Source organism: Gilliamella sp. B2828 (assembly GCF_026537125.1).
In the GTDB taxonomy this organism is placed as follows: Bacteria; Pseudomonadota; Gammaproteobacteria; order Enterobacterales; family Orbaceae; genus Gilliamella.
On record NZ_JAFNMU010000009.1, the window covers coordinates 1 to 57,671 of the forward strand.

Below are 57,671 nucleotides of genomic sequence, written 5' to 3' on the forward strand. Positions count from 1 at the left end.
TCCAATGGATTGATCAGATGGGTTAATCCTTTATCCATGTTATCCTCTTTTAGTATTTCATGCTTACGAAATATAGATTATTGTTATTATTGTTGTTGCTATTGTTATGAGTAATGATTTAGCTTTGCTGCAATTTGATTATTTTTTAGATATCAACATCATTGAACATCCGGAATTGATTAACGTCAAAAAATCATTGAAGAGTGAATATAAAATACACGGTTTCATGTATTTTGCAACTTTTTTTTGAAAAATACTTTAATTTTAAACTAGCTGGATAACTTAATGATATTATTCATAAATAACTGAAACTCTTGTAACAATCTGTCGTCTAAACCTGATCAAAAAAGGATTAACAGATTTGGCTTTGGCTGATTGTTTTATTAGTCTTTTGCACAGAATGTTGATAAGTTTTATCGTGGAGTTAACATTTATACTGAAACATCGCTCTTTCCTCAAACCGTTTGGCAAAATAACGGACGCAAAGTGATAAAAAATGGGTTTTACCGACCATTAAGATAAGCCAATCAATGAAATTTTCGTGTGGTTTAAAGGTAAGGGTAATGATTCTTTGAAAGTCGAGTTTTATGAATAAGTGATAATGTGCTTTGTAAAAAATATTTAGGAGTGTATGCCGTTTCGTTGTTTTTTTGTCTTACATTGAACGATTAAGGACGAATTGAGAGGGAGGGGGGGAAGCTCTGGTAACGTGGGGATGTGTCATGATGTTATCTCAATGGGGATTGGTGATGGATAAATCATGATAAAAAAATGACTTTTTATTGTCACCTTCCTTTTGGGTTAAGAGGGGTACTTTGTTGTTCAACGTAAATAAGCGAAAAATTGTAATGGTATACACTCCTAAATCTTTTTTACAAGATAAACATAAAATTAGTCGATTCAAATTCAATTTATGTTTAAGTAGTATTGAGAGCGGACTATCTAATCAAGAATTTTTTCATCAGCATTATTACCTTACCAACACTCATCATTTGGCAAGTCAAACGCCTTATTGACATTAGCGGAATGAATAAGGTGAATGACAAAACAAACTTACTAAAATTTGATAAAACATCATCATTACCAAATTAAATAGCGCTGAACAGTAGAGCTGACTGATTAAATTTTAGTGCCTAAATCTGTTTTTTATTCAGTTAACTAATAGCAAAGAATTAAACGATTACTCAATATGAGCAAACTTATGCGTTTGAATGCTTAGTAACCATTTGTTGTCGATGCGGTTTTGGTTGATTTTGCCAAGTAATTCAATTGTTTCAAGCATATTAAATTCCCCCTTTTTTTCGCAAGGAGATAGATAATATCGTTTGGCTTGAATCTGGTGTTCGATATATTGGCAAAAAGGGAGAAAGTCTGCATGATTTTCAGCAACAATTCGCACTTCGTTTGCAGTCGGTTGAGCGATTTTTTGGTATCGTGCTTGATAACAAAATTTAGGGCTAAGGGCGATATAGTCAATTAAAGGATCGACTTTACCTAATCCATTACTTTCAATAGCAACAAAGTAGCCGGCTTGTTTTAGGGGGAAAAGTAATTCTGGTAGGGCGGTAACCATCGTTGGTTCACCCCCAGTAATAATGATGTTTTTGCTGGTATATTGTTTCACTTTAGTCAATAACTGATCTCGTGTAAAACGGGTAAATCGGCGAAAATTAGTATCACACCAAATGCAATTTAAATTACACCCAGCAAAACGAATAAAAATGGCAGGCATGCCTGTATTATAACCTTCGCCTTGTAATGATTCGAAGATTTCAACAATACGAAATTCCGTCATTTTTCGCTCCGATGGTACTCACAGTAAGATGTGGGGGTTTCCCAAAGTTTGATCATCGAGATAGGTAAGTATTGTGACAGGCAATCAAAAATAAATTTACTCATCCCTTCGGCAGTGGTGCGACAAGGAAAGGCAAAAATTTTTCGATCCATCTCTTGCAATAGTGAAGCGATACGGCATTCATTAGCATTATTTTGATTATAAAGGTAAGCATGATCAAGCGGATCCACAATGTGCTGTTTAACAATCGCTTTTAAATCAGCGTAATCTATGACCATATCTGCACTGGAACCCGTAGCTATCAGATCACCTTTAATTTCGACCAATAAGCGATAAGTATGTCCGTGAAGGTTATGACATTTTTTGTTGTGCCCGTCTAACATATGACAAGCATCGAATTGAAATTCTTTAGCAATTTTGAACATGTATTATTCCTAGTTTTTTTTCGTGGGATGGATCACGAACCACGGTTAGACCATCTAACAAAATAGAGCGGTTAATATAATCGATTAGCGGCTAAATGTCATCTTACAATTGTTATTACGAGCAATATTCATTACACTAATGTTGTAAAATTGAACATTTATATTTTGCTTATTTCAGTAACTGAATATAAATTCATTTTATTGTCGATTTTTTGTAAAAAATTTCATAAAAAACTCTTGAAATTTATCTTTCCACACTCATTTAGTAACCATGCAAATGGTTTATCTGCTTAAAGCATTTAAGCCAAATCTATTGCTCAGGAGATAATTAATATGAGGTTAGATAAACTCACTAATAAGTTTCAACAAGCTTTAGCTGATGCACAATCATTAGCATTAGGTAAAGATAATCAGTATATTGAGCCTGTTCATGTTTTAACCGCCATGCTGAATCAAGAAGGCAGCAGTATCAAGCCGTTACTGGCAGCAGCGGGGGCAAATGTGACAATGTTACAACAAGAACTCAATCAAGCAATTGATCGATTGCCACAAGTACAAGGTGTGGGAGGAGAAGTCATTCCATCTCAAGATTTTGTACGTGTATTCAATCTTTGTGACAAGTTAGCGCAAAAAAATGGCGACAGTTATATCTCATCCGAACTCTTTATATTAGCAGCGTTAGAAGAAAAAGGCAGTTTAGGTGATATTCTTAAAAAAGCCGGTGTGACCAAAGAAAGATTGAATCAGGCAGTAAGTCAAATAAGAGGAAGTGATAACGTGAACGATGCTAATGCCGAAGATCAACGTGGTGCGTTGAAAAAATATACCATTGATTTAACCGAGCGTGCTGAACAAGGTAAGCTTGATCCAGTCATTGGGCGTGATGAAGAAATTCGCCGTACAATCCAAGTATTACAACGTCGTACTAAAAACAATCCAGTGTTAATTGGTGAACCAGGTGTGGGTAAAACAGCCATTGTTGAAGGACTTGCGCAACGCATTGTTAATCGTGAAGTGCCTGAGGGATTACGGAATAAACGAGTACTGTCTTTAGATATGGGGGCGTTAATTGCTGGCGCAAAATATCGCGGTGAATTTGAAGAACGTTTAAAAGCCGTTTTAAAAGATTTAGCCAAAGAAGAAGGGCGCATTATTTTATTCATTGATGAAATCCATACCATGGTTGGTGCAGGTAAAAGCGATGGGGCAATGGATGCAGGTAATATGTTAAAACCCGCATTAGCCCGCGGTGAATTACATTGTGTTGGTGCTACAACGTTAGATGAGTATCGTCAATATATTGAAAAAGATCCCGCTTTAGAACGTCGATTCCAAAAAGTGTATGTGGCTGAACCTAGTGTTGAAGATACGATTGCTATATTGCGTGGTTTGAAAGAGCGTTATGAATTGCATCACCATGTCCAAATCACGGATCCCGCAATTGTGGCTGCTGCTACGTTATCGCATCGTTATATTTCCGATCGTATGCTTCCAGATAAGGCCATAGATTTAATTGATGAAGCTGCGTCAAGTATACGTATGCAAATGGATTCAAAACCGGAATCATTAGATAGACTTGAACGCCGTATTATTCAGTTGAAACTTGAGCAACAAGCGCTTAAGAAAGAGTCTGATGATGCGAGTAAGAAACGACTTGAGATGCTAAATGATGAACTTTCTGAGAAAGAAAAAGAGTATGCGTCACTTGAAGAAGAGTGGAAGTCAGAGAAGGCTGCTGTTTCGGGTACTCAGACAATCAAAGCAGAGTTGGAAAAAGCACGCACTGAAATAGAACAAGCTCGACGTGCTGGTGATCTCAATAAAATGTCGGAGCTTCAATATGGCAAAATCCCCGAACTTGAGAAAAAACTGGCATCGGCAACACAGCTAGAAGGCAAAACCATGAGGTTATTGCGTAATAAAGTTACCGATAACGAAATTGCCGAAGTTTTATCTAAAGCTACGGGTATTCCTGTTTCAAGAATGCTGGAAAGTGAAAAAGATAAATTATTGCATATGGAAGATGCGTTACATAAACGTGTGATAGGTCAAGAAGAAGCCGTAGTTGCGGTAGCTAATGCGATTCGTCGTAGTCGAGCAGGACTTTCTGATCCAAACAAACCAATTGGTTCTTTCTTATTTTTGGGACCAACGGGTGTAGGTAAAACCGAACTTTGTAAAGCTTTGGCTAACTTTATGTTTGATAGCGAAGATGCCATGGTCAGAATCGATATGTCTGAATTTATGGAAAAACACTCAGTGGCACGTTTAATTGGTGCACCTCCGGGTTATGTAGGGTATGAAGAAGGCGGTTATTTGACTGAAGCAGTGCGACGTCGTCCTTATTCCGTCATTTTATTGGATGAAGTGGAAAAAGCACATCCGGATGTCTTTAATATTTTATTACAAGTATTGGATGATGGACGCTTAACCGATGGACAAGGGCGTACCGTTGATTTCCGAAACACAGTGATTATTATGACATCTAATTTAGGTTCAGACTTGATACAAGGTCATGTTGAATTAAGTTATGATGAGATGAAAGCGTTAGTAATGACTGTGGTAACGAAACACTTTAGACCAGAATTTATCAATCGTATTGATGAAACTGTGGTATTCCATCCACTTGGTCAAGAAAATATCAAAGCAATAGCCAGAATTCAATTGGCTCATGTGGAAAAACGTTTGGATGAACGCGGTTATCAATTGGACATCTCTGATGCAGCGTTGGAGCAACTTGCCAAAGTTGGTTTTGACCCAATTTATGGAGCAAGACCATTAAAACGTGCAATTCAACAAGAGATTGAAAACCCATTAGCACAACAAATCTTATCAGGTAAACTTGTGCCAGGTAAAACCATTCATTTGGAATTAGTGGGTGATAACATTGAAGCCAAACAATCCTAATATCCTAATTTTTTAAATTAAAAGCCTGAAAACAATATGTTTTCAGGCTTTTTTATTACTTATCTTCATCGATTAAATGATACAAAACAATATGTTTTTAATCGGTTATTTTCAGAGAGTGCAAACTGATGTCCCGTCTATTTTAAATTACTGTCTAATGTCAGAATTCAATCATCAATCTTTCTACTTAATTCCATTAATGGGTCATAAAAGCAATTACAGTTAAGAAGAATAGGATCTTTTCTGTAATACCGTTCATTCATTATTGGTAGGGATTTCACCTAATTAACATGCTCGATGTTGATGCCTTTTCTTCATTTATGACTAAAATTAAATCTTTAATCTTCTTTTAATGAACTAGGTAAAATTTATTAATATTAATATTATCCATTAATTTATAATGTAACATTATATTCAACACTTGGCTTTAAATTACGTTAAGATAAAATAAAAATCAACAACAGAAAGTAATAAAATATTGCTAAATCCATCATAAAGCATCATACTAAATCATATTAATAAAATATCCATTAGTGAGTGAGAGGAAAAATAAATGATTAAATTAATTATCAGTGATTTAGACGGAACTTTTTTAAACGAACAAGGCGATTATGATCGTGAACTGTTTGCAAAAGTTTATGCACAAATGACAAATGAGAATGTCCATTTTGTTGCTTGTACAGGCAAACAGTGTGAGCGGGTAGAAGAGTTGTTTGGTGATGAGAGTAAACGGATTTGGATCGTTGGTGACAGTGCTACAGCAATTAAATTTAATGGAGAATTTATCTATCGTTCTTTTTTACCCAATGAGGTAGGACAACGTATTATCAAAACATTGGAACAAGTCAGTACCGATCATGTCATCATTGCCTGTACAGCAAAAGGAGCAGTGATTCGTTCCGATTTACCAGTAAGATTGAAACAAAAAGTTCGTGGATCTTATGCTGCTATTATTGAAGTTGATGAACTCAGTTCAATTTCCGATGATTTTATTAAAATCACGGTCTATGATGAAACGGGGCAATGCCCACAAACGCGTTTGCATTTAACCCCTTATGAGGATAAGGTGTATATTGTTGTATCAGAGGCAACTTGGATTGATATCACTGATTATGATGTGCATAAAGGTACTACTATCAAGAAATTACAAGAAATGCTTAAAGTAACGGCTCAGGAAACTATGGCATTTGGCGATGGTTATAACGATATTGAATTATTAGAACAAGCCCAATACAGTTTTGCCATGCGTAATGCTTTTGAAGAAACGAAAGCGAAAGCTAAGTTTATTACTGGCTATAACCGTGATAGTGCCGTTTTAAAAACCATTCAATTGATATTAACTTTACAATCAACGTAGCTAAAAAATAGATTCGCTCGACCTTGATGCGAATCCATTAGGCGACTTCTATTGTTAGATCAAAATTCTCAAAACCTTCAATTTTCGTTTCTTGACTGACTACAACAATATCGATATCTTCACACGTTGCTACTTTATAACGGGCTATCTGTAACATTTTATCGGCAATTACAGCGGCGACAACTTCATTACTTTGGGCAATCACTTCCTTTTTAAAACAAGCGTCTTCATAATAAACGGCACTTAATCCGGCTTGTGGATCGAGTCCACAGACACCAATAAATGTTTGATCAAAGACCATGTTACGAATTTGATTTACCGTATCTGAACCCATGGTACTGCCTGTTTGAGGGTTAACTCTTCCACCAAGTAAAATAAGCTCCCCCTGAGTTCGACTACTGAGAAGTGAAGCAATTTGAGGAGAATTTGTCACAATGGTTAAATTCATATCGGTGGGGATATAGCTTGCCATGGTCAAATAGGTTGAGCCTGCGTCAATAAATATACAGGAATTGTCTTTGATCAGTTCAGCGCATCGTTTGGCAACCGATGATTTTTCACTAACGCTTTGCGTCATTCTTGTTTCGAAGCTGGCTGATTGTTTTAATTGACTGACCGCGCCTCCATAAACACGTTTGCAAATTCCATCGCGCGTAAGTTTTTGTAAATCGCGGCGAATCGTGTGTTCTGAAACACCGAGTAATTTAATTAAGTCAGCATTAACGACTCGACCTTTGTCTTTCAATAACTGTTGAATGTAAGATTGTCGTTGTTCAGGAAAAGCATCATAATCAATCATCTATAACTCCATCAATTAATTTACCTTTATCCCACACCATGTTTTTGTGCAAAATATTATCTTCACCTAAATAGTGTGGATTTTCAGTATTGATATTATTTCGTTTTAATAAACAAGCATTGTATTCCATTTCGGTACATTGACGGCTTATTTGAGCATTAAAAAAATGTATCTGGCAATGATTTGATTTATGAATATAGTGTTTATTTTTGTAGTGATAAACGCTATCGATTTGAATCAGGATTTTTTGCTCTTTTTCGTCATAATCATAACATGTTTTTGTGCCAGTTGCTGATTTGTCTTTTTTGTTAAAGTTGATGTTACTTCCCCATAAGTTTGTTGCGATAAATTTACCGTTGTCATTGAGATAATAGTCGTAGTTGTCGCCTAATCTGGCATTTGAGCGATACTTTTTAATGGCTAAATCCGCTTTACCATCAAAGTTGATATCTTCAAGACTAATACTGTTAAAACCGTTGTAACTGTAATCTAAATTTTGGATTTGTTGCAGCAAGTTATGATGTTTTTTATCGTAAACATTAATACCCACTAATTTGATGTGATTGTTTTTCTGTTTTGATAAAACAGCCGTAAAATAGACTTTGCTCAAGGAAGTGGATTGTAATAATTCAATGCGATTTAATTCGGCAGTGGACTGGTCATTTATGACAAACTGTTTTTGTAATACTACAGAGTATTGTTGATGTACTTTTCCATCGAACCAATAACCCTTTAATGTTTCAGGTAAAAACTTTTGAGTGTCAGCGTGTTCAAAGTGCAGGTTGATAAATTTAAAATAATGACTTGAATCCTTCACTTTTATTTTTTTAGAGATTTCATCAATATAGATATCTTGCTCATCGTACAGAACTAAACGGGTTCTATTTTCAGGGCATGAACGGATGAATTCACATTCATTAGATAGTGTATTCAGGTGTTGTTGAAAGTCATTTTGATAAACCCAAAAACCTTTATTAATGTGATTTAAATAGGTTTCTATATACAACATAATTGGGTTGTCGGCAATATAACCTTTATAAGCATAAATGGAACTGAATGCGGGGAAAGATATGATTAACAATAAGCTGAGCAGTACATTTCTCATTTTATTTGTTTATTGATTGATTATTCTATTTTTTAATGATTGCACAGTATAATGCCTTAAAGGATTTTGTACAGATAAATTCGAACATATAAATTATAATGGGATCACCCCAGTGGGGTGCCTCTTTTTTAGCATAATGATGATTATTGCGTTATCTATCTTATGATACATTTGCATGGTTGATAACAGCAACTTAACACGACGCCTAAAAATTTCTCATATTCATAAGATTAATGATATAATTCATTGTTTAATCAGCAATGATACCTGTTTTCCTCACATACAGCTAGGCATATTGATGTTTCAATTCGTTAAAGTGCGGTCCCTTTGGTTGGAATAACAAATTGAGACGTATCTACATTTTCCAGTTTGAGTAAGGCAATTTTTTTATCAATTCCACCTGCATAACCGGTTAAATTACCTTTAGCGCCAATGACGCGATGACATGGAATGATAATGGATATTGGGTTATGACCAACAGCCCCACCCACTGCTTGGCTTGACATGCTTGCTGTATTGGTTTTTTTCTTGATTTGTTTGGCGATGTCGCCATAAGTAATGACTTGACCATAAGGAATTTGGCATAAAATATCCCAGACCAAATGTCGAAAAGGTGTTCCTTGTGGCGCTAAGGGTAATGTTTCAATTGTTGGTTTTTTACCGTTAAAGTAGTTGTCAAGCCATTTCTTGGTCGTATTGAAGATGGGTAAATTAGGCTGATGGTGTTTTTGAGCATGTTCTATCTGTCCGAAATATTTTTGCCCTTCGATCCAGACACCAACCAATTTATTTTGCTCACTAGCAAGCGTGATTAAACCCATTGGCGAGCAATAGGTGCAGAGATAAAACATAAATATCCTTATTGAGTAAAGATGCACGCGATCTATTATATCGACTTCTTATATTATGGATATGGTTATAATTTTTTTTATTTTACATGGTAAAAGCATTAACTCTGATTATAATGTCTTTATTTATCTTAAAATTACAACTATATTGAAGGGAATAGGATTATGGATTCAAACATTACATCTGCTAATTCAATGTCTCGAGTTGCTTTGGCCAGTTTTATCGGTACAGCTATTGAGTTTTATGATTTTTATATCTATGCAACAGCGGCTGCTTTGGTCATTGGACCGGTATTTTTCCCTGACAGTTCCCCATCTGCTCAAGCGTTACAATCTTTTGCCACATTTGGTATTGCCTTTGTTGCTCGTCCAATTGGCGCCTTTTTATTTGGGCATTTCGGTGACAAAATAGGGCGCAAATCAACCTTAGTGTTTTCCCTTATTTTAATGGGTGTTGCCACGACCGGAATTGGATTATTACCGGGCTATAGCGCTATTGGTTTTTGGGCGCCGTTTTTACTGTGCATTTTAAGACTTGCACAAGGGTTAGGGCTTGGTGGTGAGTGGGGTGGCGCAGCTTTGCTGGCAACGGAAAATGCCCCCCAAAATAAGCGAGCATTGTTTGGTATGTTTCCACAGTTAGGACCATCAGTGGGTTTTTTATTATCTAATGGTGTGTTTTTGTTGGTTACATTATCATTGTCTAATGAACAATTTTTACAATGGGGATGGCGTATACCATTTTTATTAAGCGCAGTATTGGTGATTATTGGATTGTATGTGCGTTTGAAATTGGTTGAAAGCCCCATTTTTACCAAAGCATTGCGCTGCAAAGAGCAAGTTAAAATACCAGCGATTGACATTTTGGTTCATCATTGGAAAACATTGGCTTTAGGTTCGTTTTCAATGATTGGTTGTTATACTTTATTCTATATCACTACTGCATTTTTATTACAATATGGCACCCAATATTTAGGTATTACTAAAGGTAATTTTTTAGGTTTTTTATGTATTGCAATTGTCTTTATGGCGATAGCGACGCCAATCTCTGCTCGTTTAAGTGATAAATATGGGCGTAAACCTGTACTGGTTGTTGGCTTGTTGTGTGTCGCCTTATCTGGCACAATTATGACGCAGTTTATGGCAAGTGGTTCAGATCGATTCGTTTTGAGCTATCTATCTTTAGAGCTGTTTTTAATGGGCATCGTATTTGCTCCTATGGGCGCTTTTTTACCTGAAATTTTTCCAACCCATGTTCGTTATACAGGATCTTCTGTCGCTTACAGTATTGGTGGCATTTTAGGGGCATCCATTGCGCCAATTATTGCCAATTATTTGGTATCAAATGGGAATTTATCTTGGGTAGGGTATTATGTTGCCGTTGCGTCACTCATCAGTATTTGTGCAACACTGCTCATAAAAGAAACGTTAAACAGTGATTTTACTCAATAATGATGCAAAGTAAAAAAGACTCACTAAAGTGAGTCTTTTTAATCGCATTAATCATATTTATTTCTTGTTGCATTTATTTTTCGAGAGCTTTTCCTTTTTCAACATAGCTCATATCACCTAAACTTTCGACAATAAATTTACCGTCATCGGTATAACGAATTTTAGTTACACTTGCATTACCCAATCCTCCTTTGACTGGTGTATCAAGCCATTCTTCAACCATGGCTGTGATGGCCATGCCGTGGGATACTACTAGCACATTACCACCACCATGAGCTTTAGCTGACTCAGCAATGACTTTTAATGCAGCTTGCATACGCGTTTTAACTTTTTTGTAGTTTTCTGCTTCACCTGATTTTTCGACAGCAGCAATGGCATCCATTATTTTGTTTAATCTGATTTTGCCTTTCCAGAATTCTTCCATTAACGCCTTGTCGTCTGAATAGCCTAAATGTTTAGCCGCAGGTCCCCACATATTAGGATCAAAATCACCTTCAAAAACACCAAAACATGTTTCGCGAAGTGCTTTCATTTCGTTAATTGGTAATGATTGTCCTTTTGCGTCTAAAACAATGCGGGCAGTTTGGCGAGCACGTCCCAAATCGCTTGAATAAGCTGCAATAAAGTTGACATCTTTTAGACCACGCCCTAGCTGCTCGGCAACTTCGATACCTGGTTGGGTTAATGGAGTATCTGACCAACCTTGAGCACGATGAACGTTATTGAACATAGTTTTACCATGACGAGTTACATACAAATTCACTTCCGCAGCAAACGTTTGGGCAATTGAGGCGGTAAGAATTATCGATAAGCTGGCAAGTCTGATAAATTTTTTGATTTTCATAGTTTCGTCCTTTTTGTTATAACAAATTAAATCGATAATCAACAATGGTTTCTGCTGATAATGTTGGTGAACGCTGAGCACGACCATCTCTTAATTTAGGCGTAATGTCTTTACTGCTCAAAGTTTTATAAGACCAACCATAACCTAATTTTGACAGAATCGAGAGATTCTTTAATGTTCCACTGGCAGGTTTCCAGATGTTGAACACATTGATTTCTCCATTTTTTAGAGTTTCATGTTTATAATTAAATTCACCATAGTTGAAGTATAAACCTACGGTGTTATCTTCAAATAAATCATAACTTAATATGCTTGATACTACTACTTCGCCATCACGCATATAGTCGGCCCCTGTCGCTGCCATGCCGTTATAGCGTCCACGATTGTTTTTACCTAGATGACGTCCATAATAACCTATCGCGCCTTTACGATTAGCATCCGTATAAGCAATCCCAAACTTGGCACTCCATTTGGATTCTTTCCATTCAATGTCCGTTGCATAATGCCAAGCTGAATCATCAAAATCTCGAACATTTGCTTTCATTTTATTATGATTTTTTAGCGCAGTGCTGCCGTAAATCTGTGAAGCTAAGATAAGTTTTTCGGTTGGTTTATAAGAAAATTCAATGGCATGACGTTTGATGTAATCTTTTGCCTCGCCATAGGAGTAATCCAGTTTAATAATTTTGTTTTTATAGGCAATGCCGGCTGATTTGATGTTATCAATTTTGTGCTTTTTGTCTAAGCTATAAAAATGCACTTTTTTGGATGACTCTCGCGGTAAGGTGCTGTCAATATAGGCTAATGATAACGCTAAATTAGAATATTTGAGTATACCACTGTAACCTAAATAACTATTACGAGTTAAGTGTTGTGAGGAACTAATAACGCCCATATCTTTTAAACTATGCCAACCGGCTTTACCATTAAAATTTAATTGTTCATTGCCGAGTTTGATTTTTGCATAGCGTTGGGTAAATTTATTAAAACCATGGGCATTGTGTTTGTTCGGCTGTTTACCATCGTTATAGAGTAAATTACGTGTAGCGAAGTAGTCACTAGCACCAAGTTTTATTATATTATCGTAAGTTAAGTCAAAACCAAGAGTATCGAACCAATAACCCGATTTGTAATTAAACGTAAATGCTTGCCCCCATGCACTATGCACTTCTTTTGGTTGGGATGCGTTTTCTTTTAGATATTTCCAGTGGTTGCGTGTAGAGAGTTCTAATTTGGTCTCTTTAAAAAAGGCATTATCCCATAGGGTTTTTGGTTCATAATGCTGGGAGGATTCATTAGCAAATACGGCATAACTGTTTATGCTAAAAAGTACCAATGTTAGATATTTCATTTTCATTGTTGTTTTCCTAACTGTTTATCCTGAATTAAAAATGTTTGGTATTGATGAGCTTTTTACTTTTACTAAACATTTAGGTTTTATTGCAAAAGCAATGACAATCCTATTATTCCACTTTAATTGTTTTAATTATGTTTTAGGTTATTGATGGTTTTCTCCTTTCTCATTACTTATTTAGGGATGATTTACCTAAATTAACATAGTCCATATTGCCAATTTCAACTACACGGTATTTACCATTTTGGTAAACGATTTTAACAACGGTGGCATTTGATAGAGGTTTGTTTTTAATTGGATCGTCGGTGAGATCGGATATCATAACTTGCATTGACATGCCGGATGAAATCGCTAAAACGTTTTTTTGATGTTTCTCTTGTGCAGTTTTTATAATACTTTTGAGGGCATTTTGAGTCCGTTCTTTAACTTGTTCAAAGTTTTCTGCTTCGTGTTTGGGATCACTTTTCGCTATTGCATCGGTCAGCGTTGCCACTGGAATTTGTCCTTCTGCATAGCTTTTATAGAAGTTGTTAACCGATTTGTAGCCAAGAGCCTTCATTGAAGCGGACACCATTTTAGTATTGGATCCGCCTTCAAATCCTCCATAAAAGACTTCACGTAGTTCTTTGAGTTCTTGAATTTGGTACTCTTGAATGCCTTTTTGACGTAATAATACCTGCATTGTTTCACGTTGACGACCGGCATCACTGGTGTAATAGGCATCAAATTGAATTTGCTTGTTTTTAAATCCTTCTCCTAAATAACGTGCAACTTCAATACCTTTATCCGTTAATGGGGAATCCGCCCAACCTTGTACTAAATCATAGGTATTAAATAACGTTTTACCGTGACGCGCAAAATAGATGGTGATCTCATCATTATGATTGTGCTCGTTATTATTTGATGCTTGACTTGATGGGTTGCAGCATCCTGTTATTAGTGCAGTTAGAGCAATTGATCCTGTGATTAGTGCTATTTTTATTGTTTTATTTTTCATCTTAAGTCTTGAGTCTCATATGGCATTATATTATGGATGGGCTAAATCAATTAGCAGGTAAGGATAATTAATCACTTACCTGTGTCATGATTATTTTAAGTTCTCCCCTTTGGATGAAATCACCGATTTATACCAATAAAAACTTTTCTTTTTATAACGAGTTAAACTACCTGATCCATCTTGATTTAAATCGACATAAATAAATCCATAACGTTTGGTCACTTCCGCTTTTGAAGCACTGATTAAGTCAATTGGTCCCCAACTGGTATAACCCATCACTTCTACACCGTCGTTGATTGCTTCGCGCACTTGTACAAGATGATCATTCATATAATTAATGCGATAATCATCATTGATAGTACCATCTGCTTCTAATTTATCTTTAGCGCCAAGGCCATTTTCAACAATAAATAACGGTTTTTGGAAACGCTCATAAAGCATGTTAAGTAGATAACGGATGCCGATCGGATCGATTTGCCAACCCCATTCCGAGGCTTTTAGATGTGGATTTGGTACCATATCCAAAATATTTCCTTTTTGTCGTAAAGAATCATCAGCGGTACCACAACAACTCATATAATAACTAAATGAGATAAAATCAATGGTTTCTTTTAGATCTTCCCGGTCTTGATCGGTAATCTCTAACTCAATATTATTCTCTTTGAAAAAACGCGTCATGTAAGTTGGATAATAACCGCGTGCTTGCACATCACCAAAGAACAGCCAACCATGATTTTCTTGTAAGGTTGCCCAGACATCTTCTGGTTTTGGTGTGAGTGGATATGCCACAGCACCAAGTAGCATATTCCCAATTTTGGCATCCGGAATGATTTGATGACACAATTTTACAGCTTGACTACTAGCAACGAGTTGATGATGAATCGCTTGATAGATTTGTGCTTTGGTGCTGTTTCTATCCAGACCGACACCCGTAAATGGCTCGTGCAACGACATGTTGATTTCATTAAATGTTAACCAATGTTTTACTTTATTTTTGTAGCGTTCAAATACTGTTTTAGCATAACGAGTAAAGAATTCAATTACTTTGCGATCACCCCAACCGCCATATTGAGTTACTAAGTGATAGGGCATTTCATAATGAGATAATGTGACTAATGGTGTGATGTGATGTTTGAGCATTTCATCAAATAATTTGTCATAGAAAGCAAGCCCCGCTTCATTTGGTTCAAGTTCATCACCATTCGGAAAAATACGTGTCCATGCAATGGAGGTACGTAAACAGGTAAAACCCATTTCGGCAAATAAAGAAATGTCTTCCGGGTAGCGATGATAAAAATCAATAGCGCGATCTTTTATACTGGTAATATTGTTCTTATTACGGTCAACAATATCGCCAAATAGTCCGTTGGGCGTACAGTCGGATGTGGACAAACCTTTACCGTCTTCTCGGTAAGCCCCTTCAACTTGGTTGGCTGCAATTGCGCCACCCCATAAAAAATCACTAGGAAACAGTTTAGACATGTATTACTCCTTATCTTCGGATTTGTTTAATGCTAGTAATGCATCGCCAGCTTGAATATCACCTTGCATGAAAATGGTCTTCACATCTTTATAGTCATCACTATTGGTGATAATTATTGGAGTCGAGATTTCAAAACCAGCTTGTTTAATGGCGTCAATATCAAAGCTGACTAATCGATCACCTTTTTTAACTTTACTCCCTGCTTCGACATGAGCTTCAAAATATTGACCATCTAATTTTACGGTATCTATACCAATATGGATGAGTATTTCAGCACCGGAATCAGTAAGAAATCCAATAGCATGTTTGGTTCTAAATAATGATACAACTTCACCATCTTCAGGTGCCAATGCTTCACCAATGGTTGGAATGATTGCTGAACCTTTACCCATCAGTTCACTTGCAAATGTAGCGTCATTAACATGACTTAATGGGATCACTTTACCGGTCATTGGGCTTGAAATAGTCGTGGTATGCATTTGTTGAACTTCATTGATTTGTTTTTCTACATTGCTGTTTTGAGGCTGATCTTCTTTGTTTGCTTTTTTATCCTTAGGAATACCAAACAGGTAAGTTACGAGTGTTGCGACGCTAAATGAAATGAGGGAGCCAAATACCACCGCATAGAATTTTTCATCAATTCCTGTTGGAGGAATTAATTGTAAGAAGGAAAAAATACTTATAAAACTGAATGAATAGATTACTGAATGGTAATAACCAACAATACTGCCTCCAATCATTGCTGATATACAGCCAATCACAAATGGGCGTTTTAATGGTAGGTTAATTCCATAAATAGCCGGTTCAGTGACCCCAAAAATACCGGATAATACCGACGAACTGGCTAATGCTTTCGTTTGTTGATCTTTACTGCGTAACATGATCGCCAATACTGCACCGACTTGTGCAAATACCGCTGGGAATAAGATAGGCATCATAAAATCTTCGTTGTAAAGATTAAAATTGTTCATTGCAAATGGCACCATTCCCCAATGAATACCAAAGATAACCATAACTTGCCAAAGTCCTGCTAAAATCATTGATGCAATTATGGAGTTAAGTTGATAAACGTAGATGATGCCTGTAGCCACAATATCACTTAAAAATGCTACTACTGGACCTATCACCGCAAACGTTAATGGAACGGTAATGATAATGCCGAGTAATGGTGCAATAAACTTTTTGAATGAATCATGCATAATCTTGTTAAAGTTATGTTCGAGTAACGAATAGAACCAGCTAGCAATGATAATAGGAAATACGGATGATGCATAAGGAATTAACTGAATTGGTATATTAAATAAAGAAGTTTGTAATTCAAATGCTCCGCCTAGCATGCTAACAATGTTAGGATGTACAAGTGCTCCACCTAATGCCATCCCTACATAAGGATTCCCTCCAAATTTTTTTACAGCTGAAAAACCTAAAATGATTGGTAAATAATAAAATGGCGCATCCGCAATTGCGAACAAGAAGTTATATGTAGAGGTGTTTGCATGAACAATTTCTAACACTTGCAATAATGAGATTATTCCTTTAAAAATACCACCAGCGACGATGACAACCAATGCTGGAATAAAAATACCCGAAACTAAATCAATTAATTTTGAAAATACACCCATTTTTTTATCAGAGGGAACATTGGTTGTATTATTTTCATTAAGATTGGTGAGTTGCATTATGTCATTAAATACATCGGCTACATGATTTCCAATTACTACTTGAAATTGCCCACCGCTTTGTACAATGGTAATCACCCCTTTTTGTTTTTTCAGTGACTGCGCATCCGCTTTACTGTCATCTTTCAATACAAAACGTAAACGAGTAGCACAATGAACTAGACTGGTGATATTGTCTTTTCCACCCACGTTGTTAATGATTGATTCGGCAAGTTCTTTGTTTTTCATTCCTTATCCTTATTTGTTTAACGCTTTTACCGCGCAAAAAAAAACCTAGATCCCTTGTTATCAAGCGATCTAGGTTTTGCTTACATAGTAAATTAATTTGCCATGCAATAACAATCCAGTAAATGAGGTTTGTAGGTTAGCATAATTTTTTATGGCATGGTATGACTTCTCAAAATGTGATTGATAAATTGTGATATATCTCACATTAATGCTTTTTTTAGTTCGGTTCTCAACCGTTCTATATGAATGGTTAAGTATAAGCTTTCGTCATCGGTAAGTGGATGCTGATACTGTTGAATAAGATGTAAATCAATTTGCTTCGTGCATAAGTAAGCTTGTTCATATTTTTGGCGAATAATTTCATACAATGAGGAATCTTGTTGCGTTGGTGTTCCTTTATTTAAAATTCGTTGTGCAAAAAATTTTAAATGCGTTACAAAGCGTTGATAAGATAGGCAATCTTCGTCATATTCAAACTTAAAATGATATTTTACAATATTAAGTATTTCGCGCATAATTTTGGTCATGTTCACAATATTGGGCATGGTGCCATTGAGTTGTGCATTGATAATATGAAATGTGATAAATCCTGCTTCATCTTCTGGTAATTCTATTCCAAGGCGTTTTTTTATAACGGACAATGCATAAAGACTAATTTGGAATTCTTTTGGATAGAATTTTTTGATTTCCCATAAAAAACCATTTGGAATATCAAACCCTTGTTTATGGCGCTCAATAGCAGAATGAATATGATCGGTCAGTGAAATGTAAATACTGTCTTGAAGTTTACTTTCTACAACTTCTTTAGCATAATTAATTATAATTTGAGAACAGGTTAACACTTCTAATGGAATTTCAGAAAGTAATTCATTAAATTTTGGCAATATTTCTTTATTATTTAGCGAAAACTGTTTTTCAATAAGATTAATATCGATTAAATCACCTTCTCGTTTTTTAAAACCAATACCGCGACCGGTCAGGATTAACTCTTTTCCTTTATCATCAAGGGTAACAATTACATTATTATTTAATATTTTATGAACTTTCATTGAATTGGGGGGTTGATTTTTAAATCTTTTTATTATGAATTGCTAAATAAAAATGAAAAGAAGAAAAACAAAAAAATGTGATTAATATCAAATTTTTGCTAGAAATTAGTTGCTAATAAATTCTTTGCTATAATGGATCCATAAAACAAAAAACAGAAGATCGGATATAAAACAGCCCCAATTAGTCAAACCTATCGGAGCTGCTTTTGGTTAACGTAAGTTTATTCTTGCGCTAATAATTTATTCATAGTTTGAATAAATTTACTTGGGTCACTTAATGAACCTTTTTCAGCCAGTAATGCTTGATCAAGTAATAACTCAACCCAATCGGTAAATGCACTTTCATCTTGGGTATCAGCTATACGTTTAACCAGTTTATGATCTGGATTGATTTCAAACGTGTATTTTATGTCAGGCGCTTTTTGTCCAGCTGCGGCAAATAATTTGGCCATTTGTGTGCTCATTTCGTCAGCAGCGGTTGTGACAACAGCAGGTGTGTTAGTTAAACGATGAGTTATTTTAACTTCTTTAACTTTATCACCTAATATCGTTTTTACTCTTTCAATAAATGGCTCAAGTTCTTTTTCAACTTGTTTTTGTTCTTCAGTATCTTGATCAGCCAGTTTTTCAATAGATTCATCTGATTTACTGACTGATTGGAATTGTTTACCATCAAATTCAGTTAAGTTGCTCATCATCCATTCATCAATACGATCGGATAATAACAACACCTCAATGCCTTTTTTACGGAATAGCTCTAGATGAGGACTGTAATTTGCAGCACCATAGCTGTCTGCTGTTATGTAGTAAATCTTTTCTTGACCGTCTTGCATACGGCTGATGTAATCTTCTAACGATACCGTTTGTGCATTACTATCCGTATGAGTTGAAGAAAAACGCAGTAATTTTGCTATTGCTTCGCGGTTAGCAAAGTCTTCACCGGTGCCTTCTTTTAATACTAAACCAAATTCGTTCCAGAATTGCTGATATTGTTCTTTGTCATCTTTAGCCAATTTTTCAAGCATTTGTAGTACACGTTTAGTACACGCATTACGTAGACTTTGGGTGATTTTATTGTCTTGCAGAATTTCACGCGATACATTTAATGGTAGATCATTTGAATCAATTAATCCTTTCACAAAACGTAAATAGTTTGGCATGAATTGTTCAGCATCGTCCATAATAAATACACGTTGCACATACAATTTTAAGCCGTGTTTATTATCGCGATTCCACATATCCCACGGTGCTTTAGCTGGAATATAAAGTAAACTGGTGTACTCTTGTTTACCTTCTACACGATTATGACTCCAACTTAATGGATCAGCGAAATCGTGCGAAAGATGTTTATAAAACTCTTTATATTCTTCATCAGTAATGTCTGATTTGTTGCGAGTCCAAAGTGCTTGTGCTTTGTTGACCTTTTCCCATTTGACTTCTTTACTTTCTTCGTCTGTAGTTTGCACTTCTACAGGTAATGAAATGTGATCAGAATATTTGCTGATAATGGTACGTAAGCGCCAATCATCTAAGAACTCTTTCTCATCATCTTTTAAATGTAAGGTAATTTCGGTACCGCGAGTTTCTTTATTATCATCTGAAATGGTATATTCACCTTCACCAGCAGATTCCCACATCACTGCTTCATCTGCTTTAGCAGTTGCAGCACGTGTTCTTACTGTTACTTTATCGGCAACAATAAAGGCAGAATAAAAACCCACACCGAATTGACCAATTAATTGGCTGTCTTTCGCTTGATCACTTCCAATGGATTCTAAAAATGCTTTGGTGCCTGATTTTGCAATCGTACCTAAATTTTCAATGACTTCATCACGCGTCATACCAATACCATTATCAGAAATGGATAAAGTTCCCGCTTCTTTATTTACCCAAATGCGCACACCAAGTTCACCATCCCCAGCATACAGATCAGGATTTTCTAATGCTTTAAAACGAAGTTTATCGGCTGCATCAGAGGCATTGGAAATGAGCTCTCTTAAAAATATCTCTTTATTGGAATATAAAGAGTGAATCATTAAATGTAGAATTTGTTTAACTTCAGATTGAAATCCACGAGTTTCAGTGCCTTGCTTACTCATTAACTAGTTCCTCTACTATATTTAGTTATTTCAATTAACGTTATATGCCACATTACTTTATTATCGACAAATTTTTATAATTTTTGTCAATGTTTTATGATGCTTTAGTCGTTAATATTTACTGAATAATATTAATGTAACGGTTTGATTTCTTATTGTATTGCTATATGGGAATAAAAAATAATATTTCAATACAAGTTAGTAAAATTTATTAATTGTTTGTCTGTTTTTTGTTAAATAAGAGATGTAAAAAAAAGCCTTGATGGATATCAAGGCTTGTAACATAAAGATTATATCAATTTGTTATTATTTAAATAAATCCGTAAATAAGAATTAAGATGACCGCAACAGGAACAATAAATCGAGATACTAATGTCCAGACACTAAACCAAAATTCATTTAAGTTTAATTCTTCACGGATACGTTTTTGATTCATCATCCATGCTCCAAACACTACAGTTCCTAATCCCGTAACAGGTAACATGATTTTACTGGTTAAATAATCCAGTAAATCAAAAATGTTTTTATCAAATAATTTTACGCCTGACCATTCATTAAATGATAATATGCAAGCAATACCTAATGCCCAGATAATAATACTGCTTACTACGGTTGCAGTTTTACGTCCCATATGGGTTTTTTCTTCTAATAGCTCGACGGTTGGTTCAAGCAATGAAATGGAAGACGTTAACGCCGCAAAAGTTAAGAAGATAAAAAATAGGATACCTAAAATGGTTCCGCCAGCCATATTACCAAAGGCAATGGGAAGTGTAACAAAGATAAGGCCAGGACCTTCACCTGGTTGTAAACCGTTGGCAAAAACTAATGGGAATATCGCCATACCCGATAACATAGCGACGATTACGTCTAAGATTACCACAGTACGTGCAGTTGATAGTAAATTTACATCCTTACCAAGGTAAGATCCGTATGCCATCATTATGCCCATTCCTAAGGATAAACTGAAGAACGCATGCCCTAACGCTGCTAACACCGCTGTGCCACTAATTGCTGACCAATTTGGGGTAAATAAGAATTTAAAAGCTTGACCAAAGTATGGACCACTTACATAAGCAGCATAGCCCACTAATACCAATAGTAATATGCCTAATCCTGGCATCATCACTTTACAGCCACGTTCTAAACCTGCACCAACACCTAATGCCACAATAAAGGCGGTAGCAAACATAAATACCGTGTGCCATATGAGTAAACTGTTTACATTACCTAGAAAGTCACTGAATAATTGGCCTGTAATTTCACCATTGGCGCCTTTAAATGCCCCATGAGCTGCAAGCACGATATAATCTGTCGCCCAGCCACCAATGACACTATAAAATGAAAGAATTAAAAATGAGCCGAGAACGCCAATAATGCCTACCCATTTCCAAGACTTAGAACGTCCTTCTGAAATCGCAACATCTTCCATTGTGTGAATTGGATTTTTTTGTCCACGACGACCAATTAACCATTCTAAAACCAAAATAGGTAGGCCGATTAAAAACATAAACAGTAAATAGGTCAACACAAATGCTGAACCGCCCATTTCTCCTGCCATATACGGAAACTTCCAAATGTTTCCTAACCCAACAGCGGAACCCGCAGCAGCAAGCATGAACCCCATGCGTGAGCTCCACTGAGAGTGACTTTTTTTCATAGTACCTGTACTCATGAATTTTTACCTTGTCCTCAAAATAATTATTTAATTGTAGCTTTAATTAATGCCTAACCATTACTATATTAGAAGCATAAAATTACAAATCATGCCATGAAATACAAGGGGAAACAAGAATTCATTATCAATTTTAATCTAACTGTTTATTTTAAAATTAGAATTATTTATTCTTATTAACCTTATTATTTTGACTTTTTATAAGTTTTCCTGTGTTTATACCTATTATTCACTCATATTTTTTTATATTGCATTCAATTTTAGTCTTTTATTCATACTTACCATGACATAAAATAGTATTTTATAGGAAAGATTTTTGGATAGAAGAGATCCCATGACGCAAAATATTGATTTCAAAGAAATAAGTAAGTTTTCTCAGTTAGCAGCTCAGTGGTGGGATCCAAATGGCAAATGCAGACCTTTACACATTATCAATCCGTTACGTGTGGATTTTATTAAACAAGAAGTAGGTTGTTTAGAAGATAAGCGAGTGTTAGATGTCGGATGTGGTGGCGGCATTTTATCCGAAAGTCTTGCAAAATTAGGCGCTGCTGTCACAGCGATAGATCTGGCTGATGAATCCCTGGCAGTTGCTCGGTTGCATGCAAAAGAAAATAACTTGGTCATTAATTACCAAAAGCAAACCGTTGAAGATCATGCTAAGGAATATCCCGCTTCTTATGATGTGATTACCTGTATGGAGTTATTAGAACACGTCCCAGATCCCTTTTCGATAATCCAAGCTTGCGCAACGTTACTTAAACCGAATGGCAAACTCTTTTTATCGACAATAAATCGTAATCACAAGGCAAAATTACTTTTGATTTATGGCGCAGAATATATTGCTCGATTGGTTCCAAAAGGGACTCATGATTTTAACAGATTCATTCGTCCTTCAGAATTAATGCATTGGGTTGAACAAGCTAATTTGGTTGTTGAAGATATCATTGGCATGGAATATCACCTACTTAAAAATGAGTTTAAGTTAGGACCTAACCTTGATATTAATTATATTTTGATGGCGCAAAAAAAACAAATTTGTAAAATGTGATCTGATTCTCATTTTAAATATTTTTTCCATTATTTTTTTTATTTTCCTCTATAATTCCTAATGTTACCGATAACATATTAGATTATTTTAGAGGAAATATTCATGCCATTAATCATTATTGCAATAGGCGTAGCGTTATTGCTTGTTTTAATGTTGCCGCTGCGCGTCAATGGTTTTATTGCGTTAATTCTTGTCGCCTTAAGTGTAGGTATCATGGAAGGTATGCCTGTAATGGAGGTGGTTCAATCCATAAAAAATGGAGTAGGGGGAACACTTGGTAGCTTAGCACTAATAATGGGTTTTGGTGCTATGCTAGGAAAACTATTGGCGGATTGTGGTGGTGCTCAGCGTATTGCAACAACGTTAATTAATACTTTTGGCGATAAAAAAATACAATGGGCTGTTACTCTTACTGGTTTTATTGTTGGATTTGCATTATTTTATGAAGTCGGCTTTGTTTTATTGCTTCCGTTAATATTAACTATTGCCGCAACGCTTCGTATATCACCATTATATATTGGTATTCCTATGGCTGCCGCATTATCTGTTACCCATGGTTTTTTACCGCCTCACCCTGGACCAACGGCCATTGCTGAAATATTTAAAGCTGACATGGGACGCACTTTGCTTTATGGCACTATCATAGGTATTCCAACTGTCATCTTAGCAGGTCCAGTACTTGCTAAAATACCATTTATACAAGCCATTAATCATCCTATTGAAGAGGGATTGTATAATTCTAAACAATTCACTGAAGAACAGATGCCAAGCTTTATTGTTAGTGTATTGACGGCTTTAATGCCAGTTGTACTCATGTCCATTCGAGCGGTATGTGAAATGACATTACCAAAAGGGCATTTGGTACTTCCTTATGTAGAATTTTTTGGTGACCCAATTATCGCTACATTGATTTCAGTTATTGTTGCGGTGTTTACTTTTGGGATTTTCCGTGGTCGTTCGATGGTCCAAATTAATACGACTTTAGCCGATTCAATTAAAATCATTGCGATGATGTTATTAATTATTGGTGGTGGTGGAGCGTTTAAACAAGTTTTGGTTGATAGCGGCGTTAAAGTTTATATTGAAGAGATGATGCATGCGTCCAATATCTCTCCACTTATTATGGCTTGGTTAATTGCTGCCTTATTGCGTTTAGCTCTTGGTTCAGCAACAGTTGCGGCTTTAACGACCGGTGGCATCGTGTTTCCATTAATTGCTTCTACAGGCGTGAGTCCGGAATTGATGGTCATTGCAACTGGAGCCGGTAGCGTGGTATTTTCTCATGTAAATGATCCTGGATTTTGGTTATTTAAAGAGTATTTTAACCTTAGCATTACCGAAACGATGAAATCGTGGTCATTACTCGAAACCGTTATTTCAGTTTGTGGGTTGGTGGGGTGTTTAGCAATCAATACATTTATCTAATTTACTGCATTTTTATTTTTCCTTATTGGATTAACTACTCAGGAATCTTTCTAAAATACCACTGGTCTTTTTGCACAAAAGTAAGTAGAATACATCGGCAATATTTTATCAACAATAAAACTCAATGGTGAATATTGTCATGTCTCGTATAGTAAAAGAAGCCCTCACGTTTGACGACGTGTTATTAGTGCCAGCCCATTCCACTGTTTTACCTAACACCGCTGATATTAGTACGCAACTTACCCAAACCATTAAACTAAATATTCCAATGCTTTCAGCCGCAATGGATACCGTTACTGAATCTGATTTAGCCATTGCGTTAGCGCAAGAAGGTGGTATTGGTTTTATCCATAAAAATATGTCGATTGAAAATCAAGCTAATCATGTTAGACGAGTAAAAAAACACGAAAGCGGTATAGTACAAGATCCGGTAACTGTTTTACCAACAGCCACGATCAAACAAGTGATCGATTTAGCAAAAGAATATGGCTTTGCTGGTTTTCCAGTTGTGACAGAGTCACAAGAATTAGTGGGGATAATTACTGCACGAGATGTTCGATTTGCAACTGATTTATCACTGCCCGTTACTGCGGTAATGACACCGAAAGAACGTTTAGTGACGGTAAGAGAAGGTGAACAGCGTGAGATCGTCCTAAAACAAATGCATGAACATCGCATCGAAAAAGTGTTAGTTGTTGATTCGAAATTCCATCTAAAAGGTATGATCACTGTCAAAGATTACAATAAAGCTGAACAAAAACCTAATGCATGTAAAGACGAAAAAGGGCGTTTGCGAGTGGGGGCAGCAGTGGGAGCTGGTGCAGGAAATGAGGAGCGCATTGCAGCATTAGTTGAAGCTGGTGTTGATGTATTATTAATTGATTCTTCTCATGGTCACTCTGAGGGAGTATTAGAGCGTATTCGACAAGCGCGTAAAGCCTATCCTGATTTACAAATCATCGGAGGAAATGTTGCTACAGCCGAAGGTGCTAAAGCACTCATTGATGCTGGTGTTAATGCCGTTAAAGTGGGTATAGGTCCTGGTTCAATCTGTACAACTCGTATCGTTACTGGCGTTGGTGTACCTCAAATAAGTGCGATTATGGATGCAGTTGAGATGGCTCAAAAACACAATATTCCAGTTATTGCAGATGGTGGCATTCGTTTTTCTGGGGATATTGCTAAAGCCATAGCTGCTGGTGCGGCTTGTGTTATGGTTGGTTCTTTGTTTGCTGGCACAGAAGAAGCCCCAGGTGAGATTGAATTGTTCCAAGGTCGTGCATATAAATCCTACCGTGGAATGGGTTCGCTTGGTGCAATGGCAAAAGGATCTTCCGATCGCTATTTTCAAACAGACAATGCTGCTGACAAACTTGTACCTGAAGGTATTGAAGGGCGTATTGCCTATAAAGGTTTGTTAAAAGAAATCATTCACCAACAAATGGGCGGATTACGTTCTTGTATGGGATTAACTGGATGTGCAACGATCGATGAATTGCGTACTAAATCGAAATTTTATCGCATCACGGGTGCAGGTATGAAAGAAAGCCATGTGCATGATGTTTTAATTACTAAAGAGCCGCCTAACTATCGAGCTGGGGTATAATTTCATTATATCTCTTTTCCAGCCTTGTTTGATTTAAGGTATTTTCAAATAGGTTACTTTATCATTTCAAAAATTTATTGAAATTAAAGGGGCTGATCATGTCCCTTTAATCAATGATACTTTATCATCATACATTTACTTTTGTTGATGTTAACTATAATTAATGTTTGCGAGAAAATTCTGGATTAATAAATAAAATTAAACGGTATAGACTCCTAAATATTTTTTACATAAGGTATTTTTAGAGCATAAAATCGCCATTATTTAAAAAATTCTTTTTTTCATCTGATATTGAGCATTTTTGATAGATTGGTTACCTATGCCGCATTATTTATTTCAAAATGACCAGTTTAATGAGTTGCTCGAGCACGTGGTTGGTTAAAAAATTTGTTTCAATATTGATAGTAAATCCTTTTCGAAATTTGTTTAAAAAAATTAACAAAATTAATGTTTTTGGTAAATATTTTTTTGCGTAAAAAAAATTGATCTGTATTGAATTTACCTATAACATATTACTAATATTCAGTACTTTATAAGGATAAATGGAAAAAGGAAATGAAGAAATTATCAATTGCATTAATTTCGTTGGTACTATTGACAGGTTGTGGTGATAAAACCATTGATGCGTCATCAGCAGAAAACCTAAAAAAATCGATTTCTGAAATGGCAAATAAACTTCAAGACAATCAGCTACAATCATTTAATATCTCAATCGGTAGAATTATGATTAATTCAGCTATTGAAGCAGCTGGCGACGCGAAAAAGAAACAAGAGATTATCAAAAACAAAATTAATGGTAAAACAGCTGCTGAAATAATTAAAATTGGAAAAAATGAAAAATTACCAGGAGAAGCGAACTGAATTTTTTTTAAACTTTAAGATTGCAATATTTAATTACCTGTTAACAGGACATTTAATGTATAGGCATTTATTTTTTAACAATTGTATTTATAACAATTGTTTAAAATAATTTGTTAGATTAATGTTACAGTTCTATTATAAATAATAGGATAATGGTATCAATTTTTAAAAGTTGCAATCTCTGAAGCTATCCCAATTCTTAGTCAGGATCTTGAACATCAATAGATACCTCTTTATTCCACTTCAAAAAGTAACTCATTATAAGGTTCAGCATTCTTTTTTATAATGCTATCTTTCATTATGAGAATTTTAATTTTTTTACTGAAAAAAGATTAAAAATGTTTTTAGAAAAACAAAATAGCAGCCGTAATGACTGCTATTTTTTAGGCATAAAAGCCTAATTTGCAGGGTTATTTTATTGCTTTGGCAACGATTTCTTGTGCTTCTTTTTGTAAAGTTGCTAAATGATCACTATCGATAAAGCTTTCAGCATAGATTTTATATGCATCTTCAGTACCAGAAGGACGAGCAGCAAACCAACCATTTTCGGTAATTACTTTCAGCCCCCCAATTGGTGCATTATTAGCAGGAGCTTTGGTTAGACATTGGCTGATCTTTTCGCCGCCAAGGTTGTCAGTAGTAAGTTGACTGGCATCAAGTTTAGATAATTTTTGTTTTTCATCAAAGGTTGCAGGTGCTTGAATTCGTCCGTAATAAGATACCCCAAATTTGGCTTCAAGTTCTTGATATTGTTCTTGAGGATTTTTGCCAGTTTTGGCAGTCATTTCAGCTGCAAGCAAACAGAGAATAATACCATCTTTATCGGTTGTCCAAACTTTGCCATTCGTTCTTAAGAAGGATGCACCAGCACTCTCTTCCCCAGCAAATCCCAACTTACCGTTATAAAGCCCCTCTGCATACCATTTAAAACCAACTGGATACTCTAAATATGTTTTATGAAGGTTGCTTGCTACACGATCTATCATTGAACTGGTAACTAAAGTTTTACCAATAGCGATATCTTTATGCCATTGAGGGCGATTTTGAAAAAGATAGTTAACACAAGCTGAAAGATAAGCATTAGGGTTCATTAAACCTTTAGGCGTTACAATACCATGACGGTCAGAATCCGTATCGTTGCCAAATGCTAAATCAAATTTATCTTTTAATTGCAATAAACCGGCCATTGCCCATTGGCTGGAGCAATCCATTCTAATTACTTCATCATGATCCAAATGCATAAAGCTAAAAGTTGGGTCAATTTTATTGTTCACCATATTGAGGTTAATGCCATATTTTTCAGCAATACGCGGCCAATAAGTGATAGCTGCACCACCTAATGGATCTACACCTATCTTTAAATTTGAGGATTTAATTAATGCTAAATCTAAAATATTTTCCAAATCATTAATATAATCCGTTTCATATTCTTTGGTATGAATATAAGAAGAGTTGATTGCTTTTTCTAAAGAAACCCGTTTTACACCATTAAGATGATTTTTAAGTAGTTCATTTGCACGATTTTCAATCTGTTTGGTAATATCCGTATCAGCGGGTCCACCATTAGTTGGATTATATTTTATGCCACCATCTTCAGGGGGATTATGCGAAGGAGTAATGACAATACCATCGGCAAGTTGTGATTGTTTATCTTGATTAAATGTTAATATGGCATGTGAAATGACAGGAGTAGGAGTATATCCCCAATCACGCGCGATAACGACGGTTTGCTCGTTTGCAACAAAAACTTCAAGTACAGATTTTAATGCTAATTCAGAAAGGGCATGAGTATCTTGACCAATAAAACACGGACCAGTGACATTATTTGCTTTTCGGTATTCGGCTATTGCTTGAGCCACAGCTAAAATATGCGCTTCGTTAAATGTACCTTTATTAGCACTACCTCGATGACCCGATGTGCCAAAGATCACTAATTGACTGGCATTTTCTGGATCAGGGTTGATTTGATAGTAATTATTTTTCAACATTTCAACGTTAATCAAATCGGCTGGCTTAGCTAATAATCCTGCCCGGCTATGATTTGCCATTTTATACTCCTTTTTCCAAAATTGAATATTTATATCTTAATGCACATCTCTATCTATCTTAGCAATTATGTTGACTATTTAATACACGTATAGCCAGTGCATTATTTTGTTTGTGCTGAAAAAATATTGATGACTTGGTTTATCATGCTTTCCGAAATGCCCATATCACTCATTATTGATTCTAATATATACATTTTTCTAGCAGTATTAGTATTACTTATAACCCAATAAGGTGTTCCTATCACTTCACGTGGCTTGGTATTTTTACCTGATATTTCTAAAGACTTTTTATCTTTAGCTAAATATTGTCGCTTACTGCCATGTAATGATGTGGCCGCTATCGAAAAAAGGGCTGGATTATAGTTATAAAGTGCGCCAAGTAATAATATAAAACGGCTGATGATTGATTTTTCGTTAATAAAAATATCACTATCTAACAAATCATTAAATAATGTGTATTGGGTTTCAGGTTGGGAAACAACGTTAATTTTAGCTTTAACTGGCTGATTGATTTTTAATAAACGTCGCAAAATACTGGATGCATCTTCACCAATATGTTTTGTTTGTGATGCGATAAAATGGTATAATTCTTCGTCAATTTCGATAGTTTTCATTATGTTAGTTATGCCTATTAAATTAATTTACTGGACACACTTGCGTTGCAATGTTGTCGGGTTAATGTAAATTGTTGTTTACTTTATCAGACAAGCAACCATCATTTATTGATTAGGTTATTGCTTTTCGGTTGTCTGTAGTTCTTAGTTTATATTATGACAGGCGGATATCATAACTGATAATATTAAATGAAAAAATAACCGTTTCATATACTAATTGTATGGTAGATAAACTATTGAGCTGAGTATACCTCAACTTGATAATAAATAGTATTATCAATTGATAAAATAATGAAAAGTATATTGTCGTTTTTGTCAAAGAATATTAAGATTAAAATAGTATGAGCTTGCTCATGCTCAATATATATGAGGAATAAATTATGAAAAAAATTGTCACAGCAGCTCTATTAGTTACCCTGCTATCTGGTTGTAGCAACAGTGATATATATTCGGGTGATGTTTATACGACTGATCAAGCAAAACAAGTTCAACAAGTTAGTTACGGTACTGTCGTATCGGTCCGTCCAGTAAAAATTCAAACCAATGCTTCAAATGGTAAAAATGAAAACGTTGTAGGCTCACTAGGTGGCGCTGTGATTGGCGGTGTGTTAGGTAATACCATTGGTAATGGAACAGGTAGAGCTTTAGCCATTGCCACTGGTGCTATTGGTGGTGCGGTCCTTGGCAGTGCAATTGAAGATAAAACTAGTCAAACAAATGCTGTCGAATTGGAAATTGAGCGAGAAAACGGCGGTAATATTGTCATTGTACAAAAAGGTTCTGCTAATGAATTTTACGCAGGTCAACATGTACGTTTAGTAACAAATGGTAAACAAATAAGTGCATCACCACGCTATGGTCGTGCTTATAACAAATAAGAATTATAAAACCATTAACTTTCGCTTACTTGATTGGTGAGCGAAAGTTGAAATTTAAGTCTCATTTATAAAACTTTCATATTCATCATTTCAAGTGAATAATTGATTACTTCTCGAAAATCTTCCTATTTTCAATACCAATTCTGACGTTAATCTTAATATAAAAAAATTGCCTGCATAACCGCTAAAAGATAAAATCAGTTCGTGTCATTAACTGTTAAAAGGAACAATCAGCAATGCGTATATTACATACTATGATTCGAGTTGGAGATTTACAACGTGCCATCGATTTTTATACTCGAGTGATGGGAATGAAATTATTAAGAACCAGTGAAAATACAGAATATCAATATTCACTTGCATTTGTGGGTTATGGTGATGAAACATCCAGTTCGGTTATTGAACTTACCTACAATTGGGGTACAGAACAGTATAATCATGGAGACGCTTTTGGGCATATTGCCATTGGTGTGGATGATGTAGCTAAAATGTGCAATGATGTGAAACAAGCAGGTGGCAAAGTTACGCGTGAAGCAGGGCCAGTTAAAGGGGGTAAAACTGTTATCGCTTTTATTGAAGATCCTGATGGCTATAAAATTGAATTGATCCAAAATGATCAAGCTGATAAAGCATTGGGTAACTAATTAAGTTATTCATTAAATCGCCGAATCATATCGGCGATTCATTCATTTATTGCATAAACTAAGCTTTGTAGATTTGCTATTGGTATTGAACTGCAACTTTTTAATCCATTTATGCAAATACTCAATTATTTTTATTTATTTAGGATTAATAATAAGTTATTTAGTAAGCAATTCTTTGAGTAATTGTTGATTTATTAAGGCTTGCTTTTTTTGTTCTAAACTGGCTGCGTTAATAATAGAATTTAAAGCATTCAAAGAACATTCAAAATCTTCATTGATGATAATGTAATCATATTCATTATAATGAGAAATTTCAGATTGAGCTTTTTGCATTCTTTTATTAATAACAGTCGCATCATCTTGACCTCGTTTAGTCAAGCGATTTTCAAGCTCTTTGAGTGATGGTGGTAAAATAAATATGCTTTTTGCTTGTGGCATTTTTTTTCTTACTTGCTGAGCACCTTGCCAATCAATATCCAAAAAAACATTAATGCCTTGCGATAAGCTCTTTTCAATCTCAGCTTTAGACGTACCATAATAGTTTTCAAAAACATGAGCGTACTCTACAAAAGCTTGCTCATCAATTAATGACTCAAAATGTTTATGATCAACAAAATAGTAATGTTTACCATGTAATTCACCAGGTCTTGGATTCCGCGTGGTATGAGAAATTGAAACTTTAGCAGGATGATGATCCTTTTGTTCTAAATAAGCTCGAATTAAACTTGATTTACCAGCACCACTTGGCGCTGAAATAATAAATAGCGTTCCAGTATACATATCTTTGATTGCCACTTTAATTAATATTAAGTTAGTGTATTGCCATAAAAACCTGTTTGGCGATATTATAGCAAAATTTAACGTTAGTTTGTCTCATATTATTATGAGGGTTGTTTAGTTGATATAAGTTTATGCTAAGTTAGTATATTATTTAAAAATATACTGAAATGTATGCTTAACCTGAATTTTTTTTACAAAAATTATAATTATTATCTGTTGTATCGTTATATTCTTAAGGAAAGAACATGTCATTAACTTTTAAAGAGGGCGTTTACGCTTGTATCCCAACTTTGTTAGGTTACATTGGTATTGGTATTGCGGCTGGCGTTGTTGGCAAATCAGCACATTTATCTGTATTAGAAATCACTTTATTGGCCGTGATTATTTATGCAGGGGCAGCACAATTTATTATTTCCGGATTGATGTTAGTTGCTACACCTATTTCAGCTATTATTTTTACAGTGTTTTTAGTCAATGCTCGCCATTTTTTAATGAGTATGGCGACCGCACCGACTTTCCGAAAGTCCTCATTAATCAACAATATTGGAATTGGTAGCCTATTAACAGATGAAAGCTTTGCTGTGGCAATGAACGCAATCGCTAACAAAAAACCTATTGATGCTGCATGGATGCATGGACTGAATTTAACTGCTTATATTACTTGGATTTTATCTTGCTTTATTGGCGCCTTAATTGGTGAGTGGTTGCCCGATCCTACAAAGTTTGGTTTAGATTATGCTTTAGTTGCAATGTTCATCGGACTTTTGTATTTACAGTTAATCAGTGATAAAACCAAAAGTTTGAGAAATCGACTTATTGCGATGTTAACCGTTGGCGTTTTATTGATTCTGTTATTACGATTTGTATCCTCTGAAATGGCAATTCTGATTAGCACTTTTGCTGGTTGTTTTATGGGCATTACAATGGAGCGTAAAGCATGACTACCTATAGCTTATTGATTATTTTAGGGTGTGGTCTGGTTACTTGGTTACTTAGAGTGATTCCATTTATACTGGTACGCAAAATACAATTGCCCGAAATTGTTATCCAGTTTTTATCTTATATACCTTTGTGCATACTAACGGCTCTTTTTGTTCAAAATCTTTTTATTGCAAAACAGGACGAGTTTCCAGAACTTAATGTTGAGTATTGTTTAGCAGCTATTCCAACTATTTTTATTGCTATTTTGACTAAAAATTTAATGTGGATTGTAATTGTTGGCATGTGCTCTATGGCGGCTATTCGGTATTTTTTGGTTTAAAGATGATTGTTTCAGATAGAAAGAAGCAGGGCAAGAGCCCTGTTTTTTTATGTTCTTTCTTTTGGTTCTAATTTGGCAATTGATCCAAGAATTTTATCTGCCTCAACCGTTTGACCTAATTGATTTAGATAATTTACCATCGCTCTTTTGTAAGTAACGTTATTAACAATTGCCTTAGGTTGTGAATTCCACCATTTTATTAATGCTAATGGATCACTATCGGTTGATAGTTGCTTGATACGACTTACATAGGCAACTTGTTTGAATTGTTCTAATTGCGATTCACTAAACGCCTCTGCTTTATACATAGCTGGCATAAGATCAATTATTGCTTGATAATCTTGTGTATTATAATAGATTTGATCAGCAAGCCTTAATACTTCCGCATTACGTGGTTTCTCATTCAATAACTTTTCAATTGTTGCTTTTGCTGCACTGTATTCACGGTTTTTAATTTGTAAACGTGTTTTTACTAATTGATAAGCTAATAATTCATTAGGCTGACAACGTTTGGCCGCTTGTTCTAGAGATTGATTCGCAGGAATCAATTCGTCGTTGTCAATTTGAGTCTGTGCAGCAAGTAAGAACGATAACGCTGTATTGGTTGAGGCTTTAGCACTTTTCATAAAAAATTTACTTGCTTGCTTATAATCACCTTCAAGCAGTGAAATTTGAGCTTGTTCGAGCCGTTTGGCCGATTTTTTAGGCGATTTTGAGCGTAACCAATTACCTAACATTGTTTTAGAATTAAAGACTTTTTTAAAAAACCAATAGACGACGTATAAACAAAGTAGCCCCAGTAATTCTAATATCATGAAGGAATTAAACGACATACTGATCTTATAATTGGCAACTTCAAAAATGGCTGATCCTTGATGACCTTGTAATAATGGACCCAGAAAAAATCCACCCACTAGCACTAAGAAAATAATTAATATTTTAAGCATCATTATTCTCCTATTTTGCCAACATTGAATGAACACGAGTTCGCATCAATTTTTCTAACTCATTTGTACTTTCTAATTGATTAGGTACAGATTGGTCGCTAATTGATTGGTTTAATAGCGTGTTAAGGTCATCTAAAAAAGTTTTAACACTTGGTGCTTTATCATCAAAATAAGCATTCACCCAAAGTGCAGCATCACTTAGCGCCCTTTGATAAATTAACTCTTGATGTCGAGGTACTGCTTGAGCAGCAATTAAAAGTCGAAAACGAATGTTTTCACGTAGATAAAGTGATTGTTCTAAACTCAATGGATCTTTTAAAATTTGGCATCTCAGCATTTGTTTTTCATCTAAACCTGCTTTAGATAAACAGGTTTTAAAGTTATTGTCTTTTTCATCCATTTTTTCAATGGTAAAAAATTTAGCCAGAAAGGCTTTTGTACTGGTAAGAAAATTACTTGACCAATCTGAAATGGATGAAGTAATACCTTGCTTATCAAGATCAGATTCTGAATTTATGTTTTGCGCACGGGTTATATCGGTATCGGACGGTGCTGTTTGGGTTGGGGTAACTGCGCCATCATGTTGTGTCATGCCTAAATTTATTTGCTTATAATTTCCTACTAAGGGTAATTTATTCAATGACTCTGAAAGCCCAACTAACTGCATGATAATGCCATCATAATCAATAAGACTTACCTTAGAGAGTGAATTAATGTCTTCATTAATCGCTTGTCTTGCTGGTATTAAACTTGGATCATTTGCTTGTGCTAGACTTACATCTGCATTTTTTAATAATAACCGAGCGGTTGCGTAATCGTGTTCATTCCAGATTTTTCTGCCAGCCAAATGCACTAAATAATTAGCTTGTGAAATTAGCCATACACTATAGTTTGTGGCTGACATGGACGTTAAACGCTCATTTATATTATGTATGTTTTGCTCACTGATTTTTGATACATCATTGATTTTATTTGATAACTGTTGTTGTGATTTTTGTTGTTCATTCAATTGATCTTCAACACTCTGTTCAAATGTTTTGATTTTTTGATTCTGTTTATTCACTGCTTCAATAATATTATTTTGGATGTCATGAATAATACTATCTTTGGTAGTTTGTTTTAAATTATTCAGTTCTGTTTGCAAATGAGCAATAGTCTTTTTTTGGTTTTCAACTTGTTTATGACCATGATAAAAAACAAAACCTCCAAGACCAATGGCTAATGCTATTGCTAACAGAGACAGTTTTGATACAGGTGCTTTATTGACATTAGATGATGTGACTTTTTTTTCAACTGTTGGACTAGATTGGGCGGTTATTGATGTTTTATTATCTTCTTTCATAGTTTTGTTCGCTTTATCTAAAGTAGTGATCGTGGATGAATGACTAAATGAGGAGGTGCTAATCGTTGAAAGTGTGGCATTGGCACCATAATATCGTAATGGCATAACTGATCTCATTTAGCGTTGATATAATTAATAATATTATGACATAGAGTTATCTTAGTTTTAAATAAAATTTGCTGTTTGAATTATCAAACTTGCATAATAACTTTTTTTAGCCCACCTTTTTTATTACTTTTAATAAATTAAAAATTTACATATTAAAACACCATAAGATAAAAAAATGCGCTCATTATTTAAGCATGAGTGTTTTAATAATCGGTTGATTTTATTACAAAGGGAAAGAGAAGTTTTGTTTTACTGCATTAAAGATGGTTTGATTGTCGGCACTTTTTATTAATAAAACATTGCGCCATTGTAACTCTCTAGCTTTTGTAAAAATTCTTTGGCTGGTTACGATTAAATGACTCACCGTTTTGTGTACATTACTACTATAGGATTCCAGTTGATTTAGGTGTTCTAGACTGGTAATGATAATAAGTTGTTTTGAGATGTGCTTTGATAAAACATCTTTTCGATAACTCATGGGAATTCGAGTATAGCATTCAATTAATTTTACTTTGGCTTGGCGACGCATTAAAGTTTGTTCCAATAATTTTCGACCAGAATTACCACATAAGATTAGAACTGTACGTTGATTTACAGGATGATTTTGAAGTAACGCTAATAATCCTTCACTGTCTTCTCTATCAGGATAAAAAACGTCAACTTGAGCAAATTGCTTAAATAATTGTGCTGATTTTTTGCCTATTGCAAAATAACTAATGCCCGCTGGCAAGATCAATTTAGTAACATTATGATTAATGGCATGAGTTACTTGGGGTGAAACCACTATCACTATATCATTGGGTAATAGCTGGTTTAACTGATACTGTAATTTAAGAATGTCACGACCTTGTGAAATTTTAAAAAAAGGTAAATGTTGTGCACATAGACCGGCTTGATTAAACAACTCAGTCAATTTTTCACCCTCTGGTGATGGTCTGGTTACAAAAATCATGCGCCCAATAATTCCGTTAAAATTGAACTTGCACCTTTATTTAATAACCATTTAGCAAGTTTTTCACCTAATGATTCAGCTTCGTTTATAGAACCTATGAGTTGATGTTTAATTATTTTCGAACCGTCAACTCGACCAACCAGACCCTGTAAGACTAATTCATCATCATCTTTCAGTTGACAATAACCGGCAATGGGAACTTGGCATCCACCTTGTAGGGCATTATTCATTGCTCTTTCAGCTTGGATACAGGCTCGACTCCTTTTATCGTCAAGAACAGAAATAATGTCCAATGTTTGTTTGTCGTCAGCTCGACTCTCAATACCAATAGCACCTTGACCAACAGCGGGCAAAACTATGTTGGTATCTATGTATTGAGTAATTCTGTGTTCTAAAGATAGACGTTTTAATCCGACGGACGCTAGAATTAAGGCATCATATTGTTCATCATCCAATTTTTTTAGACGTGTGCCTACATTACCACGAAGATCTTTAATGATTAAATGGGGATAATGATTTCGCAATTGACACTGACGCCGTAAACTTGAAGTACCAATAATCGCACCAGCAGGTAACTCATTTAGACTTGAGTATCGATTAGCGACAAATGCATCTCGTACATCATCTCTTTGGCAAATTGTTGCTAGCATTAAACCCTCCGGGAATTGAGCAGGAATGTCTTTAATTGAATGAACCGCAATATCTGCTTCGTTATTTAATATTGCCTGTTCTAACTGCTTAACAAAAAGACCTTTACCACCAATTTTTGATAATGGACTATCAAGTATAATATCACCTTGAGTCACCATTGGTATAAGTTCAACCGTTAAGTTCTTATGCGCTAGTAATAGATTTTGTTTAACAAAATTAGCTTGCCATAATGCTAATGGGCTTTTTCGTGTTGCAATACGAATCTTCAATTCATTTTCCTAATTCGACAAATAGTGCTTTTTGTTGGGTTAACTCGGTTATTTTTATAGGGCTAAGGATGATTTGTGATCATCAATCCTTAGCGAAGCTGTTGCAACTGCTGTTCAGCAGAAATTATAGTTTATCGACAAAACTGGCAGCGAAGCCAATATAATTAGCAGGTGTTAACTGTTTTAAACGTGTTTTTTCGTGTTCTGGTAAATCTAATGATTCAATAAATTGTTGCATTCCTTGAGCATCTACACGTTTGCCACGAGTTAATTCTTTTAATTTTTCGTATGGTTGTTCAATTCCATAACGGCGCATAACAGTTTGTATTGGTTCGGCTAACACTTCCCAATTACGATTCAGTTCTTCAAGCAAATAGGTTTGATTAACTTCAAGTTTGTTTAATCCTTTTAACGTTGATTGATAAGCAATAACGGCATAACCAATACCAACACCTAAATTACGTAACACGGTTGAGTCGGTGAGATCACGTTGCCAACGAGAAATAGGTAATTTACTGCCTAAATGGTTCATGATCGCGTTAGCAATGCCTAAGTTGCCTTCAGAATTTTCAAAATCTATTGGATTGACTTTATGTGGCATGGTTGATGAGCCAATTTCACCTGCAATGGTTTTCTGTTTAAAATGATTTAATGAAATATAACCCCATACATCACGGTCGAAGTCAATCATAATGGTATTAAAGCGGGCAACACAATCGAAAAATTCAGCAATATAATCATGCGGTTCAATTTGAGTAGTATAAGGATTCCATTTTAATCCCAATGAACAAACAAATTCTTCACTCAGTTTATGCCAGTCCACTTGTGGATAAGCAACCATATGTGCATTGTAATTCCCTGTTGCACCATTGATTTTACCTAATACCTCAACAGATTGGAGTTGTTTTAATTGACGTTGCAGTCGATAAGCCACATTGGCAAACTCTTTACCAATTGTTGATGGTGTCGCTGGTTGCCCATGCGTTCTGGAAAGTAATGGTAAATCTCGATACTCCTTTGCTTGCGAAATAATTTTATCAATAAGTTGTTGCCAATATGGTACTAAAACCGTTTCTTTGGCTATATTTAGCATCAGAGCATAGGATAAATTGTTAATATCTTCGGATGTACAGGCAAAATGGATAAACTCATTGATAGCATGTAGTTCTTCGTTACTGCTGACTTTTTCTTTTAAAAAATATTCAACCGCTTTCACATCGTGATTGGTGATTCTTTCAATTTCTTTAATTCGCAATGCATCTTGCTCATTAAAGTTTTCAATAATTTGATTAAGGTGTTCAATCGCTAATTGGCTTAATGCTGGGACTTCAGGAATATTTTCTTGAGATGCTAATTTTTGTAACCAACGGACTTCAACTTGAACGCGATATTTTAATAAACCATATTCGCTAAAAATGGTACGTAATTGTGTTATTTTCTCTCCATAACGGCCATCAATAGGCGAAAGAGCAGTAAGTGCGGATAATTCCATCGGTTTAACTCCGTGACTATTTTGAAATATCAAATATAAGATATACGTTAATAAGCTGTATTCATTGTTTGTAATAATTGCTGTGCTGCATCACAAATACGTTTGCGATGAAACAAAAATTGTAAACGGCTTCCACCGACTTGATACCATAAAATGGCCGATCGAATACAACCTAAAAGTGCCGTTCTCACTTTAGCCTGAACAAAAGCATTTTGTAAAAATTTGGCTTTACCTGTTATCTGTATTTTGGTGGAAATAGGGCTTACAATATCAGAATAGATTCCAGCCAATGAATAGGATAAATCTTCAATACTACTACCAATTATTTCATCATTCAAATCGGGATAAAGACTAGTAATGTGTGTTAATCTTTGAGATATCTTACTTAATGAATCATGCTTTTTAAGCAATTTATTGGTAATATTTAAGGAACTAAAAATATAACGCATTATCTCCATCTGTTCTTTTTGTCCAGATGAAAGTAGCTCAATAAGTGTTTGTAACCCAATTTTAATGTTACTAATGCCACCATAAACCTCTAATGTTGTTTTTGGTGAGGTTATAAATACACTTCTGATCGAGCGTTCATATAATGTTGTATTACAAATTCCTGAATTTGCTAATTGCGGAATTAATATTGCACTTTGCGCAATGCCGGCAAGAGCAATTGCAATATGATGATATTTGCTGTCCATTCTATGACTCCTTTCTGCCTATAATTCGCTCTTCAATGATGCCACCACCAAGACATACTTCTCCTTGATAAAAGACGGCTGATTGTCCTGGTGTTATCGCAGCAACAGGATGGGTGAATATCACTTCAATTTTATTTTCGGATAAAGGAGTAACCTGGCAAGCGATATCTTGTTGGCGATAACGTGTTTTTACGGTACATGTAAATGGTTTGCTGATAACTTGACGATCAACCCAATGCAATTGGCTAGCAATTAATCCATCAGAAAATAAAGCAGGATGGTCGTGTCCTTGTGCAACAATTAATTCATTATTGTGTAAATCTTTATCTACTACATACCAAGGAGTATCATCAGCTTGCTTTAAACCACCGATGCCTAAGCCTTTACGCTGCCCTAATGTATGATACATAAGCCCTTGGTGTTTACCAATTATTTCACCATCGACAGTGCGAATTGCGCCTGCTTTTGCCGGTAGATAGCGCGCTAAAAAGTCGCTAAATTTTCGTTCTCCAATAAAACAGATACCCGTTGAATCTTTTTTAGCTGCCGTCGCCAAACCCAATTGTTGGGCAATTTCTCGTACTTTTGGCTTTTCCAGCTCACCCACTGGAAATAGGCTTTGCTTAATTTGGGCTTCACTAAGTGTGTAAAGAAAATAACTTTGGTCTTTATTGTTATCGACACCACGTAATAATTCAACTTTACCATTACTTTCTCGTTTGCGCACATAATGACCGGTTGCAATGTAATCTGCGCCGAGATCTTCTGCAGCATATTCAAGAAAGGCTTTAAATTTAATTTCTTTATTACATAAAATATCAGGATTTGGTGTTCTGCCTGCTTTATATTCAGATAAAAAATGTTCAAATACATTATCCCAATATTCAGCTGCAAAGTTAATAGTGTGTAATTTGATATTCAATTTATCACAAACAGCTTGAGCATCGGCTAAATCGACGGACGCAGAACAATACTCTTCGGTATCATCTTCTTCCCAATTTTTCATAAACAAGCCAACAACATGGTAACCTTGTTGCTGTAATAAATAAGCTGAAACAGATGAGTCAACGCCGCCGGACATGCCGACAACAACTTTTTTAGATGTATTTATCTTTGACATAATAACAAAATAATAGGCTTAAGAATTACGATAATTTTATCATACCTCACTAAAAAAGCATAAAGTTATACCCATGGCAGTATGTTTGAACATGAGTGTTTTTCACTAAAACATAGGGTTAGCCTTAAACTTTTTCATATTTTTTGTAACTGATTTTAAAGTTGATGAGAAAAGAAAAAAAGCATTAATATTTGTTTAATAACTCTGTCGAATGATTTAACGACAGAGTTATTAAGATATCATCTGAAGGCTTTTATTAAAAATCCTTTAATAAATAGATAACATGCCCAATAATTTCAAAATTTTGTGGTGAGTTTTTATCAACCAATATTGTTGGATACTTAGAATTATCACATAATAATGCTAAGTTAGTTCCTTGATTTTGAATTCGCTTTACACAAATTTGATCATCATATTGTACCGCGTAAAGATAACCATCTATTGGTTTGCAATATGCTTTATTGATGATCAAAATATCATGGTTGGATATAGTCGGATCCATACTGTCACCTTTAGCCCAAACTGCAGTTAAATCTTCACTTTTACAACCTTGATTTTTTATCAAATTTATTTCAAAAGGAATGGATTCAATTCGTGATAATGGATTAACATTTTTAGTTAGATCATGAAAAGGAATACGAATTAATTCTGTACCTATAGAATTGGTAAGTAAACGACATTCTCCTTTTCCTGTCGCTAACCACTCAATGGGTACATCACATTTTTGTGCAATGATTGCTAATCGATTTAAAGATGGATAGGTTTTGCCTGATAAATAATCACGAATTACAGCTTCTGACATGCCAACTTTTTTGGCAAAAGCGTTACCGGATAGTCCTTCTAATAATAAAGTTAATCTATTTTTAAAGTTAATTACGCCCGTTTTCGTTAAAATGCTCGTTTTTTCGTGCTCATTTAGCGTTTTAAAATTGTTTTCATTCATTTTTTATTCCATTTTATAAATTTTTTCGTTTTTATAGTTTTGTTTCGTTTTTTTATGTGTTATTCTTTTTGCGGTAACACTTTACCATCATTGTAATGCCGATAATCATTACAATAGCAAAGAATTAACCTGAAGAGGATCTCATAATGAGCGAACAAGATCAAGATTGGTCACCATCAAGAGTTGTAGGTGAAATTAAAATTAGAGGTGGAAACTTAAGAGCGCTATCAAGATCAAGTGGCTTACAAGCTGATACTTTGAGAAATGCATTATATCGACATTGCCCTAAGTATGAACGAATTATTGCTGAATATTTACAAGTTTCTGTTGAAACAATTTGGCCTTCACGTTATAGCATTCAAGCAAAATAGTTATTTTTTGTTACTACATGAATTATAATTTTGTCTTAAAAAGACGCCTTTTCAGGCGTCGATAATTTATTTTTTAGCCTGTTCTGCCGCTCGTACAATCGCTGCAAAAGCATCTGCTTTAAGTGATGCACCTCCGACTAAAGCCCCATCAATATCAGGTTGTGTAAATAACTCAGCTGCATTTTTATCATTAACTGAACCACCATATTGAATAATGACTTGTTCAGCAACTTTTGCATCGTGTTTTGCGATATGATCACGGAGGAATTTGTGAACAGCTTGAGCTTGGGCTGGTGTAGCAGATTTGCCGGTACCAATAGCCCAAACTGGTTCATAAGCAATCACTGCTCCGTTAAATGCTTCAACACCTAACGTATTTATAACAGCATCAATTTGACGCGCACATACCGATTGAGTTTGACCGGCTTCATTTTCGGCTTCTGTTTCACCGATGCAAAGTACAGGTACTAAACCAGATTCTTTTAAGATACCAAATTTTTTGGCAATAAACTCATCTGATTCTTTATGGTAAGTACGACGTTCTGAATGACCGATAATTACATGAGTTACACCCACATCTTTTAACATTGCCGCTGAAACTTCACCAGTGTAAGCACCAGAAAGGTTAATATCTACATCTTGAGCACCTAAAATAATATTAGAACCGCCTAGTTGATGTTTTACAAAGTCTAGATAAACGACTGGCGGGGCAATAGCAATATCACATGCTGCTTCTGTCGATAGCTCTTTTCTTAAACCTTCAACTAAATTTTTAGCCATATCAATACTACCATTGAGTTTCCAGTTACCCATAACGAGAGGTTTTCGCATAATTTTCTCCAACTTAAGTTTTAAAAAGGTGTTGATTTTAGAATGAATTCGTTATAATGATAAGTATTATACATAAATAATATGAGCTTGAGGAAAAATATGACATTAGAAATATTAAATCAGTTAGAAAATAAAATTCAGCATACGGTTAATACTATTACAACATTGCAAAAAGAAATTGCTACTTTAAAACAAGGTAATCAAGAATTGGAACAGTTGATCAATGACAGTTCAGACGAAATGAAAGCATTACGCGAAGAAAATGAAAAACTCAAACAAGATCAGCAAGTTTGGCAGCAACGTATCCAAACTTTATTAACTAAAATAGGTGAAATCACCCAATAATTCACGCTATTTATAAACGCGGCTTATCTTGCGTTTGTTTTATATTTCATTAATTTAATTGTGAAAATTAACTATAATGCGAGAAGAGTTAAAATCGTTGTGGATTGCTCAGACTATTCATTTAATTGAAAAAGAATCTGGGCGATTTGCTGATCAAGATATCAATCGACAAGTAAGAGTGACTCAAACGTCACTGATTAATCGTATCGTTATGCGTGCGGTCATGCTATCAAAACAAAATGGTTTATATGCAGCACAAAAAAATCTATTAAGAGCAATTAACCTTTCATTTTTCATATTTGTTTTTCTATCTATCATTTGTGGTGCATCGTTGGCTTTTAGTACTCTTAGTCAAAATCCAATAAATTTGTATTGGGCGCTTTTTAGTTTACTAGGTCTTCACTTAATAACGTTTTTTGTTTGGTTAGCTTCATCTTTTTTATTTAGTAATTTTACTGGTAGTTTTTTAATTTATTGGTGGTTAGGGTTAGCAAAAAAGTTCTCTCAAAAAAAAACCGTTCAACAACTGATTCCAGCTTTTGTTGAGTTATTTGGAGGACGTATCCGTTGGCTAATTGGATTTGTACTCAATCTATTTTGGACCGTAATATTAAGCAGTACGTTAATTGTACTTATTGCCTTGTTTTCAACAAAACATTATAGCTTCGAATGGAAAACAACCTTACTTAGTTTTGATACGATTATCAACCTGACTCATTATTTAGGTTGGTTACCCTCTAAAATCGGTTTTATCATTCCTGATGATGATGTGATTAAATTAAGTGAACATGCTCAAAATGCAGGAGAAATACGTTCTGCTTGGGCGATTTGGTTGCTCGGTGTTTTCATTGTTTATGGTTTAGCAATTCGATTTTTATGTATGATAATTTGTGGTTTTAATTGGTTAATAAGTTGTCGACAAATTAAATTCAATATTCAACATCCCGATTTTCAATTATTAGCTGATGATTTACAACCTATCAAGTTTCATGTCGAAGATGAAGATAAGAAAGATAACGTAAAATTTAAACACGCAACGCCAAATTTCGCGAAAGAAGGGGATGGTGCTTTCTTGGTAGCCATTGATGTGCTAGATGAGTGGAATCCACCCATTTCGGTGACTTTTTTAGGTTTTTTAAATACGCGTGAGCAACGTCGTAAAATTCTTGACTATTTACAATTATCTCCAGCAAAGAAGTTATTGATAGCTATTGATACCGATAGGACACCTGATAGAGGAATGTTAAATTTAATCAATCAACTGATAAATAAATCGCAACAAAGTCGCATCTGGTTTATAAATCACGGTAAACAATTTTATAATTGGCAAGCGTTATCGTTACAAACAGCTTTACCAGCGTGGTTAGATGAGGAATATTAACATGTTAACGACATTAAAATTAGCTGTGGTTGGGCATGCAAATGTAGGGAAAACATCCTTATTACGCACTTTAATTCGTAATAGTAACTTTGGTGATGTATCCGATAAACCTGGCACAACAAGACATGTCGAAGCAATTACCTTGCCTGTAGATAATCAAAACACTATTATCTTTTATGACACACCTGGTTTAGAAGATAGTTTGGCACTGTATGATTACATTCATCAATTAACACCAGCGAATAATAAAATTGATGGTATAGATAAATTAACGTTTTTTTTGCAGAGTCCAGAAGCTGAAAATACCTTTGATCAAGAAGCTAAAGTAATCAGACAATTATTAAAAAGTGATGCAGCAATTTATGTAATCGATGTGCGTGAGCCAATTTTAGATAAATATCATGATGAATTAGCAATATTAGCCAGTGGTGCTAAACCGATATTAGCGGTGTTAAATTTTACCGCCAGTGGACAACAGAATGAAAATAAATGGAAAAAATTACTTTCTCGACTTGGTATTCATGCTATCATAAAGTTCGATGCAATCGTACCGCCAATTGATGGCGAAGAGCGATTGTATAAAAGTTTATCTTTGCTAATTGAGCCAGCAAAATGGATTTTAGATCAATGGCTGAATAAAATTACGCAAATGCATGAAACTCGCAATAAAAAAGCTAATTTGATAATTGCTGAAGCTTTAGTTGATGTCACTGCTTTCTACAAAATGACCAAATCTGATGATAAACAAGCTATTGTTGATATGCAAAATCAAGTAAGAGCGCGAGAACAGTTGGCAATCAATGATCTGTTAAAACTTTATCAGTTTAACTCTGCTTTAGAAAGTGAAGAGTGTTTACCTTTGTTAAAAGGTCGTTATAATGCCGATCTATTTAATATAGATGCCCTAACAACAATGGGCATGCATTTGACGAAAGGTTTTGTGTCAGGTGCTACAATTGGTGCAAGTATTGATTTCGTTACTGGTGGCATTACGCTTGGTTCTGCAACGCTAATTGGTGGTGCTTTAGGTAGTTTAGTGCAAACAGCTAAGCATTATGGCTCCAGAATGCGTTATCAGCTTTCTGGTTATAATAAATTAAGTGTTGATGATATTATTATTTGTTATCTTTCGTTACGACTTGTTAGTCTAAAAGAGAGTTTAAATCATCGCAGCCATGCGAACACTTGCCCTATTAAATTGTCTAAACTAGAGACTAAAGAATGGAAAAAAGGGATTTTACCTAAAAGTTTGAAAGTAGCAAGGCGTTATTCGCATTGGTCGACGTTAAATAAAGGAACAAAAAGAAATGACAAAAAAAGACAATCGACAATTGAAAATGTTGCCGAACACCTTTTTTAGTGTAAAAAAACGTTTTTTTATCACATTACTGCTTTCTATGTTTATGTTATTCGGTTGCAGCAGTAGTACGACAGCTACTGTGAATACCAGTTCTGGACCTACATCAGCAAAAGCAGCTAAAAAAAATGCGGTAATGTTAGCCAAAATTGATTCCCATTATAAAAAATGGCATAACACCCCATACCGTTATGGTGGTACGACTTTAGATGGTAGTGATTGTTCAGGTTTAGTTGTTAATTTTTTCAAAAATAAACTTTCTAAAAAAGTACCAAGAAGCGCGGCTGAGCAGGCTCAATTGGGTTATAAAGTGACTAAACCTCAAGCGGGTGATTTAGTCTTTTTCAAAACAGGCCGCAGTCGTAGTGGTTTACATGTTGGTATCTATTATGCGGATGGTAAATTTTTACATGCTTCAACATCAAAAGGCGTTACTTATTCAAATCTGAATGATGATTACTGGAAAAAACGTTACTGGATGACTCGTCGAGTAATTGGCAGTTAAATAGAAAGCTGCTTGCCTTATTTTATTCAATGTATTGATAATGATAGGCTCTCTAAAGATTATTTAATTTAGAGAGCTTGATTTTTGTTAACAACACTATTTCTTAAAATCAATTAAGAGTTAAATTTTACCTTTTTCTTTCAATCCCCGCATAATATTCGCTACATATAGCATTTCTCCAGGTGTTCCGAGTGAAATACGACACCATTGCTTAGCCGGTTCAAAATCTCTTCCAATCAAAATAAAGTTACTTTTCATTAAGTCCCGATATTCTTTTAAATCAATTGGACTTTTATGGAACATAAAATTGGTTTCAGATTTTAAGTAATACAAACCTAGATCGGATAAGACGTTTTCCATGATCTGACGAGAAACATCAACAGCTTTTTTTGAATAAGTTAAAAATGTCTGATCATCCATTGAGGCTAATGCTGCACAAACACCACAGTAGTTAAGTTTTTCACCAGCCACATATTGGGTAATATGTTTAATATTTTCGACGGAACTAACAGCATAACCTACACGTAAACCTGCCATAGCATGAATTTTTGAAAAAGTTTTGAGTAATATGATATTTTCACAACCTTCTGCAATGAGATGATCGACTGATTTGTAGGCTGGATCGTTAACAAACTCAGCATAAGCCTCATCAACAATAAAAATAGTATTTTTAGGCTTGTTTTTTATCCATGATTCTATGGCATCAGTTGCTAAAACAGTCGAAGTCGGATTATTAGGATTAACTAAATAAACAATCGATGAGCCTTTATAATTCTCCACAGCTTTTTGTAAGCCTCTTAAATCGATTTGCCAATCCGGTAAACTTGGTACTTTGCTGATATGCAAATTAAAAATTTTAGCGAAGTGTTCTCCATCACTATACGTAAGTTCTGGTATGACCAATTGCGTATCAGGCTTTACATAGGCGGCAATAGCACTACGAATCCCTTCTGATGAACCATCTGTTAATAAGATTTGAGATTCATTGACATTATGGTGTTTAGCTAATCTTATATTAAGTAATGGTATTTCTGCTTTAGCATAGCGATTAGCTTTAGGAACAGCGTTGATTGCCGCTTGTTTGGCATTAGGTGACATACCAAGAGCATTTTCATTAAAATTAAGCCTGACTGGATTTTTTGCATCGGGCATAACTACCTTATCAATCATTGGTAGTGTATATGAAATCGTGTTTTGTACTTGTTGTGCATAAGCTTTAGATAAAAATTGATTAATAGACAATCCCGCTATTGCTGCACTTGAAAACGTTAATAGTTTTCTTCTATTGATATTTATATTAGACACCATGATTCACCTCATGTTTAATTGATCCTTATGTAGTCGATTATTATCAATGCAAAAATGATACCAATTAAAAAAATAGATTAGTTTCATTGATTTATAGGTATGAAATGATAAAAGAAGAAAATTCGCAATCGATGTTTGTTAAAAAATGCACAACTATGATGCTTTATTGCACAAAAAGTGCATAGAAAAACCAGTTATCATTTTTTAGGTAATAACTGGTTTATTCATTAGTTTATAAAAAGGCACCATTAATACTTAATTAACTATCAGGTGGAGTTTCAATATCCGAATAACTTGCTAGCATTTGTAAAAACCTATATTTTGATTCAACCATTTTTGTCGAGCGTGTGTGTAGCATATTAGCGACCTGAGGTTCTAAGGTTTCTAAACGTCGGAATCTTTGTTCTTTAAGTAAAATGCTCGATAGCGCTTCACTATTTGGTGATTTTGAATCTAAAATTAATCCCGGTTTTCCTTCAGCAGCGCGGCGAGGATCGTAGCGATACAGAGGCCAGAACCCTGATTTCACTAGATCTTTCATCTGTTCGTGGGATTTTGCTAGATCATAACCATGTTCTTCACAAGGACTATAAGCAATGACAAGTGATGGACCATCATAAGCTTCGGCTTCTTGTAAGGCCTTTAATGTTTGGTTAAGCTGAGATCCTAAAGCGACTTGAGCTACATAGACATGCCCATACATCATAACACTGACACCTAAATCTTTCCGTGCTTTATGTTTACCCAAATCAGCAAATTTAGATACAGCGCCCATAGGTGTTGCTTTGGACTGTTGGCCACCAGTATTAGAGTAACACTGAGTATCTAGTACTAAAATATTGATGTTATCGGTTAAACTCATCACATGGTCAAGTCCACCAAAACCGATGTCATAAGCCCAACCATCTCCACCAATTGCCCACACAGATTTATCAATCAGATAATTGGCATCGTCTAATAACTCTTTGGCTTCGACGGAATCAATATGTTTTAATTGCTCTCGTAATAAGTCAACCTGCATTCTTTTTTCAGCGATGGTTGCATCTGAAGATTGCAAGGTGATTGCAATTTCTGGAGAAATCTCACCAGCTAGATGATCAAGTAGACGTAAAGCACGTTTTCTATGTTGGTTATAAGTAATGCGGTAACCTAAAGCAAATTCAGCATTGTCTTCAAATAATGAATTAGCCCATGCAGGTCCGCGACCAGAACGATCGGTAGTATAAGGCGTTGACGGTAAATTACCACCATAGATAGAGGAGCAGCCCGTTGCATTGGCAATAGCTAGATGATCGCCATAAAGTTGTGTTAATAATTTTATATAAGGTGTTTCACCACAACCAGCGCAAGCTCCCGAATATTCAAATAATGGTGTAATTAATTGAGATGTTCGTATATCTATACGTTCGAGTGATTTGATGTCACGATCCGGTAATTGAGAAAAGAACTCATAATTAACTCGCTGTGTTTCAAGGTTATCAATCCGAGATTGCATATTAATTGCTTTTATATCAAAGTTACTACGATCACGAGATGGACACACCTCAACACATAAGTTACAGCCAGTACAATCTTCCGGAGCTACTTGCAATACATAACGTTGACCTTTCATATCACGAGCTTTAACTTCCAGCGAGTCTAATGTATCAGGGGCATTAAGTATTGCATCAGGCTCGACCACTTTGGCTCGAATGGCGGCATGTGGACAGGCAACTACACAATGATTGCATTGAGTACACAACTCTGATTTCCAAATTGGAATTTCCTCAGCAATATTGCGTTTTTCCCATTTTGTGGTGCCAGTTGGCCAAATGCCATCAGGTGGAAATGCCGAAACAGGTAAATTATCACCTAAACCTGCTAACATAGTTGCGGTAACGGTTTTTACAAAGTCTGGCGCATTGTTTGGTACAATTGGTGGCATTGATGGACTACTTTGATCCACACAACTTAATGGGATTTGTTCAAGCGAAGTGATGGCCAAATCTAATGCTTTCCAGTTATTTTCAACTAATTCTTGACCTTTACTACTGTAACTTTTGGCAATGACTTCTTTTAATTGTGCGATGCTAAAATCATTTTTAAATATATCAGATAGATGAAAAAAAGCCGCCTGCATGACAGTATTAATTCTTGCTCCTAAGTTACATTCACGCGCAATTTTAGCGGCATTAATTATATAAAAATGGGCTCTTTTCTTAATTAATTGCACCTGAACTTCTTTAGGTAAACGATGCCAAATTTCGTCTTTATTATAAGGGGTATTAAGTAAGAAAATACCATCATCTTTGAGTTTATCGACAATCTGATATTTATCTATAAATTGGTCTTGATGACAACCAATAAAATGTGCGCTGGTAATCAAATAAGGTGAATCAATTGGATCTAAGCTTACTCGTAAGTGAGATGTTGTTAATCCACCTGCTTTTTTGGAATCATAAACAAAAAAACCTTGTACATAAAAAGGTGAACTATCCCCAATTATTTTAATATTATTTTTGGTTGCAGAAACCGTTCCATCGCTACCGAGACCGTAAAACAGTGCTTCTAGAGCAGATTTTTGTGGAATAGACTTATCTGGTAGTGGTAATGATAGGCCTGTAATATCATCATATATGCCCACGGTAAATCGAGGTCTTGGTTTATCTAAATCAAGCTCGTTAAAAATGCCAAGTACACAGCGGGGATCAAACTCTTTAGAGGATAATCCGTAACGTCCTCCTACAATCTTTGGCATTAGGTTACGTTCTCCACGAGATAAGCTCTCAGCAAAAGCTGTCATAACATCTAAGTATAAAGGTTCTGCTTGAGCACCTGGTTCTTTAGTTCTATCCAATACCGCAATTTTTTTAACACTATTGGGAATGACAGCAAGTAAATGTTGAGCTGAAAATGGACGAAACAATCGAACAATCACTATGCCGACTTTTTGATTTTCTTTAAGAAGATGATCAACAACTTCTTTACTGGTACTCGCGCCTGAGCCCATAATTATAATGATTCGCTCAGCATCACTGGCACCATAATACTCAAAAGGTTGATATTTTCGACCTGTTTGTTTTTCAAAAGTCGTCATAGCATCAACAACGTGCTGATAGGCATTATCATAATAACTGTTAATTGCTTCTCGACATTGAAAATAAGTATCAGGATTAGCAGACGTACCTCGGATCACCGGTTTATCAGGTGTCAGTGCTTGTGAACGATAGGCTTTAATTGCTTCATGCGGCAAAAGATTATGAATGTCTTCATCTGAAAGAGGATAAATCTTATTAACTTCATGTGATGTTCGGAAACCGTCAAAAAAATGGACAAATGGAATTCGGCTATTAAAACTGGCAATTTGTGAGATTAATGCTAAATCTTGTGCTTCTTGGACGGAGCTAGAACAAAGCATAGCAAAACCAGTTTGTCGAATGGACATAACATCAGAATGATCACCAAAAATTGACAAAGCATGCGTCGCAACTGTACGTGCAGCAACATGTAAGACAAATGGTGTAAGTTCACCTGCTATTTTATACAGAGAAGGAATCATCAACAATAATCCTTGTGATGATGTAAACGATGTTGCTAATGCACCAGTCATTAATGCACCATGTACAGTTGCAATTGCACCTGCTTCGGATTGCATTTCAACGACTCTTGGAATATCACCAAATACATTGGGCTTATCAAATTCTGCCCATGTGCTGGCTTGCTCGGCCATTGAAGAACTAGGAGTAATTGGATAAATGGCAATGACTTCGTTTGCACGATAAGCGACGGAGGATACCGCGCTATTAGCATCTGATATGATCATTAAAAAACCTTGTAATTTATAGTGTTACGACATTACTTAATTATTATAAATTTCAACTATTGTATCAGAAAGTAAGATAGCTTTTAGTTATTTTTATATTAAATTTTGAGTTGAAGTTTTTGAATTACTGATTGGTCCAGTTTTTTGTTGAGATATTAATAAGATACACAAAAAAACAGATTTTCAGATAGACAAATAGTTATGGTGAATGCATAGTATGATAAAGATATCCAGTGATTTAATGATTGATAATAAGTCAATAATCTTTAATATTTATCCCATTAAATTTGTTAAAAATGATATTACCCTAGAGGTTAACTTTTAGAATAATATCATAAAGTTATCTTACTTGATCACAACGCGGTCAGTTGATGTTGAGTATTTAATTTCACCTAATAACCATGCTTTTTCACCATGCTGCTTAAGTATAGAGATTGCTTTCTCTACTAGTGAATTTGGCAAAGCAATAATTAAACCTACGCCACAGTTAAAAGTGCGGTACATTTCATGACGACTGATATTACCGGTTTTTTGTAACCAATCAAATATTGGTGGCCATTGCCAACTCGCTTCGTTTATTATTGCTTGAGTGCCATCGGGTAGTACGCGCGGAATGTTTTCCCAAAAACCACCACCAGTAATATGAACAATTGCATGAACATCTTCAATCTGAGCAATTAAATCAAGAACAGATTTGACGTAAATTTTAGTTGGTGCAAGCAGATGATCAGCAAGTGGTTTTCCCTCAAGTTGTTCAATGACTGGGTTAACACCACTCACTTCAATAATTTTTCGTACTAGTGAATAGCCATTGGAGTGTATGCCACTTGATGCTAATGCAATTAATGCATCACCGTCTTGAACTTTAGTACCATCAATCATTTGCAATTTTTCAACGACACCGACACAAAATCCTGCTAAATCATAGTCATTGCCATGATACATGCCTGGCATTTCCGCTGTTTCTCCACCGACTAATGCACACCCCGATTGTTTACAACCCTCTGCAATGCCTGTAACAACTGTTGTAGCAATATCAACATTAAGTTTTCCCGTTGCATAATAGTCAAGGAAAAATAAAGGTTCAGCCCCTTGAACAATAAGGTCATTAACACACATTGCTACCAAATCAATACCAATTGATTCATGGCGGTTCAAATCCATTGCAAGACGTAATTTAGTACCAACACCATCTGTACCAGATACTAAAATGGGTTCTTTGTATTTTTGTGGAATAGCACACAGTGCACCAAAACCACCTAGTCCACCCAATACTTCTGGGCGTTTAGTTTCTTTTACAACCGATTTAATGCGATTGACCAGTTCATTGCCAGCATCGATATCGACACCAGCATCTTTATAACTGAGAGATTTATTGTTTGACACAGCGAGCAATCCTTACAGTAGAAAAATTGCTAGTTATTTTAGCAAGGTTGAAATTTGTTGGCGATGAATTATTTAATAAATAAAAAATTAATTCAGTTTGCTAATTGTTATCAAACCAACTTTCTAAAATAATAACAGCAGAGGTAGCATCAACATGACCTTTTTCAAGAGCACGATAACCACGAGAAGCAAAAATACGTGATTTCGCTTCAACTGTTGATAACCGTTCATCTTGCAGATGAACTTGATAACCAAAGCGTCCATGTAATCGATTAGCAAACTTACGGGCTCTTGCCGTTAATGGCTGTTCTGTTCCATCCATGTTTAACGGTAGACCTACGACTAATAAATCAGGTTGCCACTCATTTAGAATTTTTTCAATATGTTGCCAATTAGGTATGCCGTCACGAGCTTTAAATGAACAAAGAGGATTAGCTGTTCTAGTCACATCCTGACCAATGGCGGCACCAATACTAAAGGTGCCAAAATCAAATGCAATTACTGTTGCCATCGGTTATGCATTACCCATTTGGTGTGAAATAGTGTTCATATTGACGCCCAATGATTCGGCTGCTTTTTCCCAGCGATTTTCAAAAGGAATTTCAAAAATAATTTTAGCGTCAGCATCAGCAACCAACCAATCATTTCTAGCAACTTCATCTTCAAGTTGCAACGGTTGCCAACTGGAATAACCCAATGCCAATAAAAGATCTTTAGGTTGTTGACTGGTACCAATGGATTTTAACAAATCCAGAGATGTGGTTATCATGACATCATCAGAAATTTGAATACTCGATGAAAAACCCGTTTGTGGTGTGTGTAATATAAAGCCTTGTTCTTCTGCAATCGGCCCCCCTGCAAATACAGGATATTCAAGTTCGGCACAATTTCTTGATGCAGTAATTTCAAGACGGGTTAGTATCGTTGAAATATTCAGTTCAATAATGGGTTTATTGATAATAATGCCCATGGCACCATCACGGTTATGCTCACAAATATATACAACAGAACGACTAAATAATACATCGTTCATGTTCGGCATAGCGATAATAAAATGATTTTTTAAATTCATATGCTCACATCTTCAATTGTTTATAAAGCACATTTACCGATTTTAACATTATGCTCAATATCGCAACGTAATAATAATTCTGATTCATTGCTTTCTTCATTAATTGATTCTGATATGATTTCAAAGTTTTGTGAAAGAAAAAAGTTAATTGCATCAGTATTTTTTTTATAGACGTGAACAAAAAGTTGATTATAGCGTTGTTTAGCTTTATTAACCAAAGCTTTACCTGTACCTTGTTGACGATAATTTTGTTCAACAAATAACCCTGAAATATAATTTTCAGTTATACCAATAAAGCCTTTAACTCCATCAAGATCTTGAACATACACGGTTGACATTGGGATCAACATTTTTACAATATCAAAATTTTGTTTGAAAAAATTACTATCAATAAAGTTATGTGCTTGTTCATTACCTTGTAACCATATTGCCATGACTTTATCTAAATCAGTACTTTTAAATTCTCTTATCATTTTTAACTCAACTTATTTAATCGACGTTCAATGGCATCCATAAGCATGCCAGTAATTGAAAGATTTGGATTTTCTGCTTCAATTTCACGAACACAGGTTGGGCTAGTAACATTAATTTCAGTGAGTTTATCACCGATAATGTCCAAACCTACAAATAATAATCCTTTTTCTTTTAGAGTAGGAGCAACACTTTTAGCAATATGCCAATCACTTTCGTTTAATGCTCTCACTTCACCATGACCACCTGCCGCTAGGTTACCTCGTGTTTCACCTTTTTGTGGTATTCTTGCTAGACAAAAAGGTACAGGTTCACCATCAACAATTAAAACCCGTTTATCCCCATTTGTTATAGCTGGTATATAAGTTTGCGCCATACAATAACGTGTATTGTGTTCAGTTAATGTTTCAATAATAACAGATACGTTTGGATCGCCTTGCTTGATTCTAAAAATTGAAGATCCTCCCATACCGTCCAGTGGTTTTAAAATAATATCAGAATATTGTTGATGAAACGCTTTGATATGTTGAGTTTGCCGAGTGACCAATGTTTCAGGCGTAAATTGCGCAAACCAAGCCGTAAAGAGTTTTTCATTACAATCTCGTAAACTTTGTGGTTTATTAACCACTAATACACCTTTTGCTTCAGCTCGTTCAAGAATATACGTTGCATATATAAATTCGGTATCAAAGGGTGGATCTTTACGCATCAAAATAACATCAAGATCACTCAATGGTATTGTTTGCTCTTCGGTAAAATCAAACCAATGGGAATGGTCGTTATAAACCTTTAATGTCTTTGTCGTTGCGTAAGCTTCGCCATTACGTAAAAAAAGATCATTCATTTCCATATAAAAAAGTTGGTATCCGCGTTTTTGTGCTTCATGTAGCATAGCAAAACTTGTGTCTTTTTTAATTTTAATATGACTAATGGGATCCATTACTATACCAAGCTTAATCATGGTAACTCCTTACTGACTTTATTAGTTTTATCGACATTTATGATGATAACATATATTTAAGTTATACAAGTTTAAAAGTATATTTGAAACATATTATGATATAGTGTTACCCACTATTATGAGAACATTGCTAACTATCATACTCGTAACTGGTCTAGATGCAAATACACATTTATTATCTTATTATTAATTCATTAACCTAAATCACCTAAATACACTTGTAAGGCTGTAATTGCTGTAAGAGCTGCAGTTTCCGTGCGTAATATACGTGGACCAAGTAGTATATCAGTAAAATCAAATCGATGTGTCATATTGATTTCAGCATCAGTCAAACCACCCTCAGGACCAATTAATAAACTAATATTATGTTGATCATAAGGTAATTGCTTAACACCATGTTGCGCTTTTGGGTGTAAATTTAACCTTAACGGACTTGTTAAACTTGCGCACCAATTTTCGAGTTTCATTACAGGGTTGATGACGGGTATCACATTACGACCACATTGCTCACAGGCTGAAATCACGATTTTTTGCCATTGTTGGACTTTTTTATTCATTCTTTCTTCGTCTAACTTAACACCACAACGTTCAGATAATAGGGGAGTAATAGTGTTAACGCCTAATTCCACGGATTTTTGAATGGTAAATTCCATTTTTTCGCCACGCGAAATCACTTGTCCTAAATGAATGTTCAAAAGAGATTCACGATTATCTAAAACTGTTTTTGTCGTTTTTACTGTAACTGATTTTTTATTTATTTCATGAATAATAGCAGGGGTGATGTGATTCGAACCATCAAATAAGATGATTTCTTCACCTATTTTCATTCTTAGTACCCGTATAAGATGATTAAACGCATCATCATTTAAAGTAATAAGGCTGTTTTGATTTATGTGAAAAGGTTGAAATATTCGAGTCATAATTACTAATTTCTTCTTATATGTTGCAATAAATTATAGCGTAATTTATCAAGATTCGGTAATCTCTATTTAATGCAGATCAGCAATTGGAATTAACTATGAAAATTAATAGCAAAGACAAAGTAATCGTTGAAGGTCTTACCGTCCTGACAACCATTGGTGTTTATGAATGGGAAAAGACCATAAAACAAAAGTTAATACTTGATATTGAAATGTCATGGGACAATAAACCTGCGGGTGAAAGTGATGATGTTTCACTGTGTTTGGATTATTTTTTGGTAAGTCAAGCGATAACCAGTTTTATTCAATCGACTCAATTTGAGCTTATAGAATGCGTTGCAGAACGTACAGCAGAATTAGTTATACAAAAGTTTGCTGTACAATGGTTAAAAGTGAAAGTTTCAAAACCTAATGCGATTGCTAATGCGTGCAATGTTGCGGTAGTAATTGAACGATCCGCTAGTTAATCGGGGTTTTAATAAATGGTAAACAAGCAAGGTGCTGATAATAATAAAGCACACCGTTTAATTAAAAAATTTGATAATATTGAACCATTTAACATCAATTTTATTAAAACATGGTTGTGGTATCAAAGACGAAAAGTGCCAGAGCCAAAAGGAGGGTATCAAGCTTTCAGTCAGACTTGGTGTGAGGCTATTGATCTTACTCTACCCAATGATAGGGTATGGTGGATAGGTCATTCAACGAATTTAATTCGTTTGAATAATAAGATGATTTTAACCGATCCTATTTTTTCTAAGAGAGCCTCACCATTACGAATTTCAGGACCCAAAAGACATACTCCTCCAGCCCTCACGATTGATCAACTACCTAATATTGATTTTGTTTTGATATCGCATAATCACTATGACCATTTGGATAATTATAGTATTCATCAATTGGTTAAGCGATTTCCTAATCTCATCTTGGTTATTCCTTTGGGATTGAAAGAAAAACTTAATAAATGGGGTGCTAAGCAGGTTATTGAACTTAATTGGTATGAATCAATGACATTTGATAATCTCACATTTACTGCAACTCCCGCTAGACATTGGAGTAACCGAGGTCTTTTTGATATTAACACATCATTATGGTGTGGTTGGGTAATGCAGTCAAATGTCAATATTGTTAATAAAACTAAAACGGTTTATTTTATGGGAGATACTGGCTATTCACCAAGT

The 57,671-nt window shown here is 35.1% G+C and carries 51 protein-coding genes and 1 riboswitch (1 of these 52 running past the window's edge); of the genes, 18 read left to right on the forward strand and 33 right to left on the reverse strand.

Going from position 1 to position 57,671, the window contains the following annotated elements; genetic code table 11:
- Positions 1-1,180: 1,180 nt before the first annotated feature.
- Complete coding sequence (locus J3U19_RS08390) at positions 1,181-1,795, reverse strand: 7-carboxy-7-deazaguanine synthase QueE (RefSeq protein WP_267346020.1); 615 nt, start codon at positions 1,793-1,795, stop codon at positions 1,181-1,183.
- Complete coding sequence (gene queD, locus J3U19_RS08395; protein ID WP_267346022.1) at positions 1,792-2,220, reverse strand: 6-carboxytetrahydropterin synthase QueD; 429 nt, start codon at positions 2,218-2,220, stop codon at positions 1,792-1,794. Before queD ends, J3U19_RS08390 begins: the two co-directional genes overlap by 4 nt.
- Positions 2,221-2,223: 3 nt before the next feature.
- Positions 2,224-2,269: riboswitch (PreQ1 riboswitch) on the reverse strand.
- 284 nt (positions 2,270-2,553) lie between these two features.
- Here queD and clpB point away from each other — a divergent pair.
- Positions 2,554-5,127, forward strand: coding sequence for an ATP-dependent chaperone ClpB (gene clpB, locus J3U19_RS08400; RefSeq protein ID WP_267346024.1), 2,574 nt, complete (start codon positions 2,554-2,556; stop codon positions 5,125-5,127).
- A gap of 553 nt (positions 5,128-5,680) precedes the next feature.
- Positions 5,681-6,484, forward strand: a complete 804-nt coding sequence (locus J3U19_RS08405) for a Cof-type HAD-IIB family hydrolase (RefSeq protein WP_267346026.1) — start codon at positions 5,681-5,683, stop codon at positions 6,482-6,484.
- Between the two features lie 37 nt (positions 6,485-6,521).
- Here J3U19_RS08405 and J3U19_RS08410 read toward each other — a convergent pair whose 3' ends face one another.
- The 3 genes from J3U19_RS08410 to J3U19_RS08420 all read right to left on the reverse strand — a co-directional run bounded on the left by J3U19_RS08410 (position 6,522) and on the right by J3U19_RS08420 (position 9,239).
- The gene (locus J3U19_RS08410; RefSeq protein ID WP_267341547.1) at positions 6,522-7,283 is read right to left on the reverse strand and encodes a DeoR/GlpR family DNA-binding transcription regulator; all 762 of its coding nucleotides are present in this window, start codon (positions 7,281-7,283) and stop codon (positions 6,522-6,524) included.
- Positions 7,276-8,388, reverse strand: coding sequence for a hypothetical protein (locus J3U19_RS08415; RefSeq protein ID WP_267341545.1), 1,113 nt, complete (start codon positions 8,386-8,388; stop codon positions 7,276-7,278). The genes J3U19_RS08410 and J3U19_RS08415 overlap by 8 nt, the downstream gene beginning before the upstream one ends.
- Positions 8,389-8,699: 311 nt before the next feature.
- The gene (locus J3U19_RS08420) at positions 8,700-9,239 is read right to left on the reverse strand and encodes a methylated-DNA--[protein]-cysteine S-methyltransferase (RefSeq protein ID WP_267346027.1); all 540 of its coding nucleotides are present in this window, start codon (positions 9,237-9,239) and stop codon (positions 8,700-8,702) included.
- Between the two features lie 162 nt (positions 9,240-9,401).
- On the opposite strand from J3U19_RS08420, the gene J3U19_RS08425 reads away from it, so the two are divergent.
- Positions 9,402-10,688 carry an MFS transporter gene (locus J3U19_RS08425; RefSeq protein WP_267346028.1) on the forward strand — a complete coding sequence of 429 codons (1,287 nt, stop codon included), beginning with the start codon at positions 9,402-9,404 and terminating at the stop codon, positions 10,686-10,688.
- Between the two features lie 73 nt (positions 10,689-10,761).
- On the opposite strand, the gene J3U19_RS08430 is transcribed toward J3U19_RS08425, so the two are convergent.
- The 8 genes from J3U19_RS08430 to J3U19_RS08465 all read right to left on the reverse strand — a co-directional run bounded on the left by J3U19_RS08430 (position 10,762) and on the right by J3U19_RS08465 (position 22,093).
- Complete coding sequence (locus tag J3U19_RS08430; protein ID WP_267346029.1) at positions 10,762-11,532, reverse strand: histidine phosphatase family protein; 771 nt, start codon at positions 11,530-11,532, stop codon at positions 10,762-10,764.
- A gap of 16 nt (positions 11,533-11,548) precedes the next feature.
- On the reverse strand, positions 11,549-12,889 hold the full coding sequence (locus J3U19_RS08435; protein WP_267341538.1) for an OprD family outer membrane porin: 1,341 nt from the start codon (positions 12,887-12,889) through the stop codon (positions 11,549-11,551).
- A gap of 166 nt (positions 12,890-13,055) precedes the next feature.
- Positions 13,056-13,883, reverse strand: a complete 828-nt coding sequence (locus J3U19_RS08440) for a histidine phosphatase family protein (RefSeq protein ID WP_267346030.1) — start codon at positions 13,881-13,883, stop codon at positions 13,056-13,058.
- Positions 13,884-13,973: 90 nt separating this feature from the next.
- Positions 13,974-15,365 (reverse strand): glycoside hydrolase family 1 protein, encoded by a 1,392-nt coding sequence (locus J3U19_RS08445; protein ID WP_267346031.1) that lies wholly within the window; start codon positions 15,363-15,365, stop codon positions 13,974-13,976.
- Between the two features lie 3 nt (positions 15,366-15,368).
- Positions 15,369-17,273, reverse strand: a complete 1,905-nt coding sequence (locus J3U19_RS08450; protein WP_267346033.1) for a beta-glucoside-specific PTS transporter subunit IIABC — start codon at positions 17,271-17,273, stop codon at positions 15,369-15,371.
- Positions 17,274-17,473: 200 nt separating this feature from the next.
- The gene (gene licT, locus J3U19_RS08455) at positions 17,474-18,322 is read right to left on the reverse strand and encodes a BglG family transcription antiterminator LicT (protein ID WP_267346035.1); all 849 of its coding nucleotides are present in this window, start codon (positions 18,320-18,322) and stop codon (positions 17,474-17,476) included.
- 221 nt (positions 18,323-18,543) lie between these two features.
- Positions 18,544-20,421 (reverse strand): molecular chaperone HtpG, encoded by a 1,878-nt coding sequence (gene htpG / locus J3U19_RS08460; protein WP_267341532.1) that lies wholly within the window; start codon positions 20,419-20,421, stop codon positions 18,544-18,546.
- A gap of 310 nt (positions 20,422-20,731) precedes the next feature.
- Positions 20,732-22,093 carry a sodium-dependent transporter gene (locus tag J3U19_RS08465; protein ID WP_267341531.1) on the reverse strand — a complete coding sequence of 454 codons (1,362 nt, stop codon included), beginning with the start codon at positions 22,091-22,093 and terminating at the stop codon, positions 20,732-20,734.
- A gap of 334 nt (positions 22,094-22,427) precedes the next feature.
- On the opposite strand from J3U19_RS08465, the gene ubiG reads away from it, so the two are divergent.
- From ubiG to J3U19_RS08485, 4 genes are all read left to right on the forward strand, one after another.
- A complete protein-coding gene (gene ubiG, locus J3U19_RS08470; protein WP_324123820.1) occupies positions 22,428-23,144 on the forward strand; it encodes a bifunctional 2-polyprenyl-6-hydroxyphenol methylase/3-demethylubiquinol 3-O-methyltransferase UbiG in 717 nt (238 codons plus the stop codon).
- Positions 23,145-23,246: 102 nt separating this feature from the next.
- The gene (gene gntT, locus J3U19_RS08475) at positions 23,247-24,569 is read left to right on the forward strand and encodes a gluconate transporter (RefSeq protein WP_267341529.1); all 1,323 of its coding nucleotides are present in this window, start codon (positions 23,247-23,249) and stop codon (positions 24,567-24,569) included.
- Between the two features lie 139 nt (positions 24,570-24,708).
- Positions 24,709-26,175, forward strand: coding sequence for an IMP dehydrogenase (gene guaB / locus J3U19_RS08480; RefSeq protein WP_267341528.1), 1,467 nt, complete (start codon positions 24,709-24,711; stop codon positions 26,173-26,175).
- Positions 26,176-26,730: 555 nt separating this feature from the next.
- Complete coding sequence (locus J3U19_RS08485) at positions 26,731-27,036, forward strand: DUF6694 family lipoprotein (protein WP_267341526.1); 306 nt, start codon at positions 26,731-26,733, stop codon at positions 27,034-27,036.
- Positions 27,037-27,446: 410 nt separating this feature from the next.
- On the opposite strand, the gene pgm is transcribed toward J3U19_RS08485, so the two are convergent.
- Both pgm and J3U19_RS08495 read right to left on the reverse strand, forming a co-directional pair.
- Entirely contained in the window at positions 27,447-29,084 is a 1,638-nt protein-coding gene (gene pgm, locus J3U19_RS08490) for a phosphoglucomutase (alpha-D-glucose-1,6-bisphosphate-dependent) (protein ID WP_267341525.1), read from the reverse strand.
- 101 nt (positions 29,085-29,185) lie between these two features.
- Entirely contained in the window at positions 29,186-29,698 is a 513-nt protein-coding gene (locus J3U19_RS08495; protein ID WP_267341523.1) for a hypothetical protein, read from the reverse strand.
- Positions 29,699-30,075: 377 nt separating this feature from the next.
- On the opposite strand from J3U19_RS08495, the gene J3U19_RS08500 reads away from it, so the two are divergent.
- Both J3U19_RS08500 and gloA read left to right on the forward strand, forming a co-directional pair.
- Positions 30,076-30,576 carry a glycine zipper 2TM domain-containing protein gene (locus tag J3U19_RS08500; protein WP_267341554.1) on the forward strand — a complete coding sequence of 167 codons (501 nt, stop codon included), beginning with the start codon at positions 30,076-30,078 and terminating at the stop codon, positions 30,574-30,576.
- Positions 30,577-30,812: 236 nt separating this feature from the next.
- Entirely contained in the window at positions 30,813-31,220 is a 408-nt protein-coding gene (gloA, locus tag J3U19_RS08505) for a lactoylglutathione lyase (RefSeq protein ID WP_267346038.1), read from the forward strand.
- Between the two features lie 156 nt (positions 31,221-31,376).
- Here the strand turns inward: gloA and gmk are convergent, their stop codons facing one another.
- A complete protein-coding gene (gene gmk / locus J3U19_RS08510) occupies positions 31,377-32,000 on the reverse strand; it encodes a guanylate kinase (RefSeq protein ID WP_267341520.1) in 624 nt (207 codons plus the stop codon).
- Between the two features lie 245 nt (positions 32,001-32,245).
- Between gmk and J3U19_RS08515 the strand changes: the two genes are divergently transcribed.
- Both J3U19_RS08515 and J3U19_RS08520 read left to right on the forward strand, forming a co-directional pair.
- Positions 32,246-32,941: an AzlC family ABC transporter permease gene (locus tag J3U19_RS08515; protein ID WP_267341519.1), complete on the forward strand. Its 696-nt coding sequence runs from the start codon at positions 32,246-32,248 to the stop codon at positions 32,939-32,941.
- Positions 32,938-33,261 (forward strand): AzlD domain-containing protein, encoded by a 324-nt coding sequence (locus J3U19_RS08520; protein WP_267341517.1) that lies wholly within the window; start codon positions 32,938-32,940, stop codon positions 33,259-33,261. Before J3U19_RS08515 ends, J3U19_RS08520 begins: the two co-directional genes overlap by 4 nt.
- 47 nt (positions 33,262-33,308) lie before the next feature.
- Here J3U19_RS08520 and J3U19_RS08525 read toward each other — a convergent pair whose 3' ends face one another.
- From J3U19_RS08525 to J3U19_RS08560, 8 genes are all read right to left on the reverse strand, one after another.
- Positions 33,309-34,211: a heme biosynthesis HemY N-terminal domain-containing protein gene (locus J3U19_RS08525; RefSeq protein ID WP_267341516.1), complete on the reverse strand. Its 903-nt coding sequence runs from the start codon at positions 34,209-34,211 to the stop codon at positions 33,309-33,311.
- 7 nt (positions 34,212-34,218) lie between these two features.
- The gene (locus J3U19_RS08530) at positions 34,219-35,655 is read right to left on the reverse strand and encodes a uroporphyrinogen-III C-methyltransferase (protein ID WP_267341515.1); all 1,437 of its coding nucleotides are present in this window, start codon (positions 35,653-35,655) and stop codon (positions 34,219-34,221) included.
- A 226-nt stretch (positions 35,656-35,881) separates the two neighbouring features.
- Positions 35,882-36,610 carry a uroporphyrinogen-III synthase gene (locus J3U19_RS08535; protein ID WP_267346040.1) on the reverse strand — a complete coding sequence of 243 codons (729 nt, stop codon included), beginning with the start codon at positions 36,608-36,610 and terminating at the stop codon, positions 35,882-35,884.
- Positions 36,607-37,530: a hydroxymethylbilane synthase gene (hemC, locus tag J3U19_RS08540; protein ID WP_267346041.1), complete on the reverse strand. Its 924-nt coding sequence runs from the start codon at positions 37,528-37,530 to the stop codon at positions 36,607-36,609. The genes J3U19_RS08535 and hemC overlap by 4 nt, the downstream gene beginning before the upstream one ends.
- A gap of 124 nt (positions 37,531-37,654) precedes the next feature.
- Positions 37,655-39,022 (reverse strand): adenylosuccinate lyase, encoded by a 1,368-nt coding sequence (purB, locus tag J3U19_RS08545; protein ID WP_267346042.1) that lies wholly within the window; start codon positions 39,020-39,022, stop codon positions 37,655-37,657.
- Positions 39,023-39,069: 47 nt separating this feature from the next.
- Positions 39,070-39,717, reverse strand: coding sequence for a high frequency lysogenization protein HflD (gene hflD / locus J3U19_RS08550; protein WP_267341509.1), 648 nt, complete (start codon positions 39,715-39,717; stop codon positions 39,070-39,072).
- Position 39,718: 1 nt separating this feature from the next.
- Positions 39,719-40,837: a tRNA 2-thiouridine(34) synthase MnmA gene (mnmA, locus tag J3U19_RS08555; protein ID WP_267341508.1), complete on the reverse strand. Its 1,119-nt coding sequence runs from the start codon at positions 40,835-40,837 to the stop codon at positions 39,719-39,721.
- Between the two features lie 256 nt (positions 40,838-41,093).
- Complete coding sequence (locus J3U19_RS08560) at positions 41,094-41,780, reverse strand: LexA family transcriptional regulator (protein ID WP_267341507.1); 687 nt, start codon at positions 41,778-41,780, stop codon at positions 41,094-41,096.
- A gap of 146 nt (positions 41,781-41,926) precedes the next feature.
- Here J3U19_RS08560 and J3U19_RS08565 point away from each other — a divergent pair, with 146 nt between their 5' ends.
- A complete protein-coding gene (locus tag J3U19_RS08565) occupies positions 41,927-42,151 on the forward strand; it encodes a helix-turn-helix domain-containing protein (RefSeq protein WP_038517432.1) in 225 nt (74 codons plus the stop codon).
- Between the two features lie 66 nt (positions 42,152-42,217).
- Here the strand turns inward: J3U19_RS08565 and tpiA are convergent, their stop codons facing one another.
- Entirely contained in the window at positions 42,218-42,982 is a 765-nt protein-coding gene (gene tpiA, locus J3U19_RS08570) for a triose-phosphate isomerase (RefSeq protein ID WP_267341503.1), read from the reverse strand.
- 99 nt (positions 42,983-43,081) lie between these two features.
- Between tpiA and zapB the strand changes: the two genes are divergently transcribed.
- The 4 genes from zapB to J3U19_RS08590 all read left to right on the forward strand — a co-directional run bounded on the left by zapB (position 43,082) and on the right by J3U19_RS08590 (position 46,570).
- Positions 43,082-43,327, forward strand: a complete 246-nt coding sequence (zapB, locus tag J3U19_RS08575) for a cell division protein ZapB (protein WP_267341502.1) — start codon at positions 43,082-43,084, stop codon at positions 43,325-43,327.
- A 76-nt stretch (positions 43,328-43,403) separates the two neighbouring features.
- Positions 43,404-44,708 carry a DUF2868 domain-containing protein gene (locus J3U19_RS08580; RefSeq protein WP_267341501.1) on the forward strand — a complete coding sequence of 435 codons (1,305 nt, stop codon included), beginning with the start codon at positions 43,404-43,406 and terminating at the stop codon, positions 44,706-44,708.
- Position 44,709: 1 nt separating this feature from the next.
- Positions 44,710-46,068 (forward strand): DUF3482 domain-containing protein, encoded by a 1,359-nt coding sequence (locus tag J3U19_RS08585; RefSeq protein WP_267341499.1) that lies wholly within the window; start codon positions 44,710-44,712, stop codon positions 46,066-46,068.
- The gene (locus tag J3U19_RS08590) at positions 46,016-46,570 is read left to right on the forward strand and encodes a C40 family peptidase (RefSeq protein WP_267341497.1); all 555 of its coding nucleotides are present in this window, start codon (positions 46,016-46,018) and stop codon (positions 46,568-46,570) included. The genes J3U19_RS08585 and J3U19_RS08590 overlap by 53 nt, the downstream gene beginning before the upstream one ends.
- 120 nt (positions 46,571-46,690) lie before the next feature.
- On the opposite strand, the gene J3U19_RS08595 is transcribed toward J3U19_RS08590, so the two are convergent.
- From J3U19_RS08595 to rsmE, 8 genes are all read right to left on the reverse strand, one after another.
- Positions 46,691-47,878, reverse strand: coding sequence for a pyridoxal phosphate-dependent aminotransferase (locus J3U19_RS08595; protein WP_416380297.1), 1,188 nt, complete (start codon positions 47,876-47,878; stop codon positions 46,691-46,693).
- 259 nt (positions 47,879-48,137) lie between these two features.
- The gene (gene nifJ, locus J3U19_RS08600) at positions 48,138-51,680 is read right to left on the reverse strand and encodes a pyruvate:ferredoxin (flavodoxin) oxidoreductase (RefSeq protein ID WP_267346046.1); all 3,543 of its coding nucleotides are present in this window, start codon (positions 51,678-51,680) and stop codon (positions 48,138-48,140) included.
- A gap of 345 nt (positions 51,681-52,025) precedes the next feature.
- Positions 52,026-53,066, reverse strand: a complete 1,041-nt coding sequence (gene purM / locus J3U19_RS08605) for a phosphoribosylformylglycinamidine cyclo-ligase (RefSeq protein WP_267346048.1) — start codon at positions 53,064-53,066, stop codon at positions 52,026-52,028.
- 100 nt (positions 53,067-53,166) lie between these two features.
- Positions 53,167-53,577 (reverse strand): Holliday junction resolvase RuvX, encoded by a 411-nt coding sequence (ruvX, locus tag J3U19_RS08610; protein ID WP_267341493.1) that lies wholly within the window; start codon positions 53,575-53,577, stop codon positions 53,167-53,169.
- A 3-nt stretch (positions 53,578-53,580) separates the two neighbouring features.
- The gene (locus J3U19_RS08615) at positions 53,581-54,138 is read right to left on the reverse strand and encodes a YqgE/AlgH family protein (protein WP_267341492.1); all 558 of its coding nucleotides are present in this window, start codon (positions 54,136-54,138) and stop codon (positions 53,581-53,583) included.
- Between the two features lie 20 nt (positions 54,139-54,158).
- Positions 54,159-54,611 (reverse strand): GNAT family N-acetyltransferase, encoded by a 453-nt coding sequence (locus tag J3U19_RS08620; RefSeq protein ID WP_267346049.1) that lies wholly within the window; start codon positions 54,609-54,611, stop codon positions 54,159-54,161.
- Positions 54,612-54,613: 2 nt separating this feature from the next.
- Positions 54,614-55,570, reverse strand: a complete 957-nt coding sequence (gene gshB / locus J3U19_RS08625; RefSeq protein WP_267341490.1) for a glutathione synthase — start codon at positions 55,568-55,570, stop codon at positions 54,614-54,616.
- A gap of 194 nt (positions 55,571-55,764) precedes the next feature.
- Positions 55,765-56,490 (reverse strand): 16S rRNA (uracil(1498)-N(3))-methyltransferase, encoded by a 726-nt coding sequence (gene rsmE / locus J3U19_RS08630; protein WP_267341489.1) that lies wholly within the window; start codon positions 56,488-56,490, stop codon positions 55,765-55,767.
- 98 nt (positions 56,491-56,588) lie between these two features.
- On the opposite strand from rsmE, the gene folB reads away from it, so the two are divergent.
- A complete protein-coding gene (gene folB, locus J3U19_RS08635) occupies positions 56,589-56,957 on the forward strand; it encodes a dihydroneopterin aldolase (RefSeq protein WP_267341488.1) in 369 nt (122 codons plus the stop codon).
- A gap of 15 nt (positions 56,958-56,972) precedes the next feature.
- Positions 56,973-57,671, forward strand: partial view of an MBL fold metallo-hydrolase gene (locus J3U19_RS08640; protein ID WP_267346051.1) — the 5' portion only. It continues 300 nt past the right edge of the window; only the first 699 of its 999 coding nucleotides appear in the window; it begins with the start codon at positions 56,973-56,975; the stop codon falls past the right edge of the window.

What these genes read in the sequence shown, in the direction of transcription:
- rsmE (WP_267341489.1), bottom strand. Translation starts at nt 56,490, where the DNA reads ATGACTCGAATATTTCAACCTTTTCACATAAATCAAAACAGCCTTATT.
- J3U19_RS08535 (WP_267346040.1), bottom strand. Translation starts at nt 36,610, where the DNA reads ATGATTTTTGTAACCAGACCATCACCAGAGGGTGAAAAATTGACTGAG.
- J3U19_RS08445 (WP_267346031.1), bottom strand. Translation starts at nt 15,365, where the DNA reads ATGTCTAAACTGTTTCCTAGTGATTTTTTATGGGGTGGCGCAATTGCA.
- J3U19_RS08440 (WP_267346030.1), bottom strand. Translation starts at nt 13,883, where the DNA reads ATGAAAAATAAAACAATAAAAATAGCACTAATCACAGGATCAATTGCT.
- gshB (WP_267341490.1), bottom strand. Translation starts at nt 55,570, where the DNA reads ATGATTAAGCTTGGTATAGTAATGGATCCCATTAGTCATATTAAAATT.
- J3U19_RS08450 (WP_267346033.1), bottom strand. Translation starts at nt 17,273, where the DNA reads ATGAAAAACAAAGAACTTGCCGAATCAATCATTAACAACGTGGGTGGA.
- J3U19_RS08425 (WP_267346028.1), top strand. Translation starts at nt 9,402, where the DNA reads ATGGATTCAAACATTACATCTGCTAATTCAATGTCTCGAGTTGCTTTG.
- htpG (WP_267341532.1), bottom strand. Translation starts at nt 20,421, where the DNA reads ATGAGTAAGCAAGGCACTGAAACTCGTGGATTTCAATCTGAAGTTAAA.
- J3U19_RS08495 (WP_267341523.1), bottom strand. Translation starts at nt 29,698, where the DNA reads ATGAAAACTATCGAAATTGACGAAGAATTATACCATTTTATCGCATCA.
- mnmA (WP_267341508.1), bottom strand. Translation starts at nt 40,837, where the DNA reads ATGTCAAAGATAAATACATCTAAAAAAGTTGTTGTCGGCATGTCCGGC.
- J3U19_RS08530 (WP_267341515.1), bottom strand. Translation starts at nt 35,655, where the DNA reads ATGCCATTACGATATTATGGTGCCAATGCCACACTTTCAACGATTAGC.
- folB (WP_267341488.1), top strand. Translation starts at nt 56,589, where the DNA reads ATGAAAATTAATAGCAAAGACAAAGTAATCGTTGAAGGTCTTACCGTC.
- J3U19_RS08430 (WP_267346029.1), bottom strand. Translation starts at nt 11,532, where the DNA reads ATGAAAATCAAAAAATTTATCAGACTTGCCAGCTTATCGATAATTCTT.
- hflD (WP_267341509.1), bottom strand. Translation starts at nt 39,717, where the DNA reads ATGGACAGCAAATATCATCATATTGCAATTGCTCTTGCCGGCATTGCG.
- nifJ (WP_267346046.1), bottom strand. Translation starts at nt 51,680, where the DNA reads ATGATCATATCAGATGCTAATAGCGCGGTATCCTCCGTCGCTTATCGT.
- J3U19_RS08525 (WP_267341516.1), bottom strand. Translation starts at nt 34,211, where the DNA reads ATGATGCTTAAAATATTAATTATTTTCTTAGTGCTAGTGGGTGGATTT.
- J3U19_RS08565 (WP_038517432.1), top strand. Translation starts at nt 41,927, where the DNA reads ATGAGCGAACAAGATCAAGATTGGTCACCATCAAGAGTTGTAGGTGAA.
- J3U19_RS08515 (WP_267341519.1), top strand. Translation starts at nt 32,246, where the DNA reads ATGTCATTAACTTTTAAAGAGGGCGTTTACGCTTGTATCCCAACTTTG.
- J3U19_RS08520 (WP_267341517.1), top strand. Translation starts at nt 32,938, where the DNA reads ATGACTACCTATAGCTTATTGATTATTTTAGGGTGTGGTCTGGTTACT.
- J3U19_RS08590 (WP_267341497.1), top strand. Translation starts at nt 46,016, where the DNA reads ATGACAAAAAAAGACAATCGACAATTGAAAATGTTGCCGAACACCTTT.
- J3U19_RS08465 (WP_267341531.1), bottom strand. Translation starts at nt 22,093, where the DNA reads ATGAGTACAGGTACTATGAAAAAAAGTCACTCTCAGTGGAGCTCACGC.
- J3U19_RS08435 (WP_267341538.1), bottom strand. Translation starts at nt 12,889, where the DNA reads ATGAAAATGAAATATCTAACATTGGTACTTTTTAGCATAAACAGTTAT.
- ubiG (WP_324123820.1), top strand. Translation starts at nt 22,428, where the DNA reads ATGACGCAAAATATTGATTTCAAAGAAATAAGTAAGTTTTCTCAGTTA.
- tpiA (WP_267341503.1), bottom strand. Translation starts at nt 42,982, where the DNA reads ATGCGAAAACCTCTCGTTATGGGTAACTGGAAACTCAATGGTAGTATT.
- J3U19_RS08580 (WP_267341501.1), top strand. Translation starts at nt 43,404, where the DNA reads ATGCGAGAAGAGTTAAAATCGTTGTGGATTGCTCAGACTATTCATTTA.
- guaB (WP_267341528.1), top strand. Translation starts at nt 24,709, where the DNA reads ATGTCTCGTATAGTAAAAGAAGCCCTCACGTTTGACGACGTGTTATTA.
- J3U19_RS08390 (WP_267346020.1), bottom strand. Translation starts at nt 1,795, where the DNA reads ATGACGGAATTTCGTATTGTTGAAATCTTCGAATCATTACAAGGCGAA.
- purB (WP_267346042.1), bottom strand. Translation starts at nt 39,022, where the DNA reads ATGGAATTATCCGCACTTACTGCTCTTTCGCCTATTGATGGCCGTTAT.
- queD (WP_267346022.1), bottom strand. Translation starts at nt 2,220, where the DNA reads ATGTTCAAAATTGCTAAAGAATTTCAATTCGATGCTTGTCATATGTTA.
- ruvX (WP_267341493.1), bottom strand. Translation starts at nt 53,577, where the DNA reads ATGGCAACAGTAATTGCATTTGATTTTGGCACCTTTAGTATTGGTGCC.
- gmk (WP_267341520.1), bottom strand. Translation starts at nt 32,000, where the DNA reads ATGTATACTGGAACGCTATTTATTATTTCAGCGCCAAGTGGTGCTGGT.
- J3U19_RS08615 (WP_267341492.1), bottom strand. Translation starts at nt 54,138, where the DNA reads ATGAATTTAAAAAATCATTTTATTATCGCTATGCCGAACATGAACGAT.
- J3U19_RS08485 (WP_267341526.1), top strand. Translation starts at nt 26,731, where the DNA reads ATGAAGAAATTATCAATTGCATTAATTTCGTTGGTACTATTGACAGGT.
- licT (WP_267346035.1), bottom strand. Translation starts at nt 18,322, where the DNA reads ATGAAAGTTCATAAAATATTAAATAATAATGTAATTGTTACCCTTGAT.
- J3U19_RS08405 (WP_267346026.1), top strand. Translation starts at nt 5,681, where the DNA reads ATGATTAAATTAATTATCAGTGATTTAGACGGAACTTTTTTAAACGAA.
- J3U19_RS08595 (WP_416380297.1), bottom strand. Translation starts at nt 47,878, where the DNA reads ATGGTGTCTAATATAAATATCAATAGAAGAAAACTATTAACGTTTTCA.
- J3U19_RS08410 (WP_267341547.1), bottom strand. Translation starts at nt 7,283, where the DNA reads ATGATTGATTATGATGCTTTTCCTGAACAACGACAATCTTACATTCAA.
- J3U19_RS08420 (WP_267346027.1), bottom strand. Translation starts at nt 9,239, where the DNA reads ATGTTTTATCTCTGCACCTATTGCTCGCCAATGGGTTTAATCACGCTT.
- gloA (WP_267346038.1), top strand. Translation starts at nt 30,813, where the DNA reads ATGCGTATATTACATACTATGATTCGAGTTGGAGATTTACAACGTGCC.
- zapB (WP_267341502.1), top strand. Translation starts at nt 43,082, where the DNA reads ATGACATTAGAAATATTAAATCAGTTAGAAAATAAAATTCAGCATACG.
- pgm (WP_267341525.1), bottom strand. Translation starts at nt 29,084, where the DNA reads ATGGCAAATCATAGCCGGGCAGGATTATTAGCTAAGCCAGCCGATTTG.
- J3U19_RS08585 (WP_267341499.1), top strand. Translation starts at nt 44,710, where the DNA reads ATGTTAACGACATTAAAATTAGCTGTGGTTGGGCATGCAAATGTAGGG.
- J3U19_RS08560 (WP_267341507.1), bottom strand. Translation starts at nt 41,780, where the DNA reads ATGAATGAAAACAATTTTAAAACGCTAAATGAGCACGAAAAAACGAGC.
- clpB (WP_267346024.1), top strand. Translation starts at nt 2,554, where the DNA reads ATGAGGTTAGATAAACTCACTAATAAGTTTCAACAAGCTTTAGCTGAT.
- gntT (WP_267341529.1), top strand. Translation starts at nt 23,247, where the DNA reads ATGCCATTAATCATTATTGCAATAGGCGTAGCGTTATTGCTTGTTTTA.
- J3U19_RS08415 (WP_267341545.1), bottom strand. Translation starts at nt 8,388, where the DNA reads ATGAGAAATGTACTGCTCAGCTTATTGTTAATCATATCTTTCCCCGCA.
- J3U19_RS08620 (WP_267346049.1), bottom strand. Translation starts at nt 54,611, where the DNA reads ATGATAAGAGAATTTAAAAGTACTGATTTAGATAAAGTCATGGCAATA.